This is a genomic window from Plantibacter sp., assembly GCF_059073635.1.
The window spans coordinates 228,411-284,943 of sequence record NZ_JCACOF010000010.1 but is presented as its reverse complement, the minus strand read 5'-3'; the positions used below and the strand labels follow the sequence as shown (position 1 = coordinate 284,943).

The following is a 56,533-nucleotide window of genomic DNA, read 5'->3' as shown; positions in this document are numbered from 1 at the left end:
CCTGTTCGAGATGATCGCGGTCGGCGACTTCCCGGATCTCGGAGCGCCGACCGGACCGCGCCGGGGCGCGCCGCGCGCGAGCGACGGCCTGATCCGTCTCGATGTCGACGGCACCGTCACCTTCGCCAGCCCCAACGCGCTCTCGGCCTTCAACCGGATCGGATTCGCCGAGGAACTCGAGGGCGAGTCGCTCGCGGACGTCACGACCCATCTGCTCTCCGGGACGGGGACCGTCACCGTCGACGAGTCCCTGCCACTCGTCGTCACCGGTCGGGCGCCGTGGCGGACCGACATCGAGGACAAGGGCGTGACGGTCTCCCTCCGGGCGATCCCGTTGCGGAGCCGCGGCGAGCGGGTCGGCGCGATCGTGCTCTGCCGCGACGTCAGCGAACTGCGTCACCAGGAGCAGGAACTCATCACCAAGGACGCGACGATCCGCGAGATCCACCACCGGGTGAAGAACAACCTCCAGACCGTCGCATCGCTCCTGCGGATCCAGGCCAGGCGGACGCACTCGGAGGACGCCCACGACGCCCTCACGCAGGCCATGCGGCGCGTGGCCGCCATCGCGGTCGTGCACGACACGCTGTCCGAGGGGCTCAATCAGAACGTCGACTTCGACGAGGTCTTCGAGCGCGTGCTCCTGCTCATCGCCGAAGTGGCGAGCTCGCACAACACCACGGTCCGCCCGAAGTCCTCCGGCTCGTTCGGCGTGCTCCCGAGCGAGTACGCGACGCCACTCGCCCTCGCGCTCACCGAACTCGTCACCAACGCGGTGGAGCACGGCCTGAACGGCCGCGACGGCGACGTGGAGATCACGGCCGACCGCACGGACGAGCTGCTGAGCGTGCAGGTCCGCGACAACGGCGTGGGGCTCCCGGAGGGGAAGGTCGGGTCCGGTCTCGGCACCCAGATCGTGCGGACGCTCATCCAGGGTGAACTGGGCGGGACGATCGACTGGCACACGCTCATGGGGAGCGGAACCGAGGTCACGATCGCGATCCCGATGCGCTGGGTCGCCAAGAGCTGAGGTCCTGGTCCGTCACGAACGGCCGCAGACATGCGAGAACCCCGGGGCCGTTCGGCACCCGGGGTTCTCGTCTGCGACTAGGAGGCGCGGCGAGCGCGAGCAGCGCGACGCTTGAGGGCGCGACGCTCGTCTTCGCTGAGGCCGCCCCACACGCCGGAGTCCTGGCCGGTCTCGAGCGCGTACTGGAGGCACAGCTCCGTGACACTGCAGGTGGCGCACACGGCCTTCGCCTTGTCGATCTGATCGACCGCCGGACCGGTGTTCCCGACCGGGAAGAACAATTCCGGGTCGACGGTCAGGCAGGCAGCTTTATCGCGCCAATCCATAGGGGAGCTCCTTTTATTGCATGGTGAGATTTCTTCAACCGAGTGAGGGGTCTCGGGAAGCGAAAGCCGAAATGCGAGGGGGATGATCGTCCGGGATTCGGGATCTGTCCACACCCTCGTGGACCTCATGTCGGCCTCAAACATGGTTTCATATCGGTAAGAGCAAATCAATAGTCAAGTTTGGGTGAACCCTGTGAGTACCGATCGAAACGCCGCCTCCGCTCCGAACCCGGAGGAGCGTCGTCGTCCGGCGGTGCTGGCCTTCATCGTCCTGCTCGTCGCCGAGGCGTTGCTCATGATCGGGCTCTCGGCCTGGTTCCTCTTCGAGCTGGTCGCGGCGACGCCGGCCTCGTTCACGAGCGCGCTGGCGATCTTCGTGATCCTGCTCATCGCAACGGCGTTCGTCACGGCGCTCGCCCTCGGCGCGATCCGCGGACGGAGCTGGATCCGCGGGGGAGCGGTCACCTGGCAGCTCGTGCAGATCGCCGTCGCCGTCGGCGCGTTCCAAGGGGTCTTCGCGCAACCCGCGATCGGGTGGTTCCTGCTGCTGCCGTCGCTGGCCGTCCTCGGGCTCCTGTTCACGCCCGCGGTCGCCGCCGTGACCCGACGCGAGATCTGAGCGCGACGCGTCGGTCGTGATGGTCCAGCAGCGACGCGTCAGGCGTCGAGGCCGAGGGCCTTGCGGAGGCTCTTCACGTGGCCGGTGGCCTTGACGTTGTACCGGGCGAGGGTGAGGGTGCCCGTCTCGTCGATGACGAACGTCGAGCGGAGGACCCCCGTGACGATACGTCCGTACGAGTTCTTCTCACCGTAGGCTCCGTACGCCTGGTGGACCGTCAGCTCCGGGTCGCTGAGGAGCGGGAACGTGAGCCCGTCCTCCTCCTGGAAGGCCTTGAGCTTCTCGACGGAGTCCTTCGAGACGCCGAGCACCACGTACCCGGCACCGCCGAGCGATGCGAGGTTGTCGCGGAAGTCGCACGCCTGGGTGGTGCAGCCGGGCGTCATCGCGGCGGGGTAGAAGTAGAGGATCACCCGTCGTCCGGCGAAGTCGGACAGGGACACGCTGGCGCCGTCCTGGTCGGTGAGGGTGAACGCGGGGGCCGGGTCGCCGGCGGACAGACGGAGGGGTTCAGGCATACCCCAAGCCTAGTCAGGAGTACTGGTCGGCTTTGATCGTCGCGAAGGTGCCCAGCAGCCGCTGGAGCGAGTCGAGGCGTGCCGGGCCGTTCTCCCCGAGCCGTCCCTCGGCGACGGCCTCGATGATCGCGCAGTCGGGCGCGTCGGGCAGATGGGTGCAGCCACGCGGGCACTCGAGGGCGATCTCCGCGAGGTCGGTGAACGACTTCAGGATGTTGGCGGTGTCGACGTGTCCGAGACCGAACGAGCGGACGCCCGGGGTGTCGATGACCCACCCGGACCCTCCGGGCGCCTCGATGCGCAGCGAGACGGTCGAGGAGGAGGTGTGGCGCCCACGCCCGGTGACGACGTTCACATGCCCTGTGGCGCGCTCAGCGGTCGGGACGAGGGCGTTGACCAGGGTGGACTTGCCGACGCCCGAGTGGCCGACGAAGACCGTGTCGTGGCCGATGAGGGCCTCGGTGATCTCGGTGAGCGGGACGTCGTCCTCCCGGCTGCGGAACACGCGCAGGCCGAGCCCGGCGAAGTTCGCGAGGAACTCGTCGGGGTCCTGGAGGTCCGTCTTCGTGATGCAGAGGATCGGGGTGATCCCCGCGTCGTAGGCGGCGACGAGGTAGCGGTCGACGAGTCGGGCCCGAGGCTCGGGGTTCGCGGCGGCGACGACGATGAGCATCTGGTCGGCGTTGGCGACCACGACGCGCTCCATGGCGTCGGTGTCGTCGCCACTGCGGCGGAGCAGCGTCGTGCGCGGCACGATCCGCACGATGCGCGACAGCGTGCCCTCGGCACCCGAGGTGTCGCCGACGACGTCGACCCGGTCGCCGGTCACGATGGCCTGCTTGCGGAGTTCACGAGCGCGTGTCGACGTCAGGACGCGCTCCTCGGGCGTGCCCTCGTCGAGGAGCACGGTGTAGCGGCCGCGGTCGACCGCGAGGACGCGTGCGGTCAGTGCATCGAGGTGCTCGGGCCGCGTCTTCGTCCGTGGGCGGTTCGCCTTCGGGTTCGGCCGCATCCTGATGCTCGACTCGTCGAGTTCCGGCTCGTCGTCGTCGACGCCGTCGTCCCACCAGCTCATCGGCTCAGCCCCCGAGCATCGCGTGCCACAGTTCGGTGAACTGTGGGAGCGTCTTCGCGGTCGTGGCGACGTTCTCGATGGTGACCCCGGGCACGACGAGACCGAGGATCGCTCCCGTGGTCGCCATGCGGTGGTCGTGGTAGCTCGACCACTCGCCGCCGTGGAGGGGGCGCGGCTCGATGCGGAGACCGTCCGGCAGCTCCGTGACGGCGCCCCCGAGCTTGTTGATCTCCGTCGCGAGGGCCGCGAGGCGGTCGGTCTCGTGGTGACGGATGTGCCCGATGCCCGTGATGGTCGACGGTCCGTCGGCGAGTGCCGCGAGCGCGGTGAGGGCGGGCGCGAGCTCGCCGCCGGTGGTCAGGTCGAGGTCGACCGCGGTGATCCGCTCGCCGCCGGTGACGGTGAGGCGGTCGCCGTCCAGGGTGACCGTCGCGCCGAAGCGGGGCAGGAGGTCCGCCAGGTCGGCACCGACCTGGGTGGTGGAGGTGGGCCAGCCGCGGAGCGTGACGCTTCCGCCGGTGACGAGCGCCGCGGCGAGGAACGGTGCGGCGTTGGAGAGGTCGGGCTCGAGGTCGACGTCGAGCGCGGCGATCGTGCCGGGGGCGACGACCCACTCACCGACGGCCGGTTGTTCCACGGTGACCCCGCGGGCCGCGAGGGCCGCGATGGTCATCTCGATGTGCGGCAGGCTCGGCAGGCGCTCGCCCTCGTGGACGAGGTGGAGACCCTGCTCGAAGCGGGCCGCGGCCAGCAGGAGGCCGGACACGAACTGGCTCGACGACGACGCGTCGATCGTGAGCTTGCCACCCGCGACCGCGCCTGTGCCGTGCACCGTGAAGGGGAGCGCCTTCCGGCCGTCGTCGCTGATGTCGACACCGAGCGCCTGCAGCGAGCCGATCATGGTCGCCATGGGGCGGTTCCTGGCGGAGGGGTCGGCGTCGAACACGGTCGGTCCGAGGGCGAGCGCGGCCAGCGGCGGGACGAACCGCATGACGGTGCCGGCGAGCCCGCACTCGACGGTCGTGCTGCCGAACAGCTCGCCCGGCGTGACGAGCCAGTCCTTGCCGAACGCGCCCGAGGCCGGGCGCTCGACGATGGTCGTCCCGAGTGCGCGGAGCGCCTCCACCATGTTGGTGCTGTCCATCGAGTGGAGCGGAGCACGGAGCAGCGACGGTCCGTCGGCCAGGGCGGCCAGGACGAGCTCGCGGTTCGTGAGGGATTTCGAGCCCGGGAGGGACACGGTCGCATCGACCGGCCCGTCCGCGACGGGCGCCGGCCAGGCGGCGTCGTCGTGCTCGGGTTCGGCATCGCCGTACACGTCGAAATCGGGTGCGGAATACGGATTGGTCAACATTGGTTCCAACAGTAGTCGGGGTCGACGAGCAGAAGGAGGAACGGATGTCCACAGCGGTACTGGAACGACCGGTGACGGAGGCCGATCACGGTCGTCTGGCGCTGGCCGTAGACTGGCCGGTGATGACCTCCGTCGACCCAGAAGCCCTTCCGGCCGAGCCGGACCCCCGATCACTGTTCGAAGCACAGGCACTGCCGTTCATCGATCAGCTGTACGGCGCTGCCATGCGCATGACGAAGAACCCGTCGGATGCTCAGGACCTCGTCCAGGAGACGTTCGTCAAGGCCTTCGCCGCGTTCGCGCAGTTCGAACAGGGCACCAACCTGAAGGCATGGCTCTACCGCATCCTCACGAACACGTACATCAACACGTATCGGAAGAAGCAGCGCGAGCCCTACCAGGGCACCATCGACGACCTCGAGGACTGGCAGTTGGGCGGCGCCGAGTCGATCAGCGCGACCTCCAGCCGATCCGCCGAGGCCGAAGCGATCGATCACCTGCCGGACAGCGACGTGAAGAACGCGTTGCAGGCCATCCCGGAGGACTTCCGCCTGGCGGTGTACCTCGCCGACGTGGAGGGCTTCGCCTACCAGGAGATCGCCGACATCATGAAAACGCCCATCGGGACCGTGATGAGTCGTCTGCACCGTGGCCGACGACTCCTCCGCGACCTGTTGGCCGACTACGCCGAGTCCCGGGGGTTCACCGTGACGAAGCAGGGGAGCAAGAAATGAGCGACTGCGGCTGCGACAAGGCCAAGAAGGACCTCGAGGAGTACCTCCGTCACGAGGTGTGCACGACCGAAGCGGCCGACATCCGCGAGCACCTCGCGAACTGCCCGGAGTGTCAGAACGAGGCGCTCGTCGCCCAGACCCTCACCGAGGCCGTCCAGCGGGCGTGCAAGGAGACGGCACCCGAAGACCTGAAGAACCAGGTCCTGGCGTCGCTGCGGGCCACCCAGGCCACCCACGAGAGCGCCTGACGACGGACCGACCGCATCAGCCTGCGCCGTCGAGGCGTGACTCCTCGACGTCCAGCATCCGCTGCGCTTTCGCCAGCACCTCGGAGGAGTAGCTGCCGGTCGCCCGCGCATCGAGGAGCGCATCGCGTTCGGCGTCGAGCACTCGGCGTCGCAGCTGTCGGAACTGCTCGTGCGGGCCCACGCCGGCATCGGTGCGTTCCGCCGCCGACTCGACGCGGATGAGGCTGCTCGTGCGCACCCGGTCGACGACCGCGGAGTCGAACGGCTCCCCGCCGTCCGTGCGCAGCTGCGGGTCGTCGAGGGCGGCCACACCGACGGTCGAGATCTCCTCGACGAGACCGGCCAGCTCCGCCATCGCCGCCTGCTCGTCCGTCCCGCCGACCCGGGTCAGCCGGATGACGAGCGGGAGGGAACCGCCCTGGAGCAGGAGGGTGACGATCGCGACCGTGAACGCGATGAGCACCAGCTCCGCCCGATACGGGGTGTCGAGCGGCAGCGACTGCGCGGCGGCGATCGTGACGACGCCGCGCATCCCCGCCCAGGCGAGCACCGCGCCGCCCCGCCAGCCGAGTCCCTCGCGTTGCAGGAAGTCCAGGTCGGCGCTCCGCCGGGCGATCGACCTCGAGAAGGCGGCCTTGCGCTTGGCTGAACGCGCGTTCTCCGTCGGATGCTCCTCGAGGCGTGCGGAGACCTGCGCCAGTCTCGGCCGCCGGGCGAGGGCCTCCCGTTCATCGCGTCGCAACGACCAGACGAGGACGCCGACGAACACGATGCGGACGACGATGAGGGTGATGGCGGTCAGCAACCCGAGGCCGATCGACGACCAGATGCCGAGGTCGTCCTGCTCCACCTGCGAGACGATGGCCTCGAGCTCGAGCCCCATGAGCAGGAACACCCCGTTCTCGAGGAGGAACTGCGTCGTCCGCCAGTTGATGCGCTCGCTGATGCGGTCCTGGGCGGTGAAGTACTTCGCGCTCTGATGCCCGGTGTAGAGTCCGGCGACCACGACCGACAGGACGCCTGAGGCGTGGAAGTGCTCGGCGGGCAGATACGCGATGAACGGCACGGCGAAGGAGATGACCGTCGTCAGGACCGGGTCGCCGAGGCGGGATCGGATCCGGACCGTGATGAACCCGACGACGATCCCGATCGCGATCGCGAGCGCCACGGCATAGGCGAAGTCGCCCAGGACACCCCACAACGAGACCGTCCCGGCGGTCGCGGCGATGGCGGAGCGCAGGAGGACGAGGGCCGAGGCGTCGTTCACGAGGCTCTCGCCCTCGAGGACGCTCACGAGTCGCGACGGCATGCCCAGCCGCTTACCGATGGAGGTCGCGGCGACCGCGTCGGTCGGGCTGACGACGGCGCCGAGGGCGATGCCGGCGGCCAGGCTCAGGTCGGGGAGGATCGTCGACAGGATCCAGCCGATGAGGACCGACGACACCACGACGAGGACGACCGAGAGCCCGGAGATCGCCTTGAGGTTGCGGCGGAAGTCGACCAGCGGGACGTTGACGGCAGCCGAATAGAGGAGCGGCGGCAGCACGCCGGCGAGGATCCACTCCGGCTTGACCTCGACGTCCGGCACGAACGGCAGATAGCTGAGGGCGAGGCCGACCAGGACGAGGATGAGCGGGGCTGCCACGCGCAGCTTGTTCGCGAAGCGGGCCACCGCGACGATGGTCACCACCGCGACGACGGCGAGGAATGCGAAGTCCATGGCGTCAGCCTATTGGCGGTGGCTCACCGCCCACTCACGGATCGCTGTCGCCGTGCTGACCACCCGCGTCCGGACGACGACGCAGACGACGACGACCGCCTGTCGGAACAGGCGGTCGTCGGTCGTGCGGCTGAGGTCAGAGCGACAGCGCGGTGCGGAGGAGCTCCGCCTGCTCGGCGGCGTGACGCTTCGCCGAACCCGTGGCGGGGGAGGCGGACGCGGTGCGCGACACGTTGCGGATCGTCCGACCCTCGAGGTGCTTGGCGGCCTCCAGGCAGATGAACGGCCACGCGCCCTGGTTCTCCGGCTCGTCCTGTACCCAGACCAGTTCGGCGTTCGGGTACTGCGCGACCACGGCGTTCAGCTCGGCCACCGGGACCGGGTAGAACTGCTCGACGCGGACGAGGGCGATCTCGTCGTTCGGCTGCTTCTGCAGCTCGCTGAGGAGGTCGTAGTGGATCTTCCCGGAGTGCAGGAGCACCCGCTTGACCGCGGCCTTGTCGGTGATCCGTGCGTCGTCGATCACCGGCTCGAAGCGGCCGGAGGTGAAGTCCGCCACCGGGCTGGTCGCGCCACGCAGACGCAGCATCGCCTTCGGGGTGAAGACGACGAGCGGCCGACGCGGGCGGGCGTACGCCTGGCGACGCAGGAGGTGGAAGTACGACGCGGGGGTCGACGGCCGTGCGACGGTCATGTTGTCCTCGGCGCAGAGCTGCAGGAACCGCTCGATCCGCGCGGACGAGTGGTCGGGGCCCTGGCCTTCGTAGCCGTGGGGGAGGAGGAGCGTGACACTCGACCGCTGCGACCACTTCTGCTCGGCGGAGGAGATGAACTCGTCGATGATCGTCTGCGCGCCGTTGGTGAAGTCGCCGAACTGCGCCTCCCACAGCACGAGCGCGTCGGCACGTTCGACCGAGTAGCCGTACTCGAAGCCCATGACCGCGTACTCGCTGAGGAGCGAGTCGTAGATCCAGAAGCGGGCCTGGTTGTCGCTGAGGTTCGCGAGCGGCAGCCACTCCTGGCCGTTGACCCGGTCGTGGAGGACGGCGTGACGCTGCACGAAGGTGCCGCGGCGGGAGTCCTGTCCGGACATCCGCACCGGGGTGCCCTCGATGAGTACCGATCCGAGTGCGAGCAGTTCTCCGAAGCCCCAGTCGATGTTGCCGTTGCGGCTCATGTCGAGTCGCTTCTCGAGGAGCTGCTGCACCTTCGGGTGCACGGTGAACCCGGCGGGCTTGTTGTTGAACGCGTCGCCGATGAGCTGCACGACGCCCTCGGAGACGCCGGTCGTCTCGAGTTCGCCGGAGTAGCCGTCCTCGTCGAGGACCTCGGTCGGGATCGGCGTCGGCGAGGTCTGCTCGGCGTGCGTCTCCATGAAGGCGCGTTCGAGGCGGTCCTGGAAGTCGCGGTGCGCGGCCTCGTACTCCTCCTCGGTGATGTCGCCGCGGCCGACGAGCGCCTCGGTGTACAGCTTGCGCACGGAGCGCTTGGCCTCGATGAGGCTGTACATGAGCGGCTGCGTCATCGACGGGTCGTCGCCCTCGTTGTGGCCGCGTCGGCGGTAGCACACGAGGTCGATGACGACGTCGCGCTTGAACTCCTGGCGGTATTCGAAGGCCAGCTCCGCGACCCGCACGACGGCCTCGGGGTCGTCGCCGTTCACGTGGAAGATCGGCGCCTGGATGGTCTTCGCGACGTCGGTGTTGTAGATGGAGGAGCGGCCCTCGCCAGGAGGCGTCGTGAATCCGACCTGGTTGTTGATGACGACGTGGACCGTGCCGCCCGTGCGGTAGCCGCGCAGCTGGGACAGCTGCATCGTCTCGAGGACGACGCCCTGACCGGCCATCGCCGCGTCGCCGTGGATGAGGATCGGGAGGGTGCCGAACGCGCCGATCGGCCCGCGGTCCTGCTTCGCGCGGACGATGCCCTCGAGCACGCCGTTGACGGCCTCGAGGTGCGAGGGGTTCGCTGCCAGGTAGACCGGGATCTCGCGGCCGTCCTCGGCCTTGAAGGTGCCCTCGGTGCCGAGGTGGTACTTCACGTCGCCGGAACCGTGGCTCGCAGGGTCCTGCGTTCCCTCGAACTCGCGGAAGATCTGACCGTACGTCTTGCCGGCGATGTTCGTGAGGACGTTGAGACGGCCGCGGTGGGCCATACCGATCGCGACCTCGTCGAGCTGGGCCTGCGACGCACCCTGGAGGATGGTGTCGAGGAGGGCGATGGTGGACTCGCCGCCTTCGAGGCTGAAGCGCTTCTGGCCGACGTACTTCGTCTGCAGGAAGGTCTCGAAGGCCTCGGCCTCGTTGAGCTTGCCGAGGATGCGCATCTGCTCGTCGTGCGTCGGCTTCTCGTACTTGCGCTCGACCTTGCTCTGGATCCACTTGCGCTGCGCGGGGTCCTGGATGTGCATGTACTCGATGCCCGTGGTGCGGCAGTACGAGTCGCGGAGGACGCCGAGGATGTCGCGCAGCTTGGCCGTGCGGGCCGAGCCGAAGGCGCCCGTGACGAACTCGCGGTCGAGGTCCCAGAAGGTCAGGCCGTGGGTCTCGATCTCGAGGTCGGGGTGCGAGCGCTGCACGTACTCCAGCGGGTCGATGTCGGCCATGAGGTGGCCGCGGACGCGGAACGCGTTGATGAGCTCCTGGACGCGGGCGGTCTTGTCGACGGCGTCGGCGAGGTCGACGCTGATGTCGGGCGACCAGTGGATCGGGTCGTACGGGATGCGGAGCGCGGCGAAGATGTCCTGGTAGAAGCTGCGGCTGCCGATGAGCAGCTCGTGGACGACCTTGAGGAACTCGCCCGAGCCGGCACCCTGGATGACGCGGTGGTCGTAGGTGCTCGTGAGCGTGATCGTCTTGCCGATCGCCAGCTCGTTGAGCGTGCGCTCGGAGGCGCCCTGGAACTCGGCCGGGTACTCGAGGGCGCCGGCGCCGATGATGCAGCCCTGGCCCTTCATGAGACGGGGGACCGAGTGCACGGTCCCGATGCCACCGGGGTTCGTGAGCGAGATCGTGACGCCCTGGAAGTCGGCTCCGGTGAGCTTGCCCTTGCGGGCGCGGGTCACGAGGTCCTCGTAGGCCGAGAGGTACTCGTTGAAGGTGAGGGTGTCGGCGCGCTTGATGCCCGGCACCATGAGGGCGCGGGAGCCGTCGGGCTTCGGGAGGTCGATGGCGATGCCGAGGTTGATGTGCGCCGGGGCGACGACCGTGGGCTTGCCGTCGGTCTCCTCGTAGTAGACGTTCTGGCTCGGGAAGTCCTTCAACGCCTGGATGAGGGCCCAGCCGATGAGGTGGGTGAAGCTGACCTTGCCGCCTCTGGCGCGCTTCAGGTGGTTGTTGATGACGATGCGGTTGTCGATCATCAGCTTCGCCGGGATGGTGCGCACGCTCGTCGCGGTCGGGACCGTCAGGCTCGCGTCCATGTTGGTGGCGAGCGACTTGGCCATGCCCTTCAGCACGGTGACCTTGTCGACGTCCTCCGGAGCGGGCTCGGTCTGGTCGCTCTTCGGCTGCTGGACCTGGTTCGGGCTCGTCATCGGGGCGTCGGCCGGGATCGGGGCCGGCTTCGCCTGGACCGAGGTGGTGCGGGCGACCGGCTGCGCGCCGATGACCTGGATCGGGGCCGTCGGCGGGTTGACCCGGGCCGCCTCGTCCGCCGCCGCAGGCGCTGGGGCCGACGCCGTGGCGCCGGCAGCTGCCGCACCGTCGTCCGACTGGCCGCCCGTCGTTCCCTGGGCTGCGCCGTTCACCGGCCGGTAGTGCTCGAGGATCGGCCACCAGGAGCGGTCCACGGAATCCTTGTCGACGAGGTACTGCTCGTACATCTCGTCGACGAGCCATTCATTGGCTCCGAATTCGTTCGTTGCGCCGTCATCGGCGCCCACTCCGGTCATCTGGCTCGACACCGTCGATCGCCCACTCTCTCCGTTGAATTCTCACTGTTTGCAGGCAGGGAACATGCCCGCACGATCCAGTCATCAAGCCTAAACCCATTCCGTCGTCGGTGCGGCTCGGACGCCGGTCGGGATACGGTGTTCTCATGCGGTTCATCGGTGAGATTCCCAGCCACGACCTGACGTACTCGGACGTGTTCCTCGTCCCCAGCCGCTCCGGGATCACGAGTCGACTCGACGTCGACCTGGCTCCGGACGACGGCACCGGCGCCACGATCCCGATCGTCTCCGCCAACATGAACTCCGTCACCGGCCCACGCCTCGCGGCGGCACTGGCGCGGCGCGGCGGACTCGGCGTCCTGCCGCAGGACATGCCGCTCCAGGAGCTCGACGCGGCGATCCGCTGGGTCAAGGAGCAGCCGGTCGCCTTCGACACCCCGCTGATCATGCGCGCCGATCAGACCGCGGCCGACGCCCTGCGCCTCATCCCCGCGGTCGCCGGTCACGGCATCGTGCTCCACGACGAGCGCGACGCCTTCGCCGGCTGCATCCCGGCCGCACGTCTCGCCACGGCGCTGCCCGACGCACGGCTCGGCGACCTCGCTCGCGGGTCGCTCGCCTCGATCGACGCCGACGACGTGACCGGTGGCCGGGCCGCGTTCGACCTCATGGTCGCCGCCGACCTCGAGTTCGCGCCCGTGCTGCACCACGGCGCCGTCGTCGGCACCCTCAGCCGCACGAGTGCGCTCCGCTCGACCATCTACACGCCGGCGCTCGACGCGTCGGGCCGACTGCGGGTCGCCGCGGCGATCGGCATCAACGGCGACGTCGCCGTGAAGGCGCAGGCGCTCGCCGCCGCCGGGGTGGACGTCCTCGTGATCGACACCGCCCACGGGCACCAGGAGGGCATGCTCCGGGCGATCGCGGCCGTCCGTGCCCTCGGTCTCGGCCTCCCGATCGTCGCCGGCAACGTCGTGTCCGCCGTCGCGGTGCAGGACCTCGTCGACGCCGGTGCGGACATCCTCAAGGTCGGTGTCGGACCCGGTGCGATGTGCACCACGCGGATGATGACGGCGGTCGGGCGTCCGCAGTTCTCGGCCGTGCTCGAGACGGCCGCGACCGCCCGCGCCCTCGGTGCGAAGGTCTGGGCGGACGGTGGTGTCCGCTACCCCCGCGACGTCGCCCTCGCCCTCGCGGCCGGCGCGTCCTCGGTCATGATCGGTTCCTGGTTCGCCGGCACGATCGAAGCCCCCGGTGAGCTGCAGCGCGCCGCCGACGGGTCGCTCTACAAGGAGAGCTGGGGCATGGCGTCGACCAAGGCCGTGCACGAGCGCTTCGGGCGACTCGACCCGTTCGAACTCGCGCGGAAGACGCTCTTCGCCGAGGGCATCTCGTCCTCCCGCATCACGATCGACCCGCTCCGGCCCTCGGTCGAGGACCTCCTCGACATGATCACCGCCGGGGTGCGCTCGTCGTTCACCTACGCGGGTGCCGACTCGGTCCCCGGCTTCCACGAGCGCGCCATCGTCGGCGTCCAGTCGGCCGCCGGGTACGAGGAGGGCAAGGCGCTGCCCGTCTCCTGGTGAGCCGGGGCGCTGGTGCAACACGCACGACCGCGGTGGGATGATGGGCCCATGGTGGTGAACGGTGGGACGCACGGGTTCGGTGTCGGCATGCAGGTCCTCGTGCTCGTGGACCCGGGATCCGATCCCTCGACGGGGGAGCGTGCCTCCGGGGTCATCGTCGCACCCGGCCGCCAGCGTGCTGCGGCGTTCATCTCGGTGTGGACCGAACAGCTGACGACGTGGATCGTCGAGTTCGACGAACCCTTCACCGCCGCCCGACGGCAGCGGCCCGCACGAATCGGCCGAGGTCCGCGAGACCTACCTCATCCCCGCACCCTTCGCCGAGGCGTCGGAGTCCGTCGACGCCTGACCGCCGCGTGCTCGTTCAGGCGAGCGACCGGTCCATGATGGCCGAGGAGAGCGCCTCCACCGGGCCGGCCGCCGCCAACGGGTTCGCGAGCAGGGTGAAGTCGACGCCGCCCAGGGTCGGGAGTTCCAGCCGGTTGCTGAGCATGACGAGGTCGCTCGGGATCAGGCTGCGCGGGAAGACCGCGACACCGAGCCCGGCCCGCACCGCCGCGAGCACGCCGTTCACCTCACGGGTGCTGCAGGTGATCCGCCAGGTGCGCCCGGCGTCCTCCAGGGCGTCGATCGCCAGCTGCCGGGAGAGACTCGGGTCCTGGTAGGCGATGAGGGGGACGGGCTGGCCCGGCTCGATCGTGGTCTTCTCGAGACCGACCCAGACCATCGAGTCGGTCCGCACGAGCTTGCCCTCGTTCTGGCCGGGGTGCATCTTGATGAAGATGAGGTCGAGGGCGCCCGCCTTCAGCCGACGGTAGAGCGGCCCGCTCTGGTTCACGGTGAGTTCGAGGTTCAGCTGCGGGTGACCCTGACGGAAGTGGCGCAGGATCCGGGGGAGCTGGGTCATCGCGAGGTCGTCGGCGGCCCCGAAGCGGAGGCGACCGCTCATCGCCGAGCCGGTGAAGTAGCTCTCCGCCGAGGCGTGTGCAGCGAGGATGGTGCGCGCGAACCCGGCCATCGCGTCACCGTTGTCGGTCAGGCGGACCGCTCTCGTGTCCCGGACGACGAGCCACCGGCCGGCAGCCTCCTCGAGCCGTCGGATCTGCTGACTGACCGTCGGCTGGCTCAACCCGAGCTGCGCGGCGGCGCGCGTGAAGTTCTTCGTCTCGGCGACGGCCAGGAAGGTGCGCAGCAGGGCGGGGTCGAACATGCGTGAGCCGATCATTCGGGAATCGAATAGGACTGATAGGGATCATCCTGCTCGGAAATGGTCGCGTCGGCAATAGCGTGGAAGGGAGCCGACGGCCTCCGCGGCTCCACCCATACGACACGCACTCGACATACGAAACGCTGGCCCTCTCCGTGACCCCTCCATCCGACACCGCCGTCGCTCCACCACCGCCCACCGCCCCCATGCCGATCGTGGGGGAGCGTCCCGCCTGGCGGGACACCTTCTCCTCGCTCCGCGTCCCGAACTTCCGACTCTTCACGATCGGGCACATCGTCGCGACGACCGCGATCGGGATGCAGCGCATCGCGCAGGACTGGCTCGTCCTCGAGCTCTCCGGCAGCGTCGCCGCCGTCGGGATCACGGTCGCCATGCAGTTCGCGCCCATGCTGCTGTTCGGACTGCTCGGCGGCGTGATCGCGGACCGCTACTCCAAGCGCGTGCTGCTCATGATCACGCAGTCGCTCGCCGCCGTCCTCGCGGTCGCGCTGTCGATCCTGACGCTCAGCGGCGCGGTCGAGGTGTGGCACATCTACGTCATCGCCTTCATGCTCGGTCTCGTCACCGTCGTCGACAACCCGGCGAGGCAGGTGTTCGTGAACGAGCTCGTGGGCCCGGCGAGACTGCGGAACGCCATCAGCCTCAACTCCGCCGTCTTCCAGCTCGGCCAGCTCGTCGGTCCGGCCGTCGGTGGTGTCCTCATCACCGCCGTCGGTTCCGGGTGGTCCTTCGCGATCAACGCCCTCGCCTGCTCCGGCGTCGTGCTCACCCTGGCGCTCATGCGTGTCTCGGAACTCGTCCCGACGCCGGTCGTCGCGAAGGCGAAGGGCCAGCTCAAGGAGGGACTCGGGTACGCCATGCGGAAGCCGGCCATCCGGTGGACGGTCATCATGGTCGCGTTCATGTCGGTGTTCGCGTTCAACCTGCCGGTCCTGCTCGCCGCCTACGCCTCGGACGTCTTCGACATCGGCGCGAGCGGCTACGGGTTCCTCAACGCCCTCGTCGCCGTCGGCGCGCTGACCGGTGCGCTCGCGTCGACGCGGCGCGGGGGTGTGGACCTGCGCATCGTGATCGTCGCGGCGGCGGCGGTCGGCGTCCTGCAGGCGGCCGCCGGGGCGATGCCCGTGCTCCTCCCCTTCGCCCTCCTGCTCGTCGCGGGCGGGGTCGCGAACCTCCTCTTCATCACGGCGGCGAACTCACTCGTCCAGCTGTCGTCCAACATGGCGATCCGTGGCCGGGTGATGTCGCTGTACATCCTGGTGCTGCTCGGCGGACAGTCGATCGGCGGTCCGCTCATGGGGTGGCTCGTCGAGGTCGCCGGGGCACACGTGGGCATGATCGTCTCGGGTGGGGTCCCGGCGCTCGCCGCGGCGTGCATCGGCGTGCGGTTCCTCCTCCTGCGGCGTCGGAAGCGTCGCGCGGCCGAGGAGCGCCGGCGTCTCGCGGAGGCTGAGAAGAACCCCGGAAATCCGGGGTCCACAGCCGCGGATGTCCGATAGACTCGTCCGCACAATGGACGACCCTCCTTCAGACAGATCCCCCGGCCACCATCCCAGCCCCGTGCTGACCCGATCACGGGCGACGACCGCCCACCCGGGCGACGGAACCCCCACTCCGGCATCGACCGCTCAGCACGGACGGGATCGTCATGTCTGAGTGGATCATGCTCGGCGTCGGCCTCGTACTGACCATCGGGACGGGCTTCTTCGTCGCCTCCGAGTTCGCGCTCGTGAACCTCGACCGCGCCGACCTCGAGGCCCGCCGCGACCGTGGCGAGACCCGCCTGACGATGACGATCGCAGCGCTCAAGATCACCTCGACGCACCTGTCGAGCGCGCAGCTCGGGATCACCCTGACCACCCTCCTCACCGGGTACACCATGGAGCCGGCGCTGTCGTCGATGCTCGCCGGTCCGCTCGGCTCCATCGGGATCCCCGAGGGCGTCGTCGCCGTCGTGGCGACGATCGTCGCGATCACCCTCGCCACGCTGCTCAGCATGATCATCGGCGAGCTCGTCCCGAAGAACTTCGCGCTCGCGCTGCCCCGACAGACGGCCAAGTTCGTCGTCCCGTTCCAGACGGCCTTCACCTGGGTGTTCAAGCCCGCCATCGTCGTCCTCAACGGCAGCGCCAACGGCTTGCTGCGGTCGATGGGCATCGAGCCCAAGGAGGAGCTGTCGGGAGCCCGGACGGCCGAGGAGCTGTCGTCCCTCGTGCGTCGATCGGCGCTCGAGGGCACACTCGAGGCCGACACCGCGACCCTGCTCAACCGCACCCTCCGCTTCTCGAGCCACGATGCGTCGGACGTCATGACGCCCAGGCCGCGCATCGCGTCGATCCAGCGCGGCGAACCCGCCCAGGCGGTGCTCGCCCTCGCGAGGTCGACCGGCCACTCGCGCTTCCCGGTCACCGATGCCGACGTCGACGACATCACCGGTGTCGTGCATGTGAAGCAGGCCATCGCGGTCCCGCGCGACCGACGCGGCGAGGTGCCCGTCTCGGCCCTGCAGTCGCCGGCCCTGCGCGTCCCCGAGACGATGAAGCTGGACGTACTGCTCTCGCAGCTGCGCGGACGCGGCTACCAGATGGCCGTCGTGGTCGACGAGTACGGCGGCACCGCCGGCGTGACCACCCTCGAGGACCTCGTCGAGGAACTCGTGGGCGAGGTCGCCGACGAGCACGACCGTTCGCGTGCCGGGGTGGTCCGCGGACGCGACTCCACGACCTTCCCGGGCAGCCTCCGTCCCGACGAGCTCCTCGAGCGCGCCGGCGTGCGTGTCCCCGAAGACGGTCCGTACGAGACGGTCGCGGGCTACGTCATGAGCGAGCTCGGACGACTCGCGGTCTCGGGCGACGAGCTCGAGCTCGAGGACGGCACGCTCCGCGTCGAGCGACTCGACGGCCGACGGATCGATCGGATCCGATTCACCCCGAGACCCGTCGTGTCGGAGGACGGTGGTGACGTATGAGCGACTGGGCAGGAATCGCCTGGCTCGTGGTGCTGCTGCTCGCGAACGCCTTCTTCGTCGGTGCCGAGTTCGCGGTCATCTCCGCGCGTCGGTCGCAGATCGAACCCCTCGCCGAGCAGGGGAGCCGGAGCGCCAAGACCGCGCTGTGGGCCATGGAACACGCCACGCTCATGTTGGCGACGAGTCAGTTGGGCATCACCGTCTGCTCGCTGCTCATCCTGAACGTCTCCGAGCCGGCGATCCACCACCTGCTGGAGGTGCCGTTGGCGCTCACCGGCTGGCCCGAGGAGACCATCGGCACGGTGGCGTTCATCATCGCGCTGCTGCTCGTCTCCTACCTCCACGTGGTCTTCGGCGAGATGGTCCCGAAGAACCTCTCCTTCTCGATCCCGGATCGTGCGGTCCTGCTGCTCGCTCCGCCGCTCGTCTTCGTGGCGCGCGTCTTCCGTCCGATCATCGTGTCCCTCAACGCGACCGCGAACGCCGTCCTCCGTCTGTTCCGGGTGGAGCCGAAGAACGAGGCTGCCAGTGCCTTCACGCTCGACGAGGTGGCGACCATCGTCGACCAGTCCACCCGCGAGGGTGTGCTCACCGACTCGACGGGTGCGCTCGTGGCGGCGTTCGAGTTCACCGAGAAGAAGGTCCACGACGTGGCCCTGCCGCTCGGGAGCCTCATCACGCTGACGGAGGAGGCCACCCCCTCGGACGTGGAGCGCGCCGTCGCCAAGTACGGCTACTCCCGCTACGTGATCGTCGACGACGAGTCGGTGCCGATCGGCTACCTGCACCTGAAGGACGTCCTGCGGTACGACGACCTCGACGGCAGTGGCGACGAGGAGCGCCCGGTGCCCGCGAAGCACATCAGGCAGCTGGTGTCGGTGTTCGAGGATTCGGACGTCGAAGACGCGCTGACCACGATGCGCCGCTCGGGGGCACACGTCGCCCGGGTGTTCGACGAAGCGGGCGCCACCACCGGGGTCCTCTTCCTCGAGGACATCATCGAGGAGCTCGTCGGCGAGGTCCAGGACGCCACCCGGCGTCGCTGATCGGACGCCGGAGCACGGACACGACGACGGCCCGCACGCGATCGCGTGCGGGCCGTCGTCGTGTCGGGGTCGCGCTCAGGCGCGCGGCTTGGCCCGCTCGTACTGGCCCGGCCAGGCCACCTCCACACCGAGCTCGGTGGCGGCGCGCAACGCGAAGTGCGGATCACGGAGCGCCTCGCGGGCGACCATGACCGCCTCCGCCTGCCCGTCGGCGACGATGGCCGCGGCCTGCTGGGCGTCGGTGATGAGTCCGACGGCGCTCGTGTCGACACCCGTCGACCCGATGTGCGCCGCGAACGGGACCTGGTAGCCGGGGGACAGCGGGATGCGGACGCCGCCGACGGCTCCGCCGGTGGAGATGTCGAAGAAGTCGGCCCCGCGCTCGGCGCACCAGGCGGCGACGGTCGCGGTCTGGTGTTCGTCCCATCCGTCGTCCACCCAGTCCGTGGCCGAGAACCGGACGAACAACGGCAGACCGGCCGGGAGGACCTCGCGCACCGCATCGACGACCCGCAGGAGGAGCTTGGCCCGGTTCTCGAGCGAGCCGCCGTAGCCGTCCTCGCGGTGGTTGACGAGCGGGGAGAGGAACTGGTGCAGCAGGTAGCCGTGCGCGGCGTGGAGTTCGATCACCTGGAAGCCGGCGTCGACCGACCGGACGGCCGCCGCCCGGAAGTCGTCGACGACGCGGTCGATGCCCTCATCGTCGAGGGCTTCCGGCACCGCGTAGCCCGGGAAGGCCTCGGGCGACGGGGCGACGGTCGACCAGCCGCCGTCCTCGATCGGGACGCTGCCCTGACCGTCGGTGCCCCAGGGGGCGAACGTGGAGGCCTTCCGGCCGGCGTGCGCGAGCTGGATGCCGGGGACGGAACCCTGCTCGGTGATGAACGCGGTGATCCGTCGCCAGGCGTCGCGCTGTTCGTCGTTCCAGATGCCTGCGTCCTGGGGCGAGATCCGGCCCTCGGGGCTGATCGCCGCCGCCTCCGAGATGACGAGGCCGAAGCCGCCCGCCGCGAACTGGCCGAGGTGCATGAGGTGCCAGTCGGTCGGGACGCCGTCCTGGGCGGCGACGCTGTACTGGCACATCGGGGCGATCCACAGGCGGTTGGGGATGGTGAGGTCGCGGATGGTGATCGGATCGAACAGCTGGGGCACGGAACTCCTCGGGTCTCGGGGCGACGGGCGTCGCCACCCGGCCCAACGTTCCGGAATGCGTTCGGATTCCCGCCTGCAGGATGACCGACGATCGACGGCTCAGCGTCAGTCCGCCGCGACGACTGGCCTAGGGTGATGGCATGGCCGAACCGCGACTCTGGACCCCTGCCGACGCACGCGACTGGATCGCCGTGCCCGACGCCGAATCGGACAAGTACTCCCGGGGTGTCCTCGGCGTCGTGACCGGGTCCGACCGCTACCCGGGTGCCGCCGTCATCGGTGTCGAGGCGGCGATCCGCACCGGCGTCGGCATGGTGCGCTACCTCGGCGCGGACCGACCGGCGAACCTCGTGCTGCAGCGCCGCCCCGAGATCGTGACGGCGGAGGGGCGCGTGCAGGCGTGGCTCATCGGCTCCGGCATGGACCCCGGCAAGCTGACCCGAGAGGAGAGCTCCCTGCTCGACGCCGCCCTGCACGGGGGCGAGCCGGTCGTCGCCGATGCCGGGTCGCTCCGTCGCGTCGCCGCGGGTGCCCACCAGCGGGCGTTCGGTGTCGACGAGTCGTGGCGCATCGTGGCCACACCCCACGTCGGTGAACTGGCGACCATGTTGAGCGGCCTGGGGAGCCCGGCCGAGGTCGGGGCCATCCGTGCCGACCCGGTGTCGTACGCGGCCGACGTCGCCGCCCGCCTCGGCATCGTCGTGGTGCTGAAGGGCGGCACGACCCACGTGGTCGCGCCGGACGGCGACGCCATCACGGTCTCCGGCGGATCGCCGTGGCTCGCGACCGCCGGCACCGGCGACGCCCTGGCCGGGATCATCGGTGCGCTCGTCGCCACGAACGCCGAGCGCGTGCTCGCCGACCCCGGCTGCCTGGCGAGCGTCGCCGCCAGCGGGGTGCTGCTGCACGCGGCTGCCGGGGATGCCGCGGCAGCCGAGGGCCCGCTGGCCGCGCTCGACGTGGCCGAAGCGGTGCGCGGTGTCGTCGGTGGTCTCCTGCGCTGAACGATCGTTCATCGGTGGACGAAGGACAACTCCCAGAACGCTCATAGCTCGCCCATAGGGAAGCTCAGGACACTGGTGCCACCGCGGCAGAGACCTCGCCACGGCGGCCGCCGCACCGCGGCCCACACATCGCCCGAGGAGATTGAACGATGCGCAACCCCACCACCACCCAGCCTCCCGTCCGCACGCCACGCCTGTCCGTGGCGGCGAAGAAGACGACCTTCGCAGCCCTGACCGGCCTCACCCTCGTCGGCAGCCTGGCCGGTTGCTCGGCGGCCGACGCCGGCAGCTCGACCACGACCACGTCTCCCGAGACGAAGAGCACGGCGGCGCCGGAGGCGACCACCTCCACCGACGCTGCAGCGGGCTCCGGCGCCACCGACTACCAGGACGGCTCCTACACCGCGGACGGCAGCTACCAGTCGCCGAACGGCACCGAGTCGATCACGGTGACCGTCACGCTCGCCGAGGACAAGGTCACGGCGGTCGACGTCGTCTCGCACGCCGAGAGCGCGAACAGCAAGCGCTACCAGGCGGAGTTCATCTCCGGGATCGCAGCCGAGGTGGTCGGCAAGGACATCGACAGCCTCAAGGTCTCCAAGGTCGCCGGTTCCTCGCTCACGAGCGGCGGCTTCAACGCGGCCATCGACACGATCAAGACCGAAGCGAAGGGCTGAGCCGCGGGGCCGGACCGACGATGAGCGAGACGACACTGCGCTTCGAGGCGATCGGCACCGGATGGGAGCTCGACACGGCTCTCCCGCTCGAGCCTGAGACCGCTGAGGCCGTCGCCGCGTGCATCGACCGGTTCGACCGGACGTGGTCGAGGTTCCGGGACGACGCGTTCATCGCGCGGTTCGCCGCCGGCCCGGTCTCGACCGCCTTCCCCGATGACGCGCGCGAGGATGCGGTCGCACTGCTCGACACGTACCGGCGTCTGCACGATGCCACCGCCGGGGCCGTGACGCCGTTCATCGGCACCTCGCTCGAACGGCTCGGCTACGACGCCTCCTACTCGCTCGTCCCCCAGGGCCCGGCGGTCGCCGCCCCGCACTGGGACGACGTGGCCCGGTGGGACGGCGAGGTGCTCGAGACGAGCCTCCCGCTCGTGATCGACATCGGTGCGGCCGGCAAGGGGCGGCTCGTCGACCTCGTCGCGGACCTCCTCCGCAGCCACGGTCACGAGTCCTTCACGGTCGACGCCTCGGGCGACCTGCGTCACGAGCACGGGTCCCGCCCGGCGGACCCGCTCCGTATCGCGCTCGAGCATCCGTACGATCCCAGCAAGGCCATCGGAGTCGCGACGATCGACGCCGGCGCCCTGTGCGCCTCCGCGACCAATCGTCGTGCCTGGGGCGACGGACTCCACCATGTCATCGACGGCCGGACCGGCGAACCGACGAGGACCGTCGCGGCGACCTGGGTCACCGCCCCGGACGCGATGGTCGCCGACGGACTGGCCACCGCACTGTTCTTCACCGATCACGAGACCCTGGCGGAGGCGTTCACCTTCGAGAGCGTCCGTATGTTCACGACCGGTCTCACCGACCGGTCCGTCGGATTCCCCGGCGAACTCTTCACCTGAGTCACGCGCCACAGGGCTCGAGCCCGGACGGCACCATCTCCCAGAAAGCAGACCGCACATGAACGGCCGCACCGGCTCCTTCTTCGGCACCGTCCTCGGGCGGGTCACCATGTACCGCCTCGTGACGCTGTCACTCGGCACCCTCGCGATCTACGCCTTCGTGCTGTCGCTGTTCGGGCAGGTGTTCTACAAGCCGCTCGAGCTCCTCGCCACCCTGGCCACGCTGCTCGTCGTCGGCTACCTGACGAACCGCCTGTTCGGCGCGCTGTTCCAGGTGCAGCCGCACAGCGAGTCGTCCGTCATCACCTCACTCCTGCTGTTCTTCATCCTGTGGCCGACGAGCGAGCCCACCGCGCTGGCCTGGATCGCCCTCGCCGCCACGGTCGCCTCGGCGTCGAAGTACCTGCTCGCGATCCGGGGCCGACACGTCCTCAACCCGGCGGCCATCGCCGCACTCGTGATGAGTGTGCTGGCGAGCTACGTCACCCTCCCCGGCGTGTCACCGTCGGTCTGGTGGGTCGCCAACCCGTGGCTGCTGCCCGGTGTCGTCATCCTCGGCGGCCTCGTCCTCATCCGGACGAAGCGACTCACGATGGCACTCGTCTTCATCGTGCTCTCCTGGGCACTCGTCACCGTCCGGCTCGTCACCGGTGGTCAAGAGCTGGGACCGGCACTGCTGGCTCCGCTCACGTCCTACCCGATCCTCTTCCTCGCCGCGTTCATGCTCACCGAGCCGCTCACGCTTCCACCGCGGCGCTGGCAGCAGCTCGCCGAGGCGGCGATCGTCGCGGCGCTGTTCTCCATCCCGTTCACGCTCGGCCAGGTGGCGTCGACCCCCGAGCTCGCGCTCATCGTGGGCAACGTGCTGGCGTTCATCGTCGCCCGTCGTCGGGGGATGCGACTGACGCTCGAAGGCACCCGCGCGCTCACCCCGACGGCGGTCGAGTACCGGTTCAGCTCGAAGCGGTCGATCCCGTTCGCGGCCGGCCAGTACCTCGAGCTGTCGCTGCCGCACCGCGGAGCCGACGTCCGCGGCTCGAGGCGCGTCTTCAGCATCTCCTCGCCACCCGACGACGACCGTACGATCCGCGTGGCCATGCGTGTGCCCGAGCGGGCCAGTAGCTTCAAGCGGGCGCTGAACGCGCTGCCGGTCGGCGCGAGCCTCTCGGCGACCGGTGTGTGGGGCGACTTCGTCCTGCCGAAGGACACGAGCAAGCCGATCCTGCTCCTCGCCGCCGGGATCGGGATCACCCCGTTCGTCAGCCAGCTCTCCCGACTGCACCTCCGTGCCGACCAGCGCGACGTCGTCCTCGTCTACGTCGTGTCCGACCCGCAGGAGCTCGCCTACGCGGCCGAGCTCGAGACCTGGGGGACACCGGTGCTCGTCGTGGGACCGACGGACGACGTCCGGCTGCCGGACGGCTGGCGTGGTCTCGGACCCGGGCGCCTCGACCACGAGCGCCTCGCCGAGGCCGTCCCCGACCTTGCCGAGCGCGAGGTCTTCATCTCCGGTCCGCCCGCGATGATCGAGGCCCTGAAGCCAGCCCTGCGCGGGATCGGCGTCGGACACGTCCGCACCGACGCCTTCAGCGGGTACTGATCAGCAGGCTCGCGGACCCGACCCGCTCGGGCGTCGAGCGAGTGGCGGACCGGTTCCATCGGCGGCACGAGCCTAGGATGGTCCACGTGATGCGGCGTTGGCTCCTCTGGTGCGGGTTCGGCCTCGTGCACCTCCTCGTCGGCTGGCTGTGCCTCGTGGCGGAGGGCCTCCCGCTCGGCGACGTGGTCCTCGTGTACCGGCCGTGGGTCGAACAGGCGACGTCCGGCGGCCCGATCCCCGCCATCGACGAGCCCTGGGTCTATCCGATCCTCGCGATCGTGCCGATGCTGATCCCCCTGCTGCTCGGCAGCGCCGGGTACGGCGTCGGCTGGCTCCTGCTGGTGACCGCGATGAACGCCGGGGCGTTCGCGGTCCTCCTCGGCAACGGCCACTCGCGCCCACGGCTGATCGCGGCATGGTGGTGGCTCGCGTTCCTCCTCCTGCTCGGACCGATCGCGCTCGCCCGGATCGACTCCGTGACCGTCCCCATCGCGATCGTCGGGCTCCTCTGGGTCGCCGGCCGCCCGCGGGTCGCCGCCGTCCTCCTGACGCTCGCCGCCTGGATGAAGATCTGGCCGGCGGCCCTGATCGGCGCGATCGTCCTGGCGCACCGCCATCGCGGACAGGTCCTGGTCGCGGCGGCGGCGACGTCGGTCGTGGTCCTCGGGGTCGGCCTCGTGCTCGGCGGTGCGAACGCCGTCAGCTTCGTGACGGAGCAGACCGGACGTGGTCTCCAGATCGAGTCGCCCATCGGCAACGCCTACCTGTGGCTCGCCGTCCTGGGTGTCCCGCAGAGCTTCGTCTACTACGACCGCGACATCCTGACCTTCCAGGTGACCGGCCCGGGCGTCGACACGGCGATCGCCGTCATGACGCCGCTGCTCGGCCTCGCCGTCGCCGGGGCGGTGCTCCTCGGGGTGCTCGCGGTGCGGTCCGGACGCCCCCTCGTGCAGGTGCTCGCGCCGTTGTCGCTCCTCTTCGTCCTCACGCTCATCATCTTCAACAAGGTCGGGTCACCGCAGTTCGCGATGTGGTTGGCTGCACCGGTGATCCTCGGGATCGTCCTGCAGCGTCGGCGCTTCGTCGCGCCGGCCGTGCTCGCGCTGATGATCGCCGCGCTCACGCAGCTCGTCTACCCCTACCTGTACCTGTGGTTGCTCAACGTCGACCCGGTCCTCGTGACCGTGCTGACGGTCCGCAACCTCGCCTACCTGGTCCTCGCCGGCTGGGCCGTCCACGCGCTGTTCACCCCGTCCCACCACGACGAGGACGTCTCGTCGGTGTCCATCCCCGTCCCCGCTCGAACCCACAAGGAGTGACCATGCTCGTCGCCTTCTCCGTCGCCCCCAGCGGCTCCGGCAACTCGGACGGTTCCGTCCACGACGCGGTCGCCGCGGCCGTGCGGATCGTCCGCGAGTCCGGCCTGCCCAACCGGACCGACTCCATGTTCACGACCATCGAGGGGGAGTGGGACGAGGTGTTCGCGGTCATCAAGGACGCCACCGAGGCGGTCGGCGCCTACGGCAGCCGGGTCTCGCTCGTCCTCAAGGCCGACATCCGTCCCGGCTACACGGGTGAGCTGACCGCCAAGCTCGACCGCCTCGACGCCGCGCTCGAGAACGACGGCTGAGCCCACCCCCGAGCGGTCGTCCGGTTTCGCCGCTCGGGGACTCGAATCGATTCGAGGATTCCCGTACACTCGATCCATGCCCACCATCCTGGACGGGTCGACGCAGCTGTCGCCGACCCGTGTTCGTCTTGCCATCCTCGCGCTCGCCGTCGGGGCCTTCGGCATCGGTACGACCGAGTTCGTGGCGATGGGTCTGCTGCCGAACATCGCGACCGACCTCCTGCCCGAGCTGGCCGCTCGCAGCCAGGAGCAGGCGAACGCACAGGCCGCCTGGTTGATCACGGCGTACGCGCTCGGCGTCGTGGTCGGTGCGCCGACGATCGCCGCGCTCGTCGCGCGATACCGGCGCAAGACCGTCCTGCTCTGGCTGGGCGTCGCGTTCACCGTCGGCACGTTCGCGTCTGCGGTCCTGCCGAGCTTCGGCCTCGTCCTCCTGGCCCGGTTCGTCGCGGCCCTGCCACACGGCGCCTACTTCGGCATGGCCGCCCTCGTGGCCGCGAGTCTCATGGGGCCGGGGAAGCGCGGCAAGGGCGTCGCGCTCGTCATGACCGGGCTGACGATCGCCAACGTCGTGGGCGTGCCGTTCGCGACCTGGGTGGGCCAGGAGTTCGGGTGGCGCTCCGCCTACCTCATCGTCACCGGCATCTTCGCGCTCGCGACCGTGACCATCTGGTTCGCCGTGCCGGTGCAGGCGGGCAACCCGCAGCAGACGATGCGTCGGGAACTCCGTGTCTTCCGACGCGGCCAGGTGTGGTTCGTGCTCGGGTTCGGGTCCATCGGGTTCGGCGGGCTCTTCGCCGTCTACAGCTATCTCGCGCCCCTGGTGACCGAGGTCGCGGGGGAGTCGGCGACGCTCGTCCCGTGGGCGCTCGCGACCATGGGGGTCGGCATGACGATCGGCAACCTGGTCGGTGGGCATCTCGCGGACCGTGGGGTGAAGCGAGCCCTGATCGTCTTCTTCGCGCTCATGATCGTGGTCCTGACCGCCCTCGCGCTCACCGCGACATGGACCCCGACCATGTTCCTCTTCGTCTTCGCGGTCGGCTTCGCGTCGCAGGGCCTCGGTCCGGCCATCCAGACGAGGCTCATGGACGTCGCCGGCGACAGCCAGTCGCTCGCCGCAGCGCTCAACCACTCGGCGCTCAACATCGGCAACGCGCTCGGCGCCTTCCTCGGCGGTGTGGTCATCGCCGGTGGCCTCGGCTACCTCGCCCCGGTCTGGACCGGTGTGGTGCTGACCGTGATCGGCCTCGGGATCGTCATCACGAGCTTCTCCGTCGAACGCCGGCAGCTCCGGCGCGAACTCCTGCGGGCGAACGACGCCGAGGATCGCCGGATCGCGGACCGCAACCCGCCGACGGCACCGATCCCCGTCTGACCGACACCCGCGCGCTCGCGTCGGCGCACCGCGCTGCTAGTCGACGATGATGCCGTCGAGGATCGCCCGCTTGCGCAGGGCGACCTTCGTGCCGACGTCGATGCCGGCGTTGCGGTACTTCTCGCGGATGCGCTTGAGGTAGCTCTTCGCGGTCTCGTCGGAGATGCCGAGGCTCTCGGCGACCATCTTCACGGGCTCACCGGCGGCGTACAGCGCCATGACGCGACGCTCCTGCGCGCTGAGGCGGGGGCCGGTCCCGGAGGCGCCGCTCGCGAGGGCGAGGTCGAGCTCGGGGGAGATGTAGGACTCACCGCGTGACGCCGCACGGAGGGCGTGCACGATGGTCTCGGCGTCCTCGCTCTTCGCGAGGTAGCCCAGGGCGCCGGCGGCCAATGCCTCTCGGACGACCGCCGGGTCGCTGTAGGTGCTCATGAGGACGGTCGTGACGCCCGTGGTCTTCAGCGTCGCGAGCTTCACGGCGACCGGGACGTTGTCCTTGAGGTCGACGTCGAGCAGCAGGACGTCGACGGGGAAGGCGGGGTGCGTCAGCAGCTCCGGCCAGGACGGGGTCACGACGACGAGTTCGATGTCGTCGGCGACGCTCCTGATCCATTCGGTGAGCGCACCGAGCAGCATCCGGTGGTCATCGACGATGCCGACCCTGATGCGAGACTCCTGTGACGTCATTGACGTTCCCCTTTCCGCTGGCCCGCAGCAGGATTGTCGACGGTGCTGTCGATCTCGATCCTGATCCGGGATTTCTGGTACGTGTCCGTGGAGCTGCCCACTCGTCCGAGCGCTTCCCACACCGCGGGATCCACCTTGGCGCGTTGCACTCCGACCGCTTCGAGGACGATCGGGATGACGAGCGCACCAGATCGGCCCGGTCGTTCGGAGCGGTCGACCGGTCCGAGCGTCAGCACAGCTCTGGCACTCTGCGCATCTGCTTCCCCGAGGAGCAACCATACTGCAGAGAGCAGTCCATCCCGCTGATCCGTTGCGAGATACGTCGCAAGTCGCTCGGGGTCGCGCAGGGTCGCGCGGTCCGACAACACGGACGACTCCTGGAACGCGTGCTCGAGCCAGGACTCCTTGCCCTCGGACATCAGATGACGCCGGAGCTCGGTCGCGAGGCGGGAGGCGCGCGCCGCGAGCTCGGGGCTGAGCGGGAGGTCGACCGAGCCGTCGGCGACACCGACGAACAGCTCCTCCGCTTCGAGATCGAGGGTGACGAGTTCCTCCGAGTCGAAGAACCCGAGTGCGTCCCGGACGCTCGCGACCGTGGAGGCGACCATGACCCGGTCGAGTTCGAGGCGGACGATCCGGCGGTACTGGGAGACGATCGCGCAGGCGATGAGCGGGGGGACGACGGCGACCGCGGCGAAGAGCAACTCCGCCCCGAGCGTCGCGGTCTGGGTCCGCGTGACGGTGAGGATCGACCCCACGAGCATCAGCCCGAGCACCACGGTCGCGGCGGCGATGTCGCGGACCGGGCGGAGGGCGACGACCGCGAGCAGGACGCCGCCGACCGCCGCGGCCGCCGTCGGATAGACGCCAACGGCGTCGCGACTCCAGACGCTCGCCAGGTCGAGCGCGGCGACCACCACCAGCTGGATCAGGAGCGCGACGAACAGCCGGTCCGAGAGGTGGAACGCGGAACGGCGGAGCAGGAGGAAGGTCGACGCGATCGCCGCGGTGAGCAGCAGCCAGGCGACGACGCTGAGCAGTGGTCGCGGGTAGTGGTGGACCGAGCCGACGAAGCGGATCGCGGCGTAGACGACGAGGATGAGGCCGGACACCGACAGTCCGATGCCGAGCTGTGTCGTTCCGAGTGACGAGCGCTGCCGGTCGATGGCGCGCCGATGGCGGTAGCGCCGGGTCGGCCCGGTGGCCTCAACGAGGGCGTCGACACTCATGCTTGCGGGACCTCCAGGATGACGGTCGTCCCGGCCCCCGGGGCGGAGAAGACGCGCGCCTGCCCACCGACCTCCTGGATGCGCGCGACGACCGATTCCGCGACGCCGAGGTGGCCGTCCGGCACGGCCGACGGATCGAACCCGGTGCCGGTGTCGGTGATGAGGAGTCGGGCGGTCAGCTCGTCGATCGAGACCGTGACGTCGGCCGAGTCGACCCCGGAGTGACGCCGGACGTTCTCCAGGCACTCCCCGAGCGCGAGGAGGAACGCCTCCCGCACACGTGGGTCGAGGTTCGCCTGTCCACCGCCGTAGACGTTGACCGTGAGGCCGAGCCCGGCGAACCGGTCCGTCACGGCCTCGATGCCCTCGTCGAGGGTGAAGTCGGCACCGCGCTGGAGGATGTACGAGCCGGAGGAGACGGGGCTGAGCTCCTCGCCGAGGCGGAGGCTGCGGAGCAGATGCGCGTCGTTCCCGGCCTGCGAACGGAGGGCTGCGGCGTCGACGCCGCGTCCGGAGTGGGCGAGCATCGTGAGGGTCGCGAGCGCGGTGTCGTGCAGCAGTCGTGCGTCCTGGCGTCGCTGTGATTCGGCCTGGCTCGCGAGCCGCTCGGCGTTGTAGGCGTTGCCGATGGTGTCGACCCGGCGGATGAGCCGCGGGATGCTCGTGTCGAGCCACCCGCCGAAGGCACCGATCGCGACCCACACGACCGCGGTCAGGCCGATGGTCGGGACCGTGAGCGCGGTGGGCCCGGTGACGACGATGATGGTGACCGCCGTCACGACGAACGCGGTCAGGAGCAACGGCCAGGTGCGCCGGAGCGGCACGAGTCGGGCCGCGACGGCGCCCATGCCGAGGGAGGTGATCGCGGCGATCGCGCTCGCGGAGCCGACCTGGCCGGTGTTCCCGTCGGACAGACCGATCACGATCACGACCCCGACACCGACCAGGAACACCAGCACCACCCACCGACGGCCGTCGTACTGCTCGGCGGCCACGTGGGTGAGCGCGAGGGCGGCGACGAGGACGAGGAGGACGGTGTACCGACCTCCCGAGACGACGCCCGGGACGCTGAGGATCATCGCGGCCGTGACGCACCCCGCGAGTCCGAAGAGACGCGTCGTACGCAGCAGCAGCCGTCGCTGGGTCCTCGCCACCCGATCCATGCTCACGCTCCTCTGAGGAGTCACCCTATCGGGTGACACGACCGCCGCGGAACGGGTGTCGGACAGACGGGGCGCAGCTGTCAGACGGCGAGGAGCCGGCTGAGATGCGGGGCGACCAACGCGTTCTCGATGAGGAAGCCGTCGTGTCCGAAGTCGGACCGGAGGACCGACGGTCGTGTGCCGTCGAGGTTGCCGGGGAGGTGGAGCGCGATCTCCTCCTGCCCACTGACCGGGAAGAGCCGGTCGCTGTCGATCCCGAGCACGAGCGATGGACCGGTGTAGGCCCGCAGCGCCGCGCCGACGCCGCCGCGATCGCGTCCGACGTCGTGCGAGTTCATCGCCTCGACGAGGGTCACGTAGCTCCCGGCGTCGAAGCGTCGCGTGAACTTGTTGCCGTGGAAGTCGAGGTAGGACTCGACGGCGAAGCGTCCGCCGTGCCCGAGCGGGCTCACGCTCGACTGCCAGCTGCGCTCGAACCGGGCGTTCAGCTCACCCGGGCTGCGGTAGTTGAGCAGGGCCATCCGGCGGGCGAGCGCGAGGCCTCGGTGCGGGCCCTCGCCGTCCGGGGCGTCGTAGTAGTCGCCGCCCTGGAAGTGCGGGTCCGTGCGGACCGCTTCGAGTTGCACGAAGTTCAGCGAGATCTGGTCGGCCGTCGTGACCGGGGGCGCGGCGATCACGGCCAGTCGGTCGACGAGCTCGGGGTGGGTGGCGGCCCACTCGAGGGCGTGCATGCCGCCCATCGAGCCACCGATCACCGCGGCCCAGCGGTCGAGTCCGAGGTGTCCGAGCAGTCGGTGCTGGGCCTCGACCTGGTCGCGGATCGAGGTGTACGGGAACCGCGAACCCCACTCGACGCCGTCGGGCGCGAAGGAGGAGGGGCCGGTGCTGCCCTGGCAGCCGCCGATCATGTTCGGCGCGACGACGAACCAGCGGTCCGTGTCGACGGCGAGTCCCGGACCGACGATGCCGGCCCACCACCCGGCGGTCGCATGCCCGTTGCCGGCGCCTCCGAGGACGTGGCTGTCTCCGGTGAGCGCGTGGAGGATGAGGACAGCGTTGCCGCCGTCGTCGTCGAGCGTGCCCCAGGTCTCGTAGGCGAGTCTGGCGTGCGGGATGCTCCCGCCGTGCTCGAAGTCGAGGCGGCCGAGCGGGGCGAAGAGCCGGTCGCCCGGCCGGTCGCCGTCGCGCCAGGCGCCGCTCGAGGGCGGGTTCGCGAGCAGGGCGCCGACCTCGGCTTCGGTCACGAAGCGGGAGGGCACGCTGTCTTCCGGGGTCTGCCAGTCCATAGGTCTCCATTGTGGCGTGCCCTGGGGCGTCGACCGGCCGTGTTACGTCACCCGATCGGTCGAGGTCGGCGCGGTGCGCTGGCGCGAGTGCGCTCCCGTCGGCTCCGGCGCACCGGAACGGGCTCGAGTGACGGGGAACGGGCCCGAGCGACGCGGAACCGGCCCGAGTGCGCAACGAACGACGCGAGCGCGGGTCTCTGGAGACCCGCGCTCGCGGTTGTGGGGTGCGCTCGCGTCAGCGCACCGCGCTGGCGCAACCCAGGAGGGGACGCCTCGGGACGGACTCAGACCCGGGCGGCCTCGACGACCTGCTTCGCGGCGGTCAGACCGGCCTGGAGGTCGGCCGTGATGTCGTCGATGTTCTCGAGTCCCACCGAGAGCCGCACGAGCCCGGGCGTGACGCCGGCCGTGAGCTGCTGCTCCGGGGTGAGCTGCGAGTGCGTCGTCGACGCCGGGTGGATGACGAGCGAACGGACGTCGCCGATGTTCGCGAGGTGCGAGAACAACTGCAGCGAGTTCACGAAGGCGCGGCCGGCGTCGACCCCGCCCTTCAGCTCGAAGGACAGGACCGCTCCGACACCCTTCGGGGCGTACTGGTTGGCCGCCGCGTACCAGGGGCTCGACGGCAGACCCGAGTAGTTGACGCTCGCGATGTCGGGGTGGGCGTCGAGCCACTCGGCGACCTGCTGGGCGTTCTGCACGTGGCGCTCGATGCGGAGGCTGAGCGTCTCGATGCCCTGGATGAGCTGCCAGGCGCTCGCCGGGGCGATGGCCGCACCCAGGTCGCGCAGGAGCTGCACGCGCGCCTTGATGATGTAGGCGAGCGAGTCGCCCACGGCGTCGGTGTAGACCGCGCCGTGGTACGAGGGGTCCGGCGTCGTGAGGCCCGGGAACTTGTCCGCGTGCCCGGTCCAGGAGAAGGTGCCGCCGTCGACGATGACCCCGCCGATGACCGTGCCGTGACCGCCGAGGAACTTCGTCGCCGAGTGGACGATGATGTCCGCTCCGTGCTCGAAGGGACGGATGAGGTACGGCGTGGCGATCGTGTTGTCGACGATCAGCGGGACGCCGGCCTCGTGCGCGACGTCGGCGACGAGGCGGATGTCGAGGATGTTGATCTTCGGGTTGCCGATCGTCTCCGCGAAGAACAGCTTCGTGTTCGGGCGCACCGCACGCCGCCACTCCTCGGCGTCGTCCTGGTTCTCCACGAAGGTGGTCTCGATGCCGAGCTTCGCGAGCGTGTACTTGAAGAGGTTGTACGTGCCGCCGTAGATCGACGAGGACGACACGATGTGGTCGCCCGCCTGCGCGATGTTGAGGACCGCCGAGGCCTCCGCCGCCTGCCCGGAGGCGAGGAGGAGGGCGCCGCTGCCACCCTCGAGCGCGGTCAGGCGCTCCTCGACGACGGCCTGCGTCGGGTTCTGGATGCGCGTGTAGATGTTGCCGAACTCCGCGAGGGCGAAGAGGTTCTTGGCGTGGTCGGCGTTGTCGAACACGTAGCTCGTCGTCTGGTAGATCGGCGTGGCCCGAGCCTTCGTGACCGGGTCGGGCGCAGCTCCGGAGTGGATCTGCTTCGTCTCGAACTTCCAGTCGTTCGTGGCATCGCTCATGGTGGATGGTCCCCTCTGCTCGGGTGGTCGGTGCTGCTCGGGTGATGGGTGCCGCCGGTGTGGCCGCTCGGTCCGACAGCGATGTCGCCGGGCGTGGCTCCGGGTGGTGCTCCGTCGTGACCCCGAGGCTACCGGCCCCACCTGCACGCGCCAACCACGCGGAAACACGGCGTAACGCCTCGGACCGGTGGCTACCCTGGAGGCATGACGACGAGACGTGTGGTGGTGACCGGTGCGAGTTCAGGGATCGGGGAGGCGACCGCGAGGCGATTCGCCGCCGACGGCTGGGACGTCGTGGCGGTGGCCCGCCGAGCAGAGCGGCTCGAGGCGCTCGTCGCGGACATCGGCGGTACGGCGGTCGTCGCGGATCTGACCGTGCAGGCGGACGTCGACGCGCTCGCCGCCCGGGTGGAGGAGCTCGGCGGCGCCCAGGCGCTCGTCAACAACGCGGGCGGTGCCTTCGGCCTCGCGTCCGTCGAGGACGGCGACGCGGAGGACTGGCGGCGCATGTTCGACATCAACGTCCTCGGCACGAAGCGCGTGGTCCAGGCGCTCCTGCCGATCCTCCGCCGGAGCATCCCGGAGGGTGGTGCCGCCACCATCGTCGGTGTCACCTCGATCGCGGGCCACGTCGCCTACGTGGGTGGCGGCGGGTACAACGCGGCGAAGTTCGCCGAGCGGGCGCTCTTCGAGGTGCTCCGGCTCGAGCTCAACGGCGAACCGATCCGGGTGATCGAGGTGGCGCCGGGCATGGTCCACACGGAGGAGTTCTCGCTCGTGCGCTTCGGTGGCGACCAGGACCGCGCCGACGCCGTCTACGAGGACGTGCCGGATCCGCTCTCGGCCGACGACGTCGCCGAGGCGATCGTCCACGCGACCTCCCTGCCGCCGCACGTCAACCTCGACCTCATCACGATCAAGCCGGTCGCCCAGGCCGCCCCGTACCGCCTGGCGAAGGGGCCGTTGCGCGTCGCGGAGTAGACCCTTCGACAGGCTCAGGGACCGGTCGGGAGTTCAGGGACCGGTCGGGAGTTCAGGGACCGGTCGGGAGTTCAGGGACCGGTTGCAGTCAGGGACGGGTCGGGAGGTCAGTGACCGGTCGGGTGCTCGGCAGCGGGATCGATGCGTGGCCCGGGTTCCGCGTCGACCGGGGCCGCGTCCGCGAAGGCGAGTTTCGGGACGAAGCAGAGCAGGACGGCGGCGACGAGCGCGCCCGCCCCGCAGATCGCCCAGACCGTGAGGTAGCCGGACAGGCTCGACGCCCCGGCCGTGACGGCCTGCGCGGCGCCGGCGAACAGCACCACGCCGAAGACGGCCGAGGCGAAGGAGCCACCGATCGTCTTCGTCGTGTTGGTCAGTGCCGACGCGACGCCCGTCTGCCCGCGAGGTGCGGCGGCCGCGGCCGCAGCCGGCATGGCTCCGACGAGGGCACCGGAGCCGAGCCCCGCGATCGCCATGTTCAGGAAGACCTGCCACGTCTCGAGGTGGAACGGGAGGAACAGCAGGTACCCGACCGCGACGAGTGAGGCGGCGATGATGAGCGCGATCCGAGGCGTCGCCCAGCGCGACACGAGTGGGAACAGGAGCGCACCGACGATCATCGAGATCAGGTAGGCGCCGATGAGCGTGGAGATGTCGCCGGCGTCGAGCCCGAGTCCGTATCCGTTCTCCCGGGGTGTCCCCGCATAGGTGCTGAGCGGGGCCTGGGCGCCGAGCAGGCTGATCCCGATGAGCCCGGCGGTCAGTTGCACCGGCCACATGTTGGGTTGCCGGAGCACCCGGAGGTCGATCGCCGGGTCGGGCTGCCGCAGTTCATGTCGCCCGAACGGCAGGAACGCGAGCACGCCGATCGCGATGAGCCCCCACACCCACCACGTCTGCGGACCGTTGAGTCGCAGGAAGGTGAGCCCAGAGGTGATGAGCAGGAGCGCGAGGCTGAGGAGTACGAAGCCCGCGAGGTCCAAAGTCCTGCCCGGCAGGGGTTCGGACTCGGGGACGCCGAACAGGATGGCGAAGAAGACGAGGGTCACCGCGACGGCCGGCAGCATCATCGTGAGTGGGATGTCGCCGCCGAGGGCGGTGAGGATGCGTCCGCTCGACAGCGCACCGATGATGGCGCCGGCCTCGAGCGCCACGACGAGCAGGCCGGCGGCCCGGCGGGTCTGCGAGGCCCCGGTGCCGGAGCGACGGCCCCGCTCGAAGATGAGTGCGATCTCGAGTGGCAGCCACACGACGTAGAAGCCCTGCAGTGCCCAGGCCGCGAGGAACGACCAGAAGTCCCCGGCGACGACGAGCCACCAGCTGGCGCCGGCCGTCAACACGGTGGAGACGAGGAGGACCCGCTTGTGCCCGAACATGTCGCCGAGCTTCGCGAGGATGGGGACGACGAGCGCCGACAACAGCAGCTGCGCGGCCTCGAACCAGTTGAAGTCCGCGTCGTGGATGCCCAGGTGCTCGACGAGGTCCGGGATGAGCGGGACGTAGTAGCCCTGCAGGACGCCGCTCGTGATCTCGACGAGGAACAACCAGCCGATGAGTCCTGCGGTGATGCCGGCTGCCGACCCACGGATCGACGTCCGCCATCCGGTCGCCGAGGCTCCGCCGGTCGTCGTGCTGTCTCGCGCCATGTGGGGATGGTACAGGCGGCCCGGCCGGCAGGATAGCGTTGGAGGATGTCGACCGAGAACCCCAGCGCAGCGTCCCCGGAGCGAGAGGTCCTCGACTGGCCCACGTTCGGTGACGCGGCCCGCGAACTGTCCAGTGCGATCGTCGCGAGCGGGTTCCGGCCCGACTCCGTCGTCGCGATCGCGCGCGGTGGGCTCCTGCTCGCCGGTGCCATCGCCTACGCCCTCGACGTGAAGGCGTGCGGCGCGCTGAACGTCGAGTTCTACACCGGGGTCGACGCGCGTCTCCCCGAGCCCGTCGTGCTCCCGCCGCTGCTCGACGTGGCCGGGTTGCCGGGGAGCCGGGTGCTGCTCGTCGACGACGTGTCCGACTCGGGTCGCACGCTCGCGATGGTGCTGGAACTCATGCAGGCGAGCGGTGCGGAGGTCCGCACGGTGACGCTGTACGAGAAGCCGCAGACGGTGCTCCGCCCCGACTACGTGTGGAAGCGTGTCGACCGCTGGATCTCCTTCCCCTGGTCGACGCTGCCGACGATCACGGCCTGATCGTCCCCGCCTGATCCGGGGTGCCGGGTAGGGTCTCAGGGTGAGTGTTTTCCTCCTCGGCGGTCCGGCCGCCCCAGAGACCGAGTCGACCGTCTACGCAGCGTTCATCGCCGAGGCGGCCGCGCTCGCGGTCGTCGCCGGTCGGTTGGCCCCGCGCATCGCGATCGTCGTCGTGCACGACGGTGACGGGCTCGAGCAGTCCGCCGCCCTGGAACGTGCCGTCGCACGCTCCGGTGAGATCGAGGCGATCCGCGTGGTCGTCCGCGAGGGCGGCGTGGTCGCGCAGGCTCAGCTGGCCGAGGTCGACGGGATCGTCGTCGGCGGCGGGCTGCCCTCGGCCTACGCGGAGGCGGTCGCGCCGGTCGCCACCGACATCCGACGCCTCGTCGCGTCCGGTCTGCCCTACCTCGGCATCTCGGCCGGCGCGATGATCGCCGCCGAGCACGCGATCATCGGCGGATGGCGTGTCGGCGAGGTCCCCGTGAGCCCCGAGGCGGCGTCCGAGGAACTCGACGAGGTCACGATCGGCGACGGTCTCGGGCTCGTCGACATCGCGGTCGAGGCGCATGCCGCACAGTGGGGCACCCTCGGGCGGCTCGTCGCCGCGACGGAGGCCGGGGTCGTCGACGGCGGGGTCGCGATCGACGAGAACACGGCGCTCGTCGTCGGGCAGGGGGCGCTCTCCGTCCTCGGTGGCGGCAGTGTCTGGCAGGTCTTCACCGCCGAGCACGGGGTCGTCGTCCGCACGATCGGTGCCGAGCAGCCGCAGCAGCAGTAGTCCATGACGAACGGGATCCTCGGCGGCACCCCGGCACAGCTCGCCGCGGCGGGGTCGATGGACGAGGGGTGGGCCGACGCGCTCGCACCCGTCGCGGACGACCTCGCGACGATCGACCACTGGCTCGCGGCGCAGACAGCGGCCGGTGCCCGATGGTTGCCGGCACCCGAGCTCGTCCTGCGGGCCTTCCGCACGCCGTTCAGCGCGGTCCGGGTCCTCATCGTCGGGCAGGACCCGTACCCGACGCCGGGTCATCCGATCGGCCTGTCGTTCGCCGCGGACCGGGAGGTCCGCCCGGTGCCGCGCAGCCTCGCGAACATCCATCGGGAACTCCGCGAGGACCTCGGTGTCCCGACGCCGGAACACGGCGATCTCAGTTCGTGGACCGGACAGGGCGTGCTGCTCCTCAACCGCGTCCTCACGGTCGAGGCGGGTTCCGCCGGGTCGCACCGCCGACACGGCTGGGAGGCGGTCACGGAACAGGCGATCCGCGCGCTCGCCGCACGCCCCGCACCGCTCGTGTCGATCCTCTGGGGCAAGGACGCCGAACGACTGGCACCGCTGCTCGAATCATCGGGCGACCCCGACCGCCACGTCATCGTCTCGGCGCACCCGAGTCCGCTCTCCGCCTCGCGGGGCTTCTTCGGCTCGAAGCCGTTCAGCCGCACGAACGACTTCCTCGTCTCCCGCGGCGTGGACCCGATCGACTGGTCGCTCGACTGACGACCGGGTCGTGGCGTCGGCCGCAAGGGCTGTCCGCCGACCCACCCCCTCGTTAGGCTTGGGGGATGCTGGAAGAGGAGTACGAGCCGAGGCGCCGGCTGCCGCCGCACCTGCGCAAGCCGCCGACCCCCGAGACGCCGTTCGCCTTCACGATGCGCGACGCCACTGCGGCCGACCTGCCCGACATCCGGGCGATCTACAACCACTACGTCGCCAACAGCATGGTCACCTTCGACGAGGACGCGATGACCCTCGCCGAGTGGCGCTCCAAGTTCGCCTACCTGCAGCGGCTCCAGCTCCCGTTCATCGTCGCCGTCAACCCGACCGGACAGATCCTCGGGTACGCGCTGTGCGCGCCGTGGAAGCAGAAGCGCGCCTACCGATTCACCGTGGAGAGCTCGATCTACCTCGGAGCGGCGGCGACCGGCAAGGGCCTCGGCACCGATCTGCTCGGTGAGCTCATCGAGCGCTCGAAGGCCGCCGGGCTCAAGGAGATGCTGGCCGTCATCGCCGACAAGGGCGCCGAGTCGTCGATCGCCCTGCACGAGAAGTTCGGGTTCACCGAGGTGGGCCGCATGGGCCGTGTCGGGTTCAAGTTCGGCCGCTGGATCGGCACGGTCCTCCTCCAGAAGTCCTTGAAGCGCTGAACCGGTCGACGCCCTTCGACAGGCTCAGGGACCGGAACCGACAGGGACCAGGGACCGGAACGGCCGGGGAACGGGGACCACAGGAGAGCGCCGCCTCTAGGCTGGTCGCATGGCGGAACTCCACGAGCTGACGGCGCTCGAGCAGTGGCAGGCGTTGCAGCGGGACGAGGTCTCACCGACGGAGCTCGCCCGGCACTACCTCGACCGCATCGAGCGCCTCGACGACGCGATCGGCGCCTTCACCTCGGTCGCCGCCGGATCGCTCGCCGAACGCGTGGAGGCGGTCGAGGCGCTTCCTCGGACCGCACCGCTCTGGGGACTCCCGATCGGCGACAAGGACCTCGTGTCCCGTGCCGGTCAGCCCGTCCGCTTCGGGTCACGGCTCACCGCGGAGGTCGTGGCGACGACCGACGACGAGCTGGTCGGCGTCCTCGACCGGGCCGGAGCGGTGAGCCTCGGGAAGACCGCGACCCCGGAGTTCGGGCTCTACGGCTACACGGAGCCGCTCGACGGGGTGCCGACGCGGAACCCGTGGGCCCTCGACCGCGGAGCGGCGGGGTCGAGTGGCGGGGCCGCAGCCGCCGTCGCCGCGCGGCTCCTCCCGTTCGCCCCCGGCTCCGACGGTGGCGGCTCCGTCCGCATCCCGGCGGCCGCCTGCGGGCTCGTCGGCCTGAAGCCCACGCGGGGGCTCGTCCCCGCGGGCTCCGGTGTCGACCGACTCGCCGGCCTCGTCGTCCCCGGGCCGATCGCCCGGACCGTCGCCGACGCGGCGCTCCTGCTCGACGCGATGATCGAGCGCGTGCACGGACGCATCGACCACCACTTCACGCTGCGCGCACCCGACGCCGACGACGGACCCCTGCTCGGGCACGCCGTGCGCGGCGAGGGCCGGTTCCAGTTGGCGGTCCTCGACGGCTCACCCTGGGACAGCGCCTTCGAGCTGGCGGTGGACCCGGAGGCCCGCGCCGCCGTCGACGTCGCCACCCGGGCGTTCACCGCGATGGGGCACGGCCTGGAGGAGCTCACCCTTCGCGACGCCGAACGGTACCCGGCCGACTTCACGACGATCTGGCAGGCCTCAGCGGCCGGTGTCCCGGCGTCCTCGGAGGCGGAGCTGGCGCTCCTCGAACCCATCACGAGGTCCCTCGTCGAGCGCGGTCGGGCGCTGCCGGCGACCCGGCTCATGGAGACGCTCGCCAGTCTCCACCGGTTCGAACGCAGCGTCCTCGCGCAGTTCGCGCCGTTCGACGCGATCATCACGCCGGCGCTCGCCCAGACACCACGGCCGATCGGGTGGTACGACCAGGACTCGCCCGAGCTGAACTTCGAGCAGCAGGTGCGCTACGCGCCGCACACCTCCTTCGTGAACGCGACCGGCCTGCCGGCCATCACGCTCCCGGTGCACGAGACGTCCGAGGGGCTGCCGATGGGCGTCCAGCTGATCGGGCGTCCCGGAGGCGAGGCCACCCTGCTCGCCCTCGGTGCGCAACTGGAGCGGCGACTGCGTTGGCAGGACCGCGTCCCGTCCGTCGCCCGCTGACCGATCGTCGCCCCGCGTCGCCCGGTGGCGTATGACGGGATGTGACACCGCGGCCGGACCTCGTCCCTCCCGCTGCGCCTAGGGTGCTGAGGCGGCCCGGTCCGGACGGACCGATCGCCGCTCCACCGGAGGAGTCGATCATCAGCGAACAGTCCAGCCCGACGCGGTCCAGCCCCAAGCAGCTCATCCTCAACCTGTTCGAGATGAACTGCGTGAGCCACATCACCCACGGCCTCTGGCGCCTGCCGGACAACCGACGCGACCAGTACACCGACATCCGGTACTGGACGACACTCGCCCGGACAGCGGAGGCGGGCGGGTTCGACGCGATCTTCATCGCGGACGTGGTCGGCGCCTACGACGTCTTCCGCGGCGGCCCGGCCGACGCCCTGCGCGAGGGCCTGCAGATCCCCAACAACGACCCGCTGCTCGTCGTCCCCGCGATGGCCGCCGTGACCGAGCACCTCGGCTTCGGCATCACCTTCTCGACGAGCTACGAGCCGCCGTTCGCCTTCGCGCGTCGCATGAGCACCCTCGACCACCTGACGAACGGCCGCGTCGCGTGGAACATCGTCACCTCCTACCTGCCGAACGCCGCACGGAACTTCGGCCTCGCCGAGGAGATCCCGCACGACGAACGGTTCGCGATCGCCGAGGAGTACCTGGACGTCCTCTACAAGCTCTGGGAGGGGTCCTGGGACGACGACGCCGTCATCCGCGACCGGGAGGCCGGCGTCTACTCCGACCCCGACAAGGTGCGGTACATCGATCACGTCGGGCGCTACTTCCAGGTCGCCGGACCGCACCTGTCCGAGCCGAGCGCGCAGCGGACACCGCTGCTCTACACCGCGACCGCCTCACCGGCCGGCATCGCGTTCGCCGGACGGCACGCCGAAGCCGTGTTCACGGGCGTGCGGGGTCCAGGTGGTGCAGGACCCCTCCTCGAGCGGTTCCGTGCGGCAGCGGCCGACAACGGACGCGACGGGGCCGCGCTGAAGATCGTCGTCCAGGCCGCCGTCATCGTCGCGCGGACGCAGGAGGAGGCCGAGGCCAAGGCCGCGCAGTACCGCGAGCATGCGAGTATCGTCGGCCGGTTCGTGCACGCCGGGCTGCCGTTCGACCCGCTGGCGCACCCGGAGGACCGGACCGTCGCCGAGGCGCTCGCCGCAGAGGGGGTCCCGGCGGACGCCCTGCCGCCGCAGGTGACGGCCGGCACCGTCGGCGAGTTCATCGTGCGGGTCGGCAGCGACCTCGAACGGGACTTCTTCGCCGTCGGCACCCCCGAGGTCGTCGCCGACGAGATCGAGCGATGGTTGGACGAGGTCGGTATCGACGGGATCAACCTGCGGCAGTACCACAGCCTCGACACGCTCACCGATTTCGTCGAACTCGTCGTGCCGGAGCTGCGTCGCCGAGGGCGGCTGCGCGACGCGTATCGACCGGGGGAGACGCTCCGCGAGCGCCTGACGGGCGGGGCGGCCCGGCTCCCCGACGACCACCCGGCCGCACGATATCGCGGAGGACGGAACCTCGGCGACCAGCACGAGAGGGCGCTCGACGGTCACACGGCGTCATCGAGGGAACCCGCGGGAAACCTGTCGTAACAGAGCGGCGGGGTGGCCCGGTGCGCCGACCAGGATGGGCAACCACACCGGCACAGCACCGGACCACCCCGACCCACAGGAGTACCCGTCATGACCCGAACCACCAGACGGCGAGCACGACTCGCCGCCGCAGCCCTCGTCGCCGTGAGCATCGCGCTGACCGGCTGCTCGGCGGCGTCGGCCTCGTCCGACGCGGACGGTGGCAGCCTCACCTACCTCGACGCGGAGATCCCCACCTCGGCGCAGGTGCAGGAGGCGGGCACATGGCAGACCCGTGCGCTCCAGCAGAACATCACCGACCGACTGCTCTACCGCAACGCGGAGACGGGCGAACTCGAACCGTGGATCGCCGACTCCTGGACCGTCAGCCCCGACGGTCTCACGTACACCTTCGTGATCCGTGACGGCGTCACCTACAGCGACGGCACCGCCGTCGACGCCACGAGCGTCGCGAAGAACCTGAACTGGCAGTCGACCGGCGACGAGGCGAAGGGCACGACCCCGAACGCGCAGTTCCCGCCCGGTCTCGTCGCGACGCCGGACGACGCGACCAGCACCGTCACCGTCGTCCTCGCCGCACCCTACGCGCCCTTCCTCAACGTGCTCACCGGGTGGGGATCCGGGCTCGTCGCCGACGCCACGATCGACGCGAGCAAGGAGGAGCAGTCGAAGTTCGTGAACCTCATCGGCTCGGGCCCCTTCGTCGTCGCCTCCGAGACCTACGGCAAGGAGATCGTGCTCGACCGTCGTGAGGGGTACGCCTGGGCCCCGCCGTCCTCCCCGAACCAGGGCGAGGCGCACCTCGCCTCGGTCACGGTCATCCCCGTGCAGGAGGACAGCGTCCGGCTCGGCACCCTGAAGTCGGGCGAGGCCGACGTCATCCGCTACGTCCAGCCGAGCGAGGAGCAAGGGCTCGTCGACGCCGGCTACGACATCGTGTCCAAGACGGGTGTCGGTCTCAGCAACCAGTGGTTCCTCCGCAGCCAGGCGCCGTTCCTCGACGACGTCGACGTCCGCAAGGCGCTGCTGCACGCGATCGACCGTGAGCAGATCATCGAGACGCAGTACACCGACAGCTGGACGCCCGCGACGTCGGTCCTGTCGCCGGGCACCTTCGGCTACGTCGACGAATCGGCGAAGTTCGCCTACGACCCGGATGCGGCGAACCGCCTCCTCGACGGCGCCGGCTGGACCGAGCGCGACGCGGACGGCTACCGCACGAAGGGCGGCGAGCGGCTCACGGTGAAGACCTACATCGACGTCTACGACAACACGGCGAAGAGCCTCTTCCAGCAGATCCAGAACCAGTTCAAGGACGTCGGGATCGAGCTGTCGCTCAACGAGCTCGACTACTCCACCTACTGGGCGACCGCGTTCGCGGACCCGGAGGTCGGGGCGCTTCGGGTCGGTTGGCCGCACCCGGACCCCTCGAAGGGCCTCAGCGAGTACTACAGCAAGGACGGCTCAGACCTCCTCGGTCTCGCCGGCTCCGACACGACCCTGCAGTCGCTGCTCGACGCGCAGAACGCCGCGACCGACGACGACACCCGTGCGGCGATCCTCGGACAGATCCAGGACCACCTGATCGACCAGGCCTACGTCGTCCCGATCCTCAACGACAGCCAGGTGTTCGTCACCCAGCAGCGGGTGAAGGGCTTCTCCCTCACCGACGGCGCCCTGCCGGAGTTCTACAACACCTCGATCGAGGACTGAGCGAGCGGGAGGGCCGTCGATCGGACGGCCCTCCCGTGTCCGGTCCCGTCCCTTCCGAGAGGAGGCCCCACATGTCCAACCAGCATCCGAACGCCAGCGCGGCGGACACGCGACGCCGGCAGTACCGCGAGTACGTGATCAGGCGCGTCGCCCAGGCGCTCCTCGTCATCGCGCTCGTCTACACGCTCGTCTTCTTCACCCTCTTCGTCCTGCCCGGCGACCCCATCGAGAACAAGCTGACGAGCCCGCTCAACCCACTGCCCCCGTCCGCCGGCGAAGCACTGCGGGCCTACTACCACTTCGACCTGTCGCCGCTCGCACAGTTCACGCTGACGGTCGGGCGGCTCCTCCACGGGGACCTCGGCTACTCGCTCGTGAGCGGTCGTGCCGTGTCGGACCTCGTCGCGCAGGGCTTCTCGGACACGATCGTGCTCGCGGGCGTGGCGTTCGTCATGACGATCGTGCTGTCGCTCGCGATCGCGCTCACCGCCGTGTACGCCCCCGTCAGGGCGATCAGGAGCATCGCGGCATCGGCGCCCATCGCCTCCATCTCCGCGCCGAGCTTCCTCATCGGCTTCGTGCTCCTCGCGATCTTCTCCTTCCAGCTCGGCTGGGTGTCGTCGGTGCGCGATCAGGGCTTCGTGTCCTACGTGCTCCCGGCGCTGACCCTGGCGCTCGCCGTCAACGGTCCGTTGACGCAGGTGTTGATCCAGGGACTCCGGAAGGCTGCGGACGAACCCTTCGTCACCGTGCTCCGCGCGAAGGGGACGAGCGAGGTCCGGATCGCCCTCGGCCACGTCCTGAAGAACGGTGCGATCCCGTCGATCACGATGCTCGCCCTCGTCGTCGGAGAGTTGCTGGCCGGTGCCGTCGTCGTGGAGGCCGTGTTCACCCGCACCGGCCTCGGATTCATCACCTTCGAGAGCGTGCGCGATCAGGACACCCCGGTGATCCTGGCCGTCGTCATCCTCATCTCCTCCATCTACGTCGGCATCAACCTCGTGACCGACCTCGTCTACCCCGTCCTCGACCCGCGCATCGTCCGGCCCGGGCATGGGAGGTCACGACGCTCCCGCCTCGCCAGGCCTGCTGTCGCGACAGCGGCGGCGACGGGGACGGCGGTACCCGGCGGTATCCCGACGAAAGCGAGCGTGGACGCATGAGCCTCCGACTCCAACCGGACCGCGACGTCACCGCGGCCGACGACGGACCGGACGCGTTCCGTCGACTCCTCGGCCGCCTCGGGGTCGCGGACGTCCTGGCGATCATCGTCGTCGGTCTCGTCCTCGTGTCCGTGATCGCACCCGGCCTCCTCACGCCGTACGACCCGCTCGAGCCCGACGACGCCAACGCGCTCGCCGCACCATCGGTCGCGCACTGGTTCGGAACCGACTCCCTCGGTCGCGACCTGCTGTCGCGGGTGATCCACGGCACCGGTCGGACCCTGCTCGGCTCGGCGGTCGCCGTCCTCATCGGTCTCGGCGCCGGCACGGTCCTCGGGCTCGTCGCCGCGTCGTTCGGCGGTCTCGTCGACGCCGTCATCAGCCGGATCGTCGACGTGCTGCTCTCGATCCCCGGGCTGCTCCTCGCGATGGTCGTCGTCGTGGCGCTCGGCTTCGGCACCCTGAACGCGGCCGTCGCCGTGGGGATCTCCTCGATCGCGGCGTTCACCAGGATCATGCGCTCCGAGGTGCTGACGGTGAAGGACCTGCCGTTCGTCGAGGCGAGTCACCATCTCGGCGGTTCGCGGGCGTACGTCCTCGCGAAGCACGTCTTCCCGAACTCGTACTCCGCGGTGCTGTCGCTCACGGCCCTCCAGTTCGGCCTCGCCATCATCTGGATCTCCTCGCTCAGCTTCCTCGGGTACGGAGCCCCACCGCCCGACCCGGAGTGGGGCCTGCTCGTCTCCGAGGGTCGTCAGTACGTCGTGTCCTCGCCGTGGCTCGTCGTCGTCCCGGGCCTCGTGATCGCCGTCACCGTGCTCGCCATCAGCCGTCTCAGCCAGCTCACCCGCGAGAGGACCACCGCATGAACCAGGCAGCCCTGCAGCACAGCTCACTCCACGTCGTCGACGCGGCTCCGGTGCCGTTGCTCGTCGACGGGCTCGCCGTCGGGTACCGGACGCGTGGCTCGAGGGGGCCGACTGACACGGTGCGCGACGTGTCGTTCCAGGTCGGCCGCGGCGAGACGGTGTCGCTCGTGGGTCAGTCCGGTTCGGGGAAGAGCACGATCGCCCGGGCGGTCGCGGGACTCCTCCCGGGCAACGGCTCGGTCACCGCCGGTCGGGTCGCGGTCGCCGGACACGAGGTCGCCGACTTCTCCCGGAAGCAGTGGCGCCCCCTGCGCGGCTCGACGCTCGGTTTCATCCCGCAGGATCCGCTGAGTTCACTCGACCCGCTGCAGCGGATCGGCGTGCAGATCGCCCAGGCGGTCCAGGTGGCGGGCGACACCCCGCGCTCGGAGGTCCCCGCGCGCGTGATCGAGTTGCTCGAGCACGTGGGCATCCGTCAGGCCTCGGCCCGCGTGCGGTCCTACCCGCACGAGCTCTCCGGCGGGCAGTTGCAGCGGGTGCTCATCGCGATCGCCATCGCGGCGAGGCCCAAGCTGCTCATCGCCGACGAACCGACGTCCGCGCTCGACGTGACCGTCCAGCGGCGCATCCTCGACCTCCTCGACGGCCTCCGGCAGGAGCTCGGGCTCGGGATCCTCTTCATCACCCACGACCTGGCGCTGGCGCAGGAGCGCAGCGACGCGATCGTGGTCCTGCAGGACGGGAACGTCCGCGAGTCCGGTCCGGCCGAGGAGGTGTTGCTCGCACCGCAGCACCCCTACACGGTGGGGCTGCTCTCGGACTCACCCGCGTCGTCGCCGCTGCGCTACCGGGAACGCATCCGCGCTGCGGCCGAGCAGGTGCAGGCGGAGCAGCGCGGCGAGACGATCGTGCCACCCGCCGTGGTCGAGGTGTCGCACGTGTCGAAACGGTACGGGCGCGATCCCCAGACGCCGCCCGCACTCGACGAGGCTTCGCTCGTCCTCCGCCCGCGCTCGATCCACGCGCTCGTGGGCGAGTCCGGGTCGGGCAAATCGACGCTCGCCCGCATCGTCGCCGGGCTCACCGCCTTCGACGACGGGTCGGTGCGGGTGGCCGGCCGGGAGCTGCCACGAGACAACGCCGTCGCCAACCCCTTCGCGCGCGACCTCCAGCTGGTCTACCAGAACCCGCTCTCGGCGGTCGATCCGCGCTACACCGTCGGACAGATCATCGAGGAGCCCCTGCGGATCCACGGGGTGCGGAGCGCCGACGAACGTCGCCGCCGCGTCGCGACCATCCTCGACCAGGTCGCCCTCCCCACGAGTGCGCTGGGGCGTCGTGCACGGGAGGTGTCGGGCGGTCAGCGCCAGCGGGTCGCACTCGCGAGGACGCTCGTCCTCGCGCCGTCGGTCCTCGTCCTCGACGAGCCCACCTCGGCGCTCGACGTCTCGGTGCAGGCGCAGATCGTCGAACTGCTCCTCGACCTCCGGGACGAGCACGCGCTCAGCTACCTGTTCATCTCGCACGACCTCGGTCTCGTCCGGCAGATCGCCGACGAGGTGACGGTGCTGTCGACCGGGCGCGTCGTCGAGTCGGGCCCGGCCTCGGCCGTCCTCGGGCATCCGCAGCACGCGTACACTCGGGAGCTGCTCGACGCGGTGCCGCGGTTCGACGTCGAGCGGCTCGATCCGAGCCGGTTCGAGGCCGTCGGATGAGCGCACCGACCACGGAGCCACGCACGGAGGAGACCATGTCACGATCGTTCGACGACCTCGTCGCCGAGGCCGACGCCGCCTCGGTCGACGGGTGGGACTTCTCCTGGCTCGACGGCCGGGCCAGTGAGGAGCGCCCCTCCTGGCGGTTCTCCGAACTGCTGGGGAGACGTCTGGCCGACGTCCCGTCGTCGCTCGACCTCGAGACCGGCGGGGGAGAGGTGCTCGACACGGCGCCGGTGCTTCCGCCGCTCGCCGCCGCCACCGAGTCCTGGCCACCGAACCTCGCCCGAGCCGCCGCCCGCCTGCACCCGCGGGGCGTCGTCGTCGTTCGCACGGAGGAGGGTGCTCCACTGCCGTTCGCGGACGGCTCGTTCGCGCTCGTGTCGAGCCGGCATCCCGTCGCCGTGGACTGGAGCGACGTGGCGCGGGTGATCGCGCCAGGAGGAAGCTACCTCGCCCAGCACGTCGGACCGGCGAGCGTGTTCGAACTCGTCGAGGCCTTCCTCGGCCCGCAGCCCGAAGCCGTCCGTCGAGCACGTCACCCTGACGACGAGGCCGACGGTGCCCGCGCCGCCGGACTCGAGATCGTGGAGCTGCGGACCGAACGGCTGCGGATCGAGTTCCACGACGTCGGTGCGATCATCTGGTTCCTGCGCAAGGTGATCTGGATGGTGCCCGGATTCACCTCCGCGCGGTACCTCGACCGCCTGCAGGAGCTGCACCGTTCCCTGCAGGAGGACGGCCCGTTCGTCGCGCACTCCTCCCGAACCCTCATCGAAGCGCGCAAGCCCGCCCGGTGACCGGGGCCCTGCCGAGGCGCCCTTCGACAGGCTCAGGGGCCGGAATAGAGGAGATGATCCCCCTACGGGTGGGGCCACCGGCATCCCGACGTAGGCTCGTCGTGACGGCGAGTGGAGGACGATCGAGTGGTGGATGTCGGCACCGGACGGCGACCGGTCTCCCGCCTGCGCACCCGACTGCTCGCCGGGCTCCGCTCACGCATCCTCGCGGTCTTCGCGGTGGAGCAGGACCGCCCGCCGCAGTGGACGCTCGATCTCGAGGACGGCACCGACGCGGGGTTCTTCACGCCCGACTCCGCGGCCTGGACGGTGCACGGCGGTGTCGAGACCATGGTCGCCGGCATCCGGGCGCTCCTCCTGCAGGCGGCCCACCCCGGGGCGCTCGCCGGCGTGCACGACTGGTCCCGGTACCGGGAGGACCCCCTCGGACGGCTCGACGGCACCATCCGCTGGATCTTCACCGTCACCTACGGCGACCGTGACACGGCCCGTCGGACGAGCGACTATGTGCTCAAGCTCCACGAACGCGTCGTCGGGGAATACCTCGACGCCCATGGCGTGGTGCGCCCGTACGCGGCCAACGACCCGGACCTCCTGCGCTGGGTGCACCTGGCGTTCACCGACGCCTTCCTGAGCGTGCGACAGACCTGGGGCGGTCGGATCCCCGGTGGTGCGGACGCCTATGTGGCCGACTGGGCACTCGCGGGCGAACTCATGGGCGTCGTCGACCCGCCCCGCTCCGAGGCTGAGCTGGCCCGACAGCTGCGCGTGTACCTCGACGCCGGCGACCTGACCGGCGGCCCGCGGGTGGACGAGACCCTGGCGTTCCTCCGTCGACCGCCGCTCGACCGCTCGCTGCTCCCCGCCTACGGGATCCTCTTCGCGGGCGCCGTCGCGACGATCCCACCCGAGTACCGCCGCATCCTCGGGCTCCGCACCGCCCATCTCGGCCCGATCCCGCTGCCGGTCGTGACGGCGACGCGGGTCGTCCTGTGGATCGTGGGGCTCGTCCTGCACGGTGAGTCACCGAGCCAGCGCGCGGCCCTGCGCCGGCACCGGCGCCTGGCGGACCCGCCGGCCTGAGGCCGCTCGACGGGCTCAGGGACCGGGACGGCGTCAGAGGCGGGGGACCGAGGCGAGCAACTGGGTCGTGTACGGATGCGAGGGCCGACTGAGGACCTTGGCGACCGGACCCTCTTCGACGATCGCCCCGTCGCGCATGACGACGACCCGGTCGCAGAGATGCTGCACCACGCCGATGTCGTGTGAGACGAGCACGATCGCCAGCCCGAGCTCCTGCCGCAGCCCGCCGAGCAACTCGAGGATCTGCGCGCGGACGGTGACGTCGAGCGCGCTGAGCGGTTCGTCGCCGACGAGGAGGCGCGGGCGGTGGACGATCGCGCGCGAGAGGGCGATGCGCTGGCGCTGACCACCCGAGAACTCGTGCGGGAAGCGGTCGGCCGCGTCGGCGTCGAGCCCGACGAGCCGGAGCACCGCGCGGACCTTGGAACGGTGGTCGCCCTCGATCCCGAGCGCCGAGAGCGGCTCGGCGACGATCCGCCCGACGCTCATGCGCGGGTCGAGCGACGCGTACGGGTCCTGGAACACCACGCCCGTCTGTCGACGGAACCAGTGCAGACTCCTGGCGCTCGCCGCGGCGCTGACCGGGACGGCCGTCGAACGCGACCGTCCCGGAGCTCGGGGTGTCGAGGGCGAGCAGGAGGCGGACGAGCGTCGACTTGCCCGACCCCGACTCGCCGATGATGCCGACGGCCTCACCGGGGGCGACGACGAGGTCGCTCGGGTGGAGCGCGACGGTGCGGCTCGGGCGCTGGAAGAGCGACTCCCGCGGGTTGGTGTAGACCCGTCCGAGCCCCTGGGCGTGGAGCAGCGGCTCAGTCATCGTCCTCGCCCTTCCAGCTCATGGTCTTCGCGGCGGCCAACAGCCGCTGCGTCACGGGCGACACCGGCATCGACAGCAGTTGGGCCACCGGCCCGGCCTCGACGACCTTCCCCTGCGCGAGCACCACGGCGTCACTGGCGATCCGGGAGAGGACCGCGAGGTCGTGGGTGATGAAGACGAGGGACGCCCCGGTCTCGCTCACGAGACGCTCGAAGAGGCCGAGGATCTCCGACTGGATGGTGACGTCGAGCGCCGTGGTCGGCTCGTCCGCGATGAGCAGGGAGGGTCCGCAGGCGAGGGCGATGGCGGCCGCGACCCGCTGGCGTTGCCCGCCCGACAGCTGGTGCGGGTACCGCCGGACGATGCGCTCGGGGTCGGGCAGACGGACCCGCGCGGCGAGTTCGACGGCCCGGTCGAGCGCCTCCCGTTTCGACAGCCCCTCGTGGATGCGCAGCGGCTCGCCGATCTGGCGTCCGATGGTGCGGATCGGGTTGAGCGCCGTCCGAGGTTCCTGGAACACGATCCCGATCTCACGCCCGCGGATCCGCGCGAGTTCGCGGTCGTCGCGGCCGAGGAGTTCCTCGCCCTGCCAGCGGATGCTGCCGCTCACCGAGGCGCCGTCCGGGAGCAGTCCGAGGATCGCCAGCGCCGTCAGCGACTTCCCGGATCCGGACTCGCCGATGAGGCCGAACCGTGCGCCCGCCGGCACGCTGAAGCTCACGCCGTCGACGACCCGGCGGCCGCCGAGCGTGACGACGAGGTCCTGGACGTCGAGACTCATGCGGTCACCCCCTGGGGCGAGGTGGGGGTCGAGGCGGGTCCCCGGCGACCGAGGGTCGGATCGGTCGCGTCCCGGAGGGCGTCGCCCAGCAGGTTCAGGGCGAGGACGGTGATGGTGATGGCGAGCCCCGGCCACAGCACCGACAGCGGGTGCACGGCGAGGTAGGTCTGCAGTTCACTGAGCATCCGACCCCAGGACGGGACACTGGAGGGGGCGCCGTAGCCGAGGTACGACAGGCCCGCCTCGGCGAGCACCGCGACCGCCATCGACCACGACAGCTGGACGATGAACACCGGTGCGACGTTCGGCAGCAGATGCCGCGTCAGGTTCCTCACCGGTCCGAGACCGGCGGCCTTGCCGGCGAGCACGTACTCGCTGTGCGAGACCCGGCGGATCTCGGGGCGGGTCACCCGGGCGATGTTCACGCCGAAGCTGATGCCCACCGCCCAGATGACGACCCACAGCGAGCCGCCGAAGACCGAGGCGATCATCATGGCGATGAGCAGTGTGGGGAACGCGATGAGGATGTCGATCAGCACCGCGACCGTCTCCCGGACCCAGCGCCGCGTGAGCGAACCGAGGGCGGCGAGGGCGACCCCGATGACCGTCGAGACGACTGCGGAACCGATCGCGACGGCCACGGTCACCCGCGCACCGACGAGCAGCAGGCTGAAGATGTCGCGTCCGACCTCGTCCGTGCCGAGCAGATGGGCCGGCGACGGAGCCAGCCACTTCGCGAACGGATCGGTGAGCTGGGGGTCGTACGGCGTCCAGAGGAAGGAGACGCCGGCGCTCAGGAGGAGCAGGGCGACCACGACGAGCCCGAACACGCCGGCCGGGCCGGACACGAGCGTGCGGAGTCCGCCTGATGCCGCGCGCCGACGCGGGTGATCCTGACGGGCGGTCATGTGGTCCGCTCCCGTTCTCGGAGTCGGGGGTCTGCGAGACGGTGGACGACGTCCACGACGGCACCGATCACGAGGACCACCCCGGTGAGGACGAGGAGCTCGCCCTGCACCTTCACGAGGTCGCGGTTGCCGACGTCGGCGACGAGCATGCGCCCGATGCCGGGCAGCGTGAAGAGCTGTTCGATGATGACGCTGCCGACGATGAGCCCGGCGATCTGGAGCCCGAGCACGGTGACGACCGAGAGCGCCACGTTCGGCAGCCCATGGCGGATGAGTGCCTGCGAACGGGTCAGCCCCTTCGCCGCCGCCGTCCGGACGTAGTCCTGGCCGATCGCGTCGAGGGCGGCGGAACGGACGAAGCGCAGCAGGACCGCGCCCTCGACGACGCCGATCGTGAGTGCCGGGAGGAGGAGGGCGCGGATCGCCGCCAGCGGATCGTTCCAGCCCGCGCGCGGGAAGCCCTGCGCCGGGAGCCAACCGAGTACGACGGCGAAGAGGAGCACGAGCATCATGCCGGCCCAGACGACCGGGACGGCGGCGAGCCCCTGCGACGCGAAGGAGATGACGACGCCCGTCGCGCGGGTGCGCCGGACGGCCGCCAACACCCCGAGCGGCACACTGAACGCGAGGGCGATCACGAGGGCCATGATGCCGAGCGGGACGGTCACCTGCGCCTTCTGGGCGAGTTCGCTGGCGACGGGGGTGCCCGTGATGAGCGAGTTCCCGAGATCGCCGCGGAGCAACCCGCCGATCCAGTCGAGGTACTGCAGGAGGACGGGCTGGCCGAGTCCCAACTGTTCACGGATCGCGGCGACCGCTTCGGGCGTCGCGTCCGTTCCTGCGATGACCTGGGCGACGTCGCCCGGGAGCACCCTGATGGTGAAGAAGATCAGGGCGCTCGCGGCGAGGAGCCCGACGAGGAGGAGTACCAGCCTCGTCAGGATGAAGCGGGTCACCCGGTCACGGCGACCTTCGCCAGGTTGATGCGCGAGTTGACCGAGTCCACGGGGAAGCCGGTCACGCCGTCGCGCACCACCGTGAGGGTGATCGCGGTGTAGAGCCAGTCGGCGGCGTTGTCCTTCGACACGAGGTACGCCGCCTCCTTGAGCTTCTGGGCTGCGACGGCCGGATCGGTCGCCGCTACGGATTCAGCATAGAGCGACTGGACCTGCGCGTTGTCGTAGCCGAAGTAGTAGTTCGGGTTCGCCCAGTTCTGGAAGTCGCGTGCCTCGACGTGGTTCACGTAGCTGAGGTCGTAGTCCTTGTTCGTGTAGACGTCGTTCAGCCAGGTCGGGAACTCGACGCTCTTGACGGTGAGGGTGACGCCGATGGCTTTGAACTCGGACACCAGGACGTTGGCCACCGAGGTGCCGTAGAAGCTCGGGATCGTGAGCGTCAGGGACAGGTTCTCCTGGCCGGCCTGGGCGAGGAGCGCCTTCGCCTGTTCCGGGTCGTACTTCACGAGCTCGCTGAGGTTCTCGTAGCCCGGGTCGAGCTCGGGGATCGGTCCGTACTGCTCGACCGCGGCGCCGCCGACGGCCTCGACGATCGCGGCGTGGTCGATGGCGGAGCGGAGCGCCTGCCGGACGAGGGGGTCGTTCAGGGGAGCGCGCTGGTTGTTGAAGGCGAGGGTGTACTTGTCGGTCGTCTTGCCCTCGGTGATGCTGAACCCGTCGGCGCGGGTGATCTGGTCCTTGAGGTTCGCGTCGAGCGCCGTCTGCACGTCGAGTTCGCCGGCGAGGGTGGCGTTGACGGCGGAGGAGGCGTCGGGGATGTAGCTGAAGACGACCTCCTTGACCTTCGGAGCGTCGCCCCAGTACTTCGCGTTCCGGTCGAAGGTGATGCTGTCGCCCTGCTTCCAGGTCTTCAAGGTGAACGGCCCGGTGCCGTTGGCGGTCGTCGACAGGTCGTTGGTGGCGCCCGACTCCAGCACGAGTCCTGCGCGTCCGGTCAGGGTCCACAACAGGTTGGAGTCGGGCGAGGTGAGCTGCAACTGCACGGTCGAGTCGTCGACGGCCGTGATCGAGGCGACCTTCTGGAGCGCCACGTTGTCGACGAAGGTCGGGTCCTGCTGCACCTGGGTGATGGAGTCGACGACGTCGGCCGCGGTCAGGGCGGCGCCGTCGTGGAAGGTCACGCCGTCGCGGAGGACGAAGGTGTAGGTGAGACCGTCGGCGCTGATGTCGTGGCTCTTCGCGAGCGTGTCGACGATCTGGTTGTCCTCGGTGCGGGACACGAGGCCCTGGTAGACGTTGTCGATGAGGATCTGGTCGAGCGCGGCGCCGGAGGTGGTGCGGATGTTGAGGTCGGAGGGCTCCAGGACGAGACCGACCCGCAGGGTCGCGTCGGCGTCGGGCGTCGGCGTCGCGGCCGGGCCTGCGCAGCCGGTGAGGACGAGGGCGGCGCCGGTGACCGCGATCGCGGCGGTGAGGAGCTGACGACGCAGCTGACGATGACGCATGGAGGTCCTTTCGGGGATGCTGGAGTGGCCGGCATCTGGAGACGCACAACCGGTTCCGGGCAGCGGGCATTCCCGCCTGGGCCGCGTGAATACTGGACCGCGTCCGGAAAGCCGCATCGCTGGGGCTCCAGCGAGCGTACCCAGTCGACGTGTGTGGTGCCAGCCACGGTGTCAGGGGGCGTCACAGAGTGATCGGATCGTGATGTGCTCCGCCGCCTTGGAAGACCCTGCGCAGGGGATCGAAGTGAGCTTAGGCTCGCCTATACTGATCGCGTGAGCTATTTCGAGGATCCGGCGGAGTTCGCCGTCGCGGACGCACGCCACGTGCTGCTCGCGGGCGACGAGTCGTCGGTCGGCGAGCTGGCCGAGGTCCTCGCGCTGCTCCCCATCTGCGCCCGCGGTCAGGTGTTCGTCGAGGTCGACGACGCCGCGTCGATCACCACCCTCGACTCGCCGGGACGCGTCGTCGTGACGTGGCTCGTCCGCGCAGCGCGTTCGGGGGAACCCGGAACGGGCAGCCGGTGCGCACGCGGTCAGGCCGTCGCGCGAGCGACCCGGGCCTGGGCGAGCGAGATGCTCGACGTCGACGGACACGACGCGGCCGACTACCACGTGTGGATCGGCGGCGAGACGGAGCACCTCACGGGTCTCCGGAACGACCTCAGGATGACCCTGGCGAGCATCGGCGCACGTCAGCGCTCGAGCTCGGTCGAGCGCGCATCGCACTGACACGACCTCGCACCGAGCACGACACTCGCACGGACGCCGCGACGCTCGTCAGCGGCGCTTCGGCAGGTAGCCTCCCGCTTCGAGACCGGCTTCGATCTCGAACCGGTTCCGGAGCGGATCACGACCGGCGATCGCGTACATCAGCGGGAAGAGCATGCCGTACCGCTGCCACTGCCGCTTGTGCACCGCCTCGTGTTCGAGCACCCGGGTCGACACGTTCCGGTCGGTGAGGTACACCCCGCCGACGCATGAGCCACCTCGGCCGAACGTCCACGACGGCATCCCGCGGAAGACGATCATCCCGCCCCGCCGTTCGACCGGACCGGTGCTCCAGAGTGCGCCCCAGACGAGCCCGGTGAGCGTGGCGTACCAGTACCCGATCCGGCTCAGGGGTGAGTCGAGCCACGGGCCGCCGGAACGACGGCTCCGCGGCTCGTCGACGTCGCCGGGACGGGTCACGCACCGCTCCGGTAGGTCTCGAGGAGTCGCAGCCAGATCTCGCTCATCGTCGGGTAGGACGGCACCGCGTGCCAGAGGCGGTGCAGCGGCACCTCACCCACGACGGCGATCGTCGCCGCGTGGACGAGTTCGGCGACGTCCTGACCCACGAAGGTCATCCCGATGATCACGCCGCGCTCCTCGTCGACGACCATCCTCGCCTGCCCGGTGTAGCCGTCGGCGTGGAGGCTCGAGCCCGCGATGCCACCGAGGTCGTAGTCGACCACCCGGTGGTCGATCCCCGCCGCCTCGGCCTGCGCGGCCGTGAGTCCGACGGCGGCGACCTCCGGTTCGGAGAAGACGACCTGCGGCACGGCACGGTGGTCGGCGGTCGCCGCGTGGTCGCTCCACGGGCTGGTGTCGACGTCCTCGCCGTTCGCCCGTGCCGCGATGACCGCGCCCGCGGCGCGTGCCTGGTACTTGCCCTGGTGCGTCAGGAGTGCCCGGTGGTTGACGTCGCCGACGGCGTACAGCCAGTCGCTGCCGTGGGCGAGGAGCTGATCGTCGACCTCGATCCAGGCACCCGGTTCCAGGCCGACGGTCTCGAGCCCGAGGTCGTCCGTCCGTGGCGTCCGGCCGGTGGCCACGACGAGTTCCGCCGTCGTCACCGCGTCCCGATCGTCGAACTCGAGCGTGACGGCACCGTCGGCGGCCCGGGAGACGGCGGTGGGGGAGGCGTGCACGATCGTCACGCCGAGCTCACGCAGGGAGGACTCGACGAGCTCGCCGGCGAACGGTTCGGTGTTGCCGAGCAGGCCACTGCGGGCGACGAGCGTGACGTCGACCCCGAGTGAGCGGTAGGCCGTCGCGAGCTCGACGGCGACGACGCCGCCACCGAGGAAGGCGACGGACGCTGGCAGGGTCTGGACGCTCGTGGCCTCGCGGCTCGTCCATGGCTCCACCGCCGCCAGCCCCGCGATGTCGGGCAGGAGCGCGGCGGATCCGGTGCAGACCGCGACGGCGTGCGTCGCCGTGAGCACGGTCGTCGAGCCGTCGGCGGCCGTCACGGTGACCTCGCGCTCGCCGGTCAGTCGACCGTGCCCACGCACCAGCTCGATGCCGGCGCCCTGGAGCCACTCGACCTGGCCGTCGTCCGACCAGTCGCTCGTGAACGAGTCCCGTCGCGCGAGGACCTTGAGCGGGTCGAGCGCGGTGTCCTCGGGGATGGCTCCACCCGTGCGCTTGGCGGCACGCAGGGCGGCGCCCGATCGGATGAGGGCCTTGGACGGCATGCAGGCCCAGTAGGAGCACTCACCGCCGACCAGTTCGCTCTCGACGATGACGACGCTCAGACCGCTCTTGTGGGCGTAGTCGGCGACGTTCTCGCCGACGGGTCCGGCTCCGATGACGACGAGATCGACGGTACGGCTCATGGGGTGACTCCTGTCGGGTTGGTGCTGTCGGGCTTCGGTTCGCGACTGATCGCGCCGATGATGCGGAGGATGGTGCCGAGGTCGTCGGCTGCGGCGTCGGGGGAACCGGGGGAGAAGCCCGTGACGCCGGCCCCGGCGAAGCCGAACCGCGCGCGGAGCGCGGTGATGCAGTCCAGCAGGGTGCCGAGTTCGAGACCGAAGGGGACGGCCGAGCTGACGCCGGCGATGACGGCGGGGTCGAGGACGTCGACGTCCACGTGCAGGTAGACGCGGTCGGCGCCCGTCGCCTCGACGGCGGCGACCACCTCGGCGGCGCTCGTCATCACCGAGGAGACCATGGGGATGCCACGCTCCTCGATGTGGGCGAGTTCACCGTCGTCGAGGTCGCGCACCCCCACGAGGACGAGCCGGGCGGGATCGAGTGGGGCCTCGGGCAGGAGCATCGCGGCGCCTTCGCCGGTCAGTGCTCGGGCGACCATGCCGCTGAACG

Annotated in this window: 51 protein-coding genes and 1 pseudogene (2 of these 52 only partly in view); 30 read left to right on the top strand and 22 right to left on the bottom strand. The window is 70.3% G+C overall.

Translation table 11 applies throughout. The annotated features are described in order from the left end of the window. Window positions 1–1,030, top strand: the 3' portion of a protein-coding gene (locus AC5JOC_RS13545) for a sensor histidine kinase (protein ID WP_079002802.1). The gene continues 470 nt to the left of window position 1, outside the view; the window shows 1,030 of its 1,500 coding nt (coding positions 471–1,500); its start codon lies beyond the left edge, outside the window; its stop codon occupies window positions 1,028–1,030. Between the two features lie 77 nt (window positions 1,031–1,107). Here the strand turns inward: AC5JOC_RS13545 and AC5JOC_RS13540 are convergent, their stop codons facing one another. Continuing rightward, window positions 1,108–1,356 carry a WhiB family transcriptional regulator gene (locus AC5JOC_RS13540; protein ID WP_056012627.1) on the bottom strand — a complete coding sequence of 83 codons (249 nt, stop codon included), beginning with the start codon at window positions 1,354–1,356 and terminating at the stop codon, window positions 1,108–1,110. A gap of 193 nt (window positions 1,357–1,549) precedes the next feature. Between AC5JOC_RS13540 and AC5JOC_RS13535 the strand changes: the two genes are divergently transcribed. Continuing rightward, window positions 1,550–1,975, top strand: coding sequence for a hypothetical protein (locus tag AC5JOC_RS13535; RefSeq protein WP_137243338.1), 426 nt, complete (start codon window positions 1,550–1,552; stop codon window positions 1,973–1,975). A 38-nt stretch (window positions 1,976–2,013) separates the two neighbouring features. On the opposite strand, the gene bcp is transcribed toward AC5JOC_RS13535, so the two are convergent. Genes bcp through aroA form a run of 3 tightly spaced genes read right to left on the bottom strand, consistent with a single transcriptional unit; the run spans window position 2,014 to window position 4,922 of the window. Beyond that, complete coding sequence (gene bcp, locus AC5JOC_RS13530) at window positions 2,014–2,493, bottom strand: thioredoxin-dependent thiol peroxidase (protein WP_192006726.1); 480 nt, start codon at window positions 2,491–2,493, stop codon at window positions 2,014–2,016. A 13-nt stretch (window positions 2,494–2,506) separates the two neighbouring features. After that, window positions 2,507–3,568, bottom strand: a complete 1,062-nt coding sequence (rsgA, locus tag AC5JOC_RS13525; RefSeq protein ID WP_079707245.1) for a ribosome small subunit-dependent GTPase A — start codon at window positions 3,566–3,568, stop codon at window positions 2,507–2,509. Between the two features lie 4 nt (window positions 3,569–3,572). Next, window positions 3,573–4,922: a 3-phosphoshikimate 1-carboxyvinyltransferase gene (gene aroA, locus AC5JOC_RS13520; protein WP_494246565.1), complete on the bottom strand. Its 1,350-nt coding sequence runs from the start codon at window positions 4,920–4,922 to the stop codon at window positions 3,573–3,575. Window positions 4,923–4,966: 44 nt separating this feature from the next. Between aroA and AC5JOC_RS13515 the strand changes: the two genes are divergently transcribed. Both AC5JOC_RS13515 and AC5JOC_RS13510 read left to right on the top strand, forming a co-directional pair. Beyond that, window positions 4,967–5,656, top strand: a complete 690-nt coding sequence (locus AC5JOC_RS13515; protein ID WP_079707243.1) for a sigma-70 family RNA polymerase sigma factor — start codon at window positions 4,967–4,969, stop codon at window positions 5,654–5,656. Beyond that, window positions 5,653–5,904: a zf-HC2 domain-containing protein gene (locus AC5JOC_RS13510; RefSeq protein WP_079707242.1), complete on the top strand. Its 252-nt coding sequence runs from the start codon at window positions 5,653–5,655 to the stop codon at window positions 5,902–5,904. Before AC5JOC_RS13515 ends, AC5JOC_RS13510 begins: the two co-directional genes overlap by 4 nt. A gap of 16 nt (window positions 5,905–5,920) precedes the next feature. Here AC5JOC_RS13510 and AC5JOC_RS13505 read toward each other — a convergent pair whose 3' ends face one another. Both AC5JOC_RS13505 and AC5JOC_RS13500 read right to left on the bottom strand, forming a co-directional pair. After that, window positions 5,921–7,624, bottom strand: a complete 1,704-nt coding sequence (locus AC5JOC_RS13505) for a cation:proton antiporter (RefSeq protein ID WP_494246564.1) — start codon at window positions 7,622–7,624, stop codon at window positions 5,921–5,923. 136 nt (window positions 7,625–7,760) lie between these two features. Beyond that, window positions 7,761–11,528 (bottom strand): multifunctional oxoglutarate decarboxylase/oxoglutarate dehydrogenase thiamine pyrophosphate-binding subunit/dihydrolipoyllysine-residue succinyltransferase subunit, encoded by a 3,768-nt coding sequence (locus AC5JOC_RS13500; protein ID WP_494246563.1) that lies wholly within the window; start codon window positions 11,526–11,528, stop codon window positions 7,761–7,763. A gap of 134 nt (window positions 11,529–11,662) precedes the next feature. On the opposite strand from AC5JOC_RS13500, the gene guaB1 reads away from it, so the two are divergent. Together guaB1 and AC5JOC_RS13490 are read left to right on the top strand one after the other, a co-directional pair. Further along, on the top strand, window positions 11,663–13,102 hold the full coding sequence (gene guaB1, locus AC5JOC_RS13495) for a GMP reductase (protein ID WP_071262471.1): 1,440 nt from the start codon (window positions 11,663–11,665) through the stop codon (window positions 13,100–13,102). Between the two features lie 48 nt (window positions 13,103–13,150). Further along, window positions 13,151–13,489, top strand: coding sequence for a hypothetical protein (locus AC5JOC_RS13490; RefSeq protein WP_494246562.1), 339 nt, complete (start codon window positions 13,151–13,153; stop codon window positions 13,487–13,489). Here AC5JOC_RS13490 and AC5JOC_RS13485 read toward each other — a convergent pair. After that, on the bottom strand, window positions 13,467–14,312 hold the full coding sequence (locus AC5JOC_RS13485) for a LysR substrate-binding domain-containing protein (protein ID WP_124770211.1): 846 nt from the start codon (window positions 14,310–14,312) through the stop codon (window positions 13,467–13,469). The genes AC5JOC_RS13490 and AC5JOC_RS13485 overlap by 23 nt on opposite strands. Window positions 14,313–14,515: 203 nt before the next feature. Between AC5JOC_RS13485 and AC5JOC_RS13480 the strand changes: the two genes are divergently transcribed. From AC5JOC_RS13480 to AC5JOC_RS13470, 3 genes are all read left to right on the top strand, one after another. Beyond that, window positions 14,516–15,829: an MFS transporter gene (locus AC5JOC_RS13480; protein WP_159880341.1), complete on the top strand. Its 1,314-nt coding sequence runs from the start codon at window positions 14,516–14,518 to the stop codon at window positions 15,827–15,829. Between the two features lie 149 nt (window positions 15,830–15,978). After that, complete coding sequence (locus AC5JOC_RS13475) at window positions 15,979–17,298, top strand: hemolysin family protein (protein ID WP_137243333.1); 1,320 nt, start codon at window positions 15,979–15,981, stop codon at window positions 17,296–17,298. Continuing rightward, complete coding sequence (locus tag AC5JOC_RS13470) at window positions 17,295–18,344, top strand: hemolysin family protein (protein WP_064295254.1); 1,050 nt, start codon at window positions 17,295–17,297, stop codon at window positions 18,342–18,344. The genes AC5JOC_RS13475 and AC5JOC_RS13470 overlap by 4 nt, the downstream gene beginning before the upstream one ends. A 75-nt stretch (window positions 18,345–18,419) precedes the next feature. Here the strand turns inward: AC5JOC_RS13470 and AC5JOC_RS13465 are convergent, their stop codons facing one another. Then, window positions 18,420–19,496: an NADH:flavin oxidoreductase/NADH oxidase gene (locus tag AC5JOC_RS13465; RefSeq protein ID WP_494246561.1), complete on the bottom strand. Its 1,077-nt coding sequence runs from the start codon at window positions 19,494–19,496 to the stop codon at window positions 18,420–18,422. A 140-nt stretch (window positions 19,497–19,636) separates the two neighbouring features. Between AC5JOC_RS13465 and AC5JOC_RS13460 the strand changes: the two genes are divergently transcribed. The 7 genes from AC5JOC_RS13460 (at window position 19,637) to AC5JOC_RS13430 (ending at window position 26,693) form a co-directional block, all read left to right on the top strand. Then, window positions 19,637–20,500, top strand: a complete 864-nt coding sequence (locus AC5JOC_RS13460) for an ADP-dependent NAD(P)H-hydrate dehydratase (RefSeq protein WP_494246560.1) — start codon at window positions 19,637–19,639, stop codon at window positions 20,498–20,500. A 149-nt stretch (window positions 20,501–20,649) separates the two neighbouring features. Continuing rightward, window positions 20,650–21,177, top strand: coding sequence for an FMN-binding protein (locus tag AC5JOC_RS13455; RefSeq protein ID WP_139382578.1), 528 nt, complete (start codon window positions 20,650–20,652; stop codon window positions 21,175–21,177). 20 nt (window positions 21,178–21,197) lie between these two features. After that, the gene (locus tag AC5JOC_RS13450; RefSeq protein ID WP_494246559.1) at window positions 21,198–22,085 is read left to right on the top strand and encodes an FAD:protein FMN transferase; all 888 of its coding nucleotides are present in this window, start codon (window positions 21,198–21,200) and stop codon (window positions 22,083–22,085) included. A gap of 58 nt (window positions 22,086–22,143) precedes the next feature. Further along, window positions 22,144–23,685 (top strand): FAD-dependent oxidoreductase, encoded by a 1,542-nt coding sequence (locus AC5JOC_RS13445; RefSeq protein ID WP_159879267.1) that lies wholly within the window; start codon window positions 22,144–22,146, stop codon window positions 23,683–23,685. Window positions 23,686–23,774: 89 nt separating this feature from the next. Then, window positions 23,775–25,004 carry a glycosyltransferase 87 family protein gene (locus AC5JOC_RS13440; RefSeq protein WP_079707400.1) on the top strand — a complete coding sequence of 410 codons (1,230 nt, stop codon included), beginning with the start codon at window positions 23,775–23,777 and terminating at the stop codon, window positions 25,002–25,004. A 2-nt stretch (window positions 25,005–25,006) separates the two neighbouring features. After that, window positions 25,007–25,315, top strand: coding sequence for a thiamine-binding protein (locus AC5JOC_RS13435; protein WP_079707231.1), 309 nt, complete (start codon window positions 25,007–25,009; stop codon window positions 25,313–25,315). A 76-nt stretch (window positions 25,316–25,391) separates the two neighbouring features. Next, complete coding sequence (locus tag AC5JOC_RS13430) at window positions 25,392–26,693, top strand: MFS transporter (RefSeq protein ID WP_137243326.1); 1,302 nt, start codon at window positions 25,392–25,394, stop codon at window positions 26,691–26,693. Window positions 26,694–26,729: 36 nt separating this feature from the next. Here AC5JOC_RS13430 and AC5JOC_RS13425 read toward each other — a convergent pair whose 3' ends face one another. The 5 genes from AC5JOC_RS13425 to AC5JOC_RS13405 all read right to left on the bottom strand — a co-directional run bounded on the left by AC5JOC_RS13425 (window position 26,730) and on the right by AC5JOC_RS13405 (window position 32,668). Next, window positions 26,730–27,380: a response regulator transcription factor gene (locus AC5JOC_RS13425; protein WP_056012577.1), complete on the bottom strand. Its 651-nt coding sequence runs from the start codon at window positions 27,378–27,380 to the stop codon at window positions 26,730–26,732. Continuing rightward, a complete protein-coding gene (locus tag AC5JOC_RS13420) occupies window positions 27,377–28,609 on the bottom strand; it encodes a hypothetical protein (protein WP_192006704.1) in 1,233 nt (410 codons plus the stop codon). Before AC5JOC_RS13420 ends, AC5JOC_RS13425 begins: the two co-directional genes overlap by 4 nt. Continuing rightward, window positions 28,606–29,763, bottom strand: coding sequence for a sensor histidine kinase (locus AC5JOC_RS13415; protein WP_159879261.1), 1,158 nt, complete (start codon window positions 29,761–29,763; stop codon window positions 28,606–28,608). Before AC5JOC_RS13415 ends, AC5JOC_RS13420 begins: the two co-directional genes overlap by 4 nt. An 89-nt stretch (window positions 29,764–29,852) precedes the next feature. Then, entirely contained in the window at window positions 29,853–31,058 is a 1,206-nt protein-coding gene (gene metX, locus AC5JOC_RS13410; RefSeq protein ID WP_137243323.1) for a homoserine O-acetyltransferase MetX, read from the bottom strand. 284 nt (window positions 31,059–31,342) lie between these two features. Further along, complete coding sequence (locus tag AC5JOC_RS13405) at window positions 31,343–32,668, bottom strand: bifunctional o-acetylhomoserine/o-acetylserine sulfhydrylase (RefSeq protein ID WP_079707226.1); 1,326 nt, start codon at window positions 32,666–32,668, stop codon at window positions 31,343–31,345. A 204-nt stretch (window positions 32,669–32,872) separates the two neighbouring features. Here AC5JOC_RS13405 and AC5JOC_RS13400 point away from each other — a divergent pair, with 204 nt between their 5' ends. Next, window positions 32,873–33,649 (top strand): SDR family oxidoreductase, encoded by a 777-nt coding sequence (locus AC5JOC_RS13400; RefSeq protein WP_426738470.1) that lies wholly within the window; start codon window positions 32,873–32,875, stop codon window positions 33,647–33,649. A 107-nt stretch (window positions 33,650–33,756) separates the two neighbouring features. On the opposite strand, the gene AC5JOC_RS13395 is transcribed toward AC5JOC_RS13400, so the two are convergent. After that, window positions 33,757–35,295: an MFS transporter gene (locus AC5JOC_RS13395; protein ID WP_079707225.1), complete on the bottom strand. Its 1,539-nt coding sequence runs from the start codon at window positions 35,293–35,295 to the stop codon at window positions 33,757–33,759. A gap of 45 nt (window positions 35,296–35,340) precedes the next feature. Here AC5JOC_RS13395 and AC5JOC_RS13390 point away from each other — a divergent pair, with 45 nt between their 5' ends. The 12 genes from AC5JOC_RS13390 (at window position 35,341) to AC5JOC_RS13335 (ending at window position 48,473) form a co-directional block, all read left to right on the top strand. Next, window positions 35,341–35,838: a phosphoribosyltransferase gene (locus tag AC5JOC_RS13390; protein ID WP_071262460.1), complete on the top strand. Its 498-nt coding sequence runs from the start codon at window positions 35,341–35,343 to the stop codon at window positions 35,836–35,838. Between the two features lie 40 nt (window positions 35,839–35,878). Next, window positions 35,879–36,616 carry a Type 1 glutamine amidotransferase-like domain-containing protein gene (locus tag AC5JOC_RS13385; protein WP_064295268.1) on the top strand — a complete coding sequence of 246 codons (738 nt, stop codon included), beginning with the start codon at window positions 35,879–35,881 and terminating at the stop codon, window positions 36,614–36,616. Between the two features lie 3 nt (window positions 36,617–36,619). Next, window positions 36,620–37,339 (top strand): uracil-DNA glycosylase, encoded by a 720-nt coding sequence (locus AC5JOC_RS13380; RefSeq protein WP_494246557.1) that lies wholly within the window; start codon window positions 36,620–36,622, stop codon window positions 37,337–37,339. A gap of 65 nt (window positions 37,340–37,404) precedes the next feature. After that, window positions 37,405–37,986: a GNAT family N-acetyltransferase gene (locus tag AC5JOC_RS13375; RefSeq protein WP_079707223.1), complete on the top strand. Its 582-nt coding sequence runs from the start codon at window positions 37,405–37,407 to the stop codon at window positions 37,984–37,986. A gap of 109 nt (window positions 37,987–38,095) precedes the next feature. After that, window positions 38,096–39,526 (top strand): amidase, encoded by a 1,431-nt coding sequence (locus tag AC5JOC_RS13370; protein ID WP_494246556.1) that lies wholly within the window; start codon window positions 38,096–38,098, stop codon window positions 39,524–39,526. 83 nt (window positions 39,527–39,609) lie between these two features. Beyond that, complete coding sequence (locus AC5JOC_RS13365; RefSeq protein ID WP_342450898.1) at window positions 39,610–41,130, top strand: NtaA/DmoA family FMN-dependent monooxygenase; 1,521 nt, start codon at window positions 39,610–39,612, stop codon at window positions 41,128–41,130. A 90-nt stretch (window positions 41,131–41,220) separates the two neighbouring features. Continuing rightward, window positions 41,221–42,843 (top strand): ABC transporter substrate-binding protein, encoded by a 1,623-nt coding sequence (locus tag AC5JOC_RS13360; RefSeq protein ID WP_494246555.1) that lies wholly within the window; start codon window positions 41,221–41,223, stop codon window positions 42,841–42,843. Between the two features lie 71 nt (window positions 42,844–42,914). Then, the gene (locus tag AC5JOC_RS13355) at window positions 42,915–44,006 is read left to right on the top strand and encodes an ABC transporter permease (protein WP_494246554.1); all 1,092 of its coding nucleotides are present in this window, start codon (window positions 42,915–42,917) and stop codon (window positions 44,004–44,006) included. Then, window positions 44,003–44,875, top strand: coding sequence for an ABC transporter permease (locus tag AC5JOC_RS13350; RefSeq protein WP_494246553.1), 873 nt, complete (start codon window positions 44,003–44,005; stop codon window positions 44,873–44,875). The genes AC5JOC_RS13355 and AC5JOC_RS13350 overlap by 4 nt, the downstream gene beginning before the upstream one ends. After that, entirely contained in the window at window positions 44,872–46,590 is a 1,719-nt protein-coding gene (locus AC5JOC_RS13345) for a dipeptide ABC transporter ATP-binding protein (RefSeq protein ID WP_494246552.1), read from the top strand. The genes AC5JOC_RS13350 and AC5JOC_RS13345 overlap by 4 nt, the downstream gene beginning before the upstream one ends. A 35-nt stretch (window positions 46,591–46,625) precedes the next feature. Continuing rightward, complete coding sequence (locus AC5JOC_RS13340; protein WP_494246551.1) at window positions 46,626–47,390, top strand: class I SAM-dependent methyltransferase; 765 nt, start codon at window positions 46,626–46,628, stop codon at window positions 47,388–47,390. Between the two features lie 129 nt (window positions 47,391–47,519). After that, entirely contained in the window at window positions 47,520–48,473 is a 954-nt protein-coding gene (locus AC5JOC_RS13335; protein ID WP_494246550.1) for an oxygenase MpaB family protein, read from the top strand. Window positions 48,474–48,506: 33 nt separating this feature from the next. Here AC5JOC_RS13335 and AC5JOC_RS13330 read toward each other — a convergent pair. From AC5JOC_RS13330 to AC5JOC_RS13310, 5 genes and pseudogenes are all read right to left on the bottom strand, one after another. Next, window positions 48,507–49,293, bottom strand: a pseudogene (locus AC5JOC_RS13330) (ABC transporter ATP-binding protein). Then, on the bottom strand, window positions 49,286–50,074 hold the full coding sequence (locus tag AC5JOC_RS13325) for an ABC transporter ATP-binding protein (protein WP_124769609.1): 789 nt from the start codon (window positions 50,072–50,074) through the stop codon (window positions 49,286–49,288). The pseudogene AC5JOC_RS13330 and the gene AC5JOC_RS13325 overlap by 8 nt, the downstream one beginning before the upstream one ends. Then, window positions 50,071–50,982 carry an ABC transporter permease gene (locus tag AC5JOC_RS13320; RefSeq protein WP_494246549.1) on the bottom strand — a complete coding sequence of 304 codons (912 nt, stop codon included), beginning with the start codon at window positions 50,980–50,982 and terminating at the stop codon, window positions 50,071–50,073. The genes AC5JOC_RS13325 and AC5JOC_RS13320 overlap by 4 nt, the downstream gene beginning before the upstream one ends. Further along, window positions 50,979–51,938, bottom strand: coding sequence for an ABC transporter permease (locus AC5JOC_RS13315; protein WP_079707217.1), 960 nt, complete (start codon window positions 51,936–51,938; stop codon window positions 50,979–50,981). Before AC5JOC_RS13315 ends, AC5JOC_RS13320 begins: the two co-directional genes overlap by 4 nt. After that, window positions 51,935–53,443, bottom strand: coding sequence for an ABC transporter substrate-binding protein (locus tag AC5JOC_RS13310; protein ID WP_086473978.1), 1,509 nt, complete (start codon window positions 53,441–53,443; stop codon window positions 51,935–51,937). The genes AC5JOC_RS13315 and AC5JOC_RS13310 overlap by 4 nt, the downstream gene beginning before the upstream one ends. A gap of 273 nt (window positions 53,444–53,716) precedes the next feature. On the opposite strand from AC5JOC_RS13310, the gene AC5JOC_RS13305 reads away from it, so the two are divergent. After that, on the top strand, window positions 53,717–54,172 hold the full coding sequence (locus AC5JOC_RS13305; RefSeq protein WP_159453431.1) for an SIP domain-containing protein: 456 nt from the start codon (window positions 53,717–53,719) through the stop codon (window positions 54,170–54,172). A 48-nt stretch (window positions 54,173–54,220) separates the two neighbouring features. Here AC5JOC_RS13305 and AC5JOC_RS13300 read toward each other — a convergent pair whose 3' ends face one another. The 3 genes in view from AC5JOC_RS13300 to AC5JOC_RS13290 are tightly spaced (each overlapping or abutting the next) and all read right to left on the bottom strand, a layout consistent with a single transcriptional unit that may run on beyond the window. Then, a complete protein-coding gene (locus tag AC5JOC_RS13300; protein ID WP_064295281.1) occupies window positions 54,221–54,631 on the bottom strand; it encodes a hypothetical protein in 411 nt (136 codons plus the stop codon). Beyond that, window positions 54,628–56,043, bottom strand: a complete 1,416-nt coding sequence (locus AC5JOC_RS13295; RefSeq protein WP_494246548.1) for a dihydrolipoyl dehydrogenase family protein — start codon at window positions 56,041–56,043, stop codon at window positions 54,628–54,630. The genes AC5JOC_RS13300 and AC5JOC_RS13295 overlap by 4 nt, the downstream gene beginning before the upstream one ends. Continuing rightward, window positions 56,040–56,533: the 3' portion of an arginase family protein gene (locus AC5JOC_RS13290; RefSeq protein WP_064295283.1), read on the bottom strand. 367 nt of this gene lie beyond the right edge of the window; 494 of the gene's 861 nt are visible here — the last part of the coding sequence; its start codon lies off the right edge, out of view; it ends in the stop codon at window positions 56,040–56,042. The genes AC5JOC_RS13295 and AC5JOC_RS13290 overlap by 4 nt, the downstream gene beginning before the upstream one ends.

Coding starts and splice junctions, on each gene's coding strand:
- AC5JOC_RS13540 (WP_056012627.1), bottom strand. CDS start 1,356: ATGGATTGGCGCGATAAAGCTGCCTGCCTGACCGTCGACCCGGAATTG.
- bcp (WP_192006726.1), bottom strand. CDS start 2,493: ATGCCTGAACCCCTCCGTCTGTCCGCCGGCGACCCGGCCCCCGCGTTC.
- rsgA (WP_079707245.1), bottom strand. CDS start 3,568: ATGAGCTGGTGGGACGACGGCGTCGACGACGACGAGCCGGAACTCGAC.
- aroA (WP_494246565.1), bottom strand. CDS start 4,922: ATGTTGACCAATCCGTATTCCGCACCCGATTTCGACGTGTACGGCGAT.
- AC5JOC_RS13515 (WP_079707243.1), top strand. CDS start 4,967: ATGTCCACAGCGGTACTGGAACGACCGGTGACGGAGGCCGATCACGGT.
- AC5JOC_RS13510 (WP_079707242.1), top strand. CDS start 5,653: ATGAGCGACTGCGGCTGCGACAAGGCCAAGAAGGACCTCGAGGAGTAC.
- AC5JOC_RS13505 (WP_494246564.1), bottom strand. CDS start 7,624: ATGGACTTCGCATTCCTCGCCGTCGTCGCGGTGGTGACCATCGTCGCG.
- guaB1 (WP_071262471.1), top strand. CDS start 11,663: ATGCGGTTCATCGGTGAGATTCCCAGCCACGACCTGACGTACTCGGAC.
- AC5JOC_RS13490 (WP_494246562.1), top strand. CDS start 13,151: ATGGTGGTGAACGGTGGGACGCACGGGTTCGGTGTCGGCATGCAGGTC.
- AC5JOC_RS13485 (WP_124770211.1), bottom strand. CDS start 14,312: ATGTTCGACCCCGCCCTGCTGCGCACCTTCCTGGCCGTCGCCGAGACG.
- AC5JOC_RS13480 (WP_159880341.1), top strand. CDS start 14,516: ATGCCGATCGTGGGGGAGCGTCCCGCCTGGCGGGACACCTTCTCCTCG.
- AC5JOC_RS13475 (WP_137243333.1), top strand. CDS start 15,979: ATGTCTGAGTGGATCATGCTCGGCGTCGGCCTCGTACTGACCATCGGG.
- AC5JOC_RS13470 (WP_064295254.1), top strand. CDS start 17,295: ATGAGCGACTGGGCAGGAATCGCCTGGCTCGTGGTGCTGCTGCTCGCG.
- AC5JOC_RS13460 (WP_494246560.1), top strand. CDS start 19,637: ATGGCCGAACCGCGACTCTGGACCCCTGCCGACGCACGCGACTGGATC.
- AC5JOC_RS13455 (WP_139382578.1), top strand. CDS start 20,650: ATGCGCAACCCCACCACCACCCAGCCTCCCGTCCGCACGCCACGCCTG.
- AC5JOC_RS13450 (WP_494246559.1), top strand. CDS start 21,198: ATGAGCGAGACGACACTGCGCTTCGAGGCGATCGGCACCGGATGGGAG.
- AC5JOC_RS13445 (WP_159879267.1), top strand. CDS start 22,144: ATGAACGGCCGCACCGGCTCCTTCTTCGGCACCGTCCTCGGGCGGGTC.
- AC5JOC_RS13440 (WP_079707400.1), top strand. CDS start 23,775: ATGCGGCGTTGGCTCCTCTGGTGCGGGTTCGGCCTCGTGCACCTCCTC.
- AC5JOC_RS13435 (WP_079707231.1), top strand. CDS start 25,007: ATGCTCGTCGCCTTCTCCGTCGCCCCCAGCGGCTCCGGCAACTCGGAC.
- AC5JOC_RS13430 (WP_137243326.1), top strand. CDS start 25,392: ATGCCCACCATCCTGGACGGGTCGACGCAGCTGTCGCCGACCCGTGTT.
- AC5JOC_RS13425 (WP_056012577.1), bottom strand. CDS start 27,380: ATGACGTCACAGGAGTCTCGCATCAGGGTCGGCATCGTCGATGACCAC.
- AC5JOC_RS13420 (WP_192006704.1), bottom strand. CDS start 28,609: ATGAGTGTCGACGCCCTCGTTGAGGCCACCGGGCCGACCCGGCGCTAC.
- metX (WP_137243323.1), bottom strand. CDS start 31,058: ATGGACTGGCAGACCCCGGAAGACAGCGTGCCCTCCCGCTTCGTGACC.
- AC5JOC_RS13405 (WP_079707226.1), bottom strand. CDS start 32,668: ATGAGCGATGCCACGAACGACTGGAAGTTCGAGACGAAGCAGATCCAC.
- AC5JOC_RS13400 (WP_426738470.1), top strand. CDS start 32,873: ATGACGACGAGACGTGTGGTGGTGACCGGTGCGAGTTCAGGGATCGGG.
- AC5JOC_RS13395 (WP_079707225.1), bottom strand. CDS start 35,295: ATGGCGCGAGACAGCACGACGACCGGCGGAGCCTCGGCGACCGGATGG.
- AC5JOC_RS13390 (WP_071262460.1), top strand. CDS start 35,341: ATGTCGACCGAGAACCCCAGCGCAGCGTCCCCGGAGCGAGAGGTCCTC.
- AC5JOC_RS13380 (WP_494246557.1), top strand. CDS start 36,620: ATGACGAACGGGATCCTCGGCGGCACCCCGGCACAGCTCGCCGCGGCG.
- AC5JOC_RS13375 (WP_079707223.1), top strand. CDS start 37,405: ATGCTGGAAGAGGAGTACGAGCCGAGGCGCCGGCTGCCGCCGCACCTG.
- AC5JOC_RS13370 (WP_494246556.1), top strand. CDS start 38,096: ATGGCGGAACTCCACGAGCTGACGGCGCTCGAGCAGTGGCAGGCGTTG.
- AC5JOC_RS13360 (WP_494246555.1), top strand. CDS start 41,221: ATGACCCGAACCACCAGACGGCGAGCACGACTCGCCGCCGCAGCCCTC.
- AC5JOC_RS13355 (WP_494246554.1), top strand. CDS start 42,915: ATGTCCAACCAGCATCCGAACGCCAGCGCGGCGGACACGCGACGCCGG.
- AC5JOC_RS13350 (WP_494246553.1), top strand. CDS start 44,003: ATGAGCCTCCGACTCCAACCGGACCGCGACGTCACCGCGGCCGACGAC.
- AC5JOC_RS13345 (WP_494246552.1), top strand. CDS start 44,872: ATGAACCAGGCAGCCCTGCAGCACAGCTCACTCCACGTCGTCGACGCG.
- AC5JOC_RS13340 (WP_494246551.1), top strand. CDS start 46,626: ATGTCACGATCGTTCGACGACCTCGTCGCCGAGGCCGACGCCGCCTCG.
- AC5JOC_RS13325 (WP_124769609.1), bottom strand. CDS start 50,074: ATGAGTCTCGACGTCCAGGACCTCGTCGTCACGCTCGGCGGCCGCCGG.
- AC5JOC_RS13320 (WP_494246549.1), bottom strand. CDS start 50,982: ATGACCGCCCGTCAGGATCACCCGCGTCGGCGCGCGGCATCAGGCGGA.
- AC5JOC_RS13310 (WP_086473978.1), bottom strand. CDS start 53,443: ATGCGTCATCGTCAGCTGCGTCGTCAGCTCCTCACCGCCGCGATCGCG.
- AC5JOC_RS13295 (WP_494246548.1), bottom strand. CDS start 56,043: ATGAGCCGTACCGTCGATCTCGTCGTCATCGGAGCCGGACCCGTCGGC.